Below are 56,445 nucleotides of genomic sequence, written 5' to 3'. Positions count from 1 at the left end.
ACGGCCTGCTGGCGCGCTGTCAGCGCCTCGCCTTGCGTCTCTGCCGGGGCCCGGGTCATGGGTGATCGAAAGTCCGTACCGTACGTTACGGTTCAGGCTCTAGCGCAGGTACCGGCCCCTCGCAAGTCCTATTCGGGGCTGACGGCCGGCTGCTGAGGAATTATCTCCGGGGCACTGTCTCGCCGAACGGAGCCTGCCATGTCCCTGCCCCGCCCCGCCGACATCGTCGCCTTCTGGCGCAAGGCCGGCCCGGAGAAATGGTTCGCCAAGGATAGCGCTTTCGACACCGAGATCAGGCAGCGCTTCCTGCCGGCCTATGAAGCGGCGGCGGCGGGCCAGCTGGACGACTGGCAGGACACTCCCGAAGGCGCCTATGCCCTGCTGATCCTGCTCGACCAGTTCCCCCGCAACCTGTTCCGCGGCAGCCCGCAGGCCTTTGCCACCGACCCCAAGGCGCTCGCCATCGCGCGGCATGCCGTCGCGGAGGGGTTCGACAAAGCGTATCAGCCGCCGGAGCAGCGCTTCCTCTACATGCCATTCATGCACTCGGAAGCGCTGCGCGATCAGGAGCACTGCGTTGCGCTCTGCGCGGCGGCCGACGACGCCGAAGGCGTGAAGTTCGCCGAGATCCATCGCGACATCATCCGCGATTTCGGCCGTTTTCCGCATCGAAACGAGGTTCTCGGCCGCGAGACGACGGCAGAGGAACATGCGTTTCTCAATGAGGGCGGCTTCAGCGGCTGAGACAGCGCCGCCGGAAGGTGCCGCCGCGCTTCCGATTCAGGCCATGGCCTCGCGATGCGCCCGCGCCATGTCGGCCAGGCTCTTGAAGTGGAAATCCACGCTCGGGCGCTGCTCGGGCATCAGCGTGGCGCCGCTTCCCGCCTTGTCGAAGCGCCGGTCGATCCAGGCCCGCGCCAGCCCGGCCTTCTGCGCCGGCACATGGTCGTGGAACAGGCTTTGCGCGGTGTGCAGGACGTCGTGTGCGCCGAGGCCCAAATCGGCCTCGAGGTGTTCCAGCAGGAAGGCGAAGTTGCGCGGATCTGGCTTGTACGAACCGATATCCTCGGCGGTATGGATACCGTCGAAGGTCACGCCGAGCTTCCTGTTGCTGGCGGCGAAGCTCTGGCGGTCGACATTGGACAGGATGACGAGCTTGTAGTGCCGCTTGAGATAGGCGAGCGCCTCGGCTGAATCGGGAAAGGCCGGCCAGTCCGGCACCGAAGCGCCGAAACGCTCATTGAGATCGGCATGGATACGCAGGCCGAGATCCCGGGCGAAGCGCGCATGCACGGCGGCGAGCAGCGTGGGGTAGCGCAGGGACGGCGTCGCCTCCTCCTGCTCGCTTTCGTAGCGACCGAAGCGGGCAAGCGCATCCTCGCGCTCCAGTGCGATTCCACCGGCGCTCAGGAGCGGCTGCAGCGCATTCCAAATGCCGGTCTCCCAGTCGATCAGGGTGCCGTAGCAATCGAATGTCAGGACTTTGAAATCGGTCAGCTTCATCGCCGGGTTCTCCGCGTGCGGTCATTGCCAGTGACGAGGCTAGCAAGCGCCGGGACGGCTGTGATGGGCCGAAACTGCGAACGGCTTGACCGAAACTGCGATGCCGGGGTCAGCCCCTTGCCGGCCCGCGGTTCGCGGCGCGGAATTCGCTCGGCGTCAGGCCGAAGCGGCGCTTGAACTGCCGGTTGAAGGAAGCGGCGTTCTGATAGCCGAGATCATAGGCGATCTCCGAGACCGGTGCGGACGTCGTCGCCAGCCGCTCGGCGGCCCGCTCGAACAGGCGCTGGAGTTGCAACTGCTTCGGTGATCGACCCGTGGTCGCCCGAAACAGGGCATGGAACTGACTCTGCCCGAGCCCGGCCATCCGCGCCATCTGCGCCACGCCGGACGCCTGCCCTCTCTCCACGACGTCCAGCACGCGCCGCTCGGCGCGCGACCAAGGCTGCGGCCGCTGCTCGGGCTCGACCAGATGCAGCGCCGTCATGGCCATGCGCGCGGCAGCCTCCGCCGGGCAGGCTCCAGTCTCGACCTCCGTGCCGAGCTGGCGGAACATGCGCCACAGCCAGGGCGCGATCGGCAGGAGCGAAGGCTCAGGGCTGTCGAGCAGCGTCGGCGGCATCTCGCCGCCCAGCCCCGCCACGTCGACATCGAGGATGAGCATGCTGCAATCGCTGCTCGGCTCGAAGCCGTGCTCGCGATGCCGTGGGATCAGAGCCACGCAACTATGCGAGACGACGCCACGGCGCCCCTCGACGTCCAGCCGCATCGCGCCCTGCATCGGGAGCAGGATCTGGCTGAAATCGTGATGATGCCGATCGCCGCCACGATAGCTGCGGACCTCGAGCTGGATCGACATCGGGCGCCCCTCCTCGCCAAAACATGCGCCAGGTCACGCGCGAAATCATGCGCGCCCGTCTCTCACGAAACAAGTCGGCTTGATCGAGGCGGCTGGTTAGCCGCCTGCGACCTGCTGGCTCGCGATGCGCTGCAGGAAGATCGCGGCGACGGTCAGCAGGAAGCCCGCCCACCACAGCGGCGAGCGCAGGCTCTTGCCGCTGCCGGGCGGCTCCGCCTGCGCACGGCCGGTCAGCCGCAGGATCACCGGCCCGGCAAGGCAGGCGAAGCCCGCAATGCCGAGCCCGAGCGCGATCAGGCCGAGCGTTTCCGGAGTCAGCGCCATGCTCACATCGATTCCGGGCCGCGGCTCATCGCCGCGATGCCGGTGCGCGAGACTTCCGTCAGACCGACCGCGGTCATCGTCTTGATGAAGCGCTCGATCTCCTCCGTCGCACCGGTGAGCTCGAAGACGAACGAGGTCAGCGAGGCGTCGAGGACCCGCGCTCCGAAGGCCGAGGCAAGGCGCATCGCCTCGACGCGCTGCTCGCCCTTTCCGACGACCTTGATCAGTGCGAGCTCCCGCTCGATCGCCTCGCCCTGCTCGGTGAGGTCGACGACGCGGTGCACCGGCACCAGCCGGTCGAGATGAGCCTTGATCTGGTCGATCACATTGGCTGTGCCGGAGGTCACCACCGTGATGCGTGAGAGGTGCTTCTCGTGCTCGGTCTCGGAGACCGTAAGGCTCTCGATATTGTAGCCACGGCCCGAGAACAGCCCCGCGATGCGGGCAAGAACGCCCGGTTCGTTGTCGACGATCACCGCCAGCGTGTGACGCGCAGTCGGCTGCGACTTGGGAGCATTCGGATAGTGGGTGGCGGGCTTCGACATGGGAGACCTGTAGGCGGGTTGGAACGGGGAATGTGCGGTTGGGAGGCTCAGGGCTGGCGAAGGTCGACGAGAGCCGGCTCGTCGACCTCGTCCTGCGCCACGATCCAGCTTTCGGTCAGTGCGGCGGCCAGCCATTCGCGATAGCCGGGCAAATCGAGGACGGCCTGCATATAGGCTTGCGAGACGGGATCGACCGCGATTCCGTAGGTATCGAGGCGGGTAACGACCGGCGCGTACATCGCGTCCGCTGCCGAAAAGGCGCCATAGAGGAAAGGCCCGCCTCCCGCCTGGCCGAAGCGCTCACGCGCCTGTCGCCAGAGAGCGGTGATCCGGACGACGTCGCGGGCGACGCCCTCGCCGCGATCGCGCCTGCCGTAGCGCTTGCCCAGATTCATCGGGCAGGCGCTGCGCAACGCGGTGAAACCCGCATGCATCTCGCTGGAGATCGCACGGGCATGGGCGCGCGCCGTCGCGTCGGCCGGCCAGATGCCGGCATCCGGATGCGTCTCGTGCAGGTATTCCGCGATCGCCAGCGTTTCCCAGACGGCGATCTGGCCGTCGACCAGGGTCGGAACCGTACCGCCGCTGCCGGGCGCAGCAGCGAAGATCGCCTCCTTGAAGCCAGGCTCGTCGAGCGGGACCAGTTCCTCCGTGAAGGCGATTCCCTTGGCGCGCATGAGGAGCCAGGCCCGCAGCGACCAGGATGAATAGCACTTGTTTCCGATCAGGAGCTTCATGCCGCGACGCTCTTCACTTCGGCGACATAGTCCAGGGCCGCCGCGGCATGGAGCGCGGTGGTATCGAAAACCGGCACCGCAAAATCCGCCTGGGAGACCAGCAGCCCGATCTCGGTGCAGCCGAGGATGACGCCGTCTGCACCCTCGTCCCGGATCGCCCGCTCGACGACGGCGAGGTAGCGCTCCTTGGATGCGGCCTCGACGCGGCCGCGGCACAATTCCTCGTAGATGATGCGATGGACCTCATCCCGCTCCTGCGGCTGCGGCACCAAAGCCTCGACGCCGAAGGCCTTCAGCCGGTCCCGGTAGAAGGCCTGCTCCATGGTGAAGCGCGTCGCCAGCAGCAGCGGCCGCCGCGACGGCGTCGCCCTGATGGCCCGCGCCGTCACGTCCGCGAGATGCAGGAAGGGCAGCTTGGTCGCGGCGATGATCTGATCGGCGACCTTGTGCATGGTGTTGGTGCAGAGCAGCAGGCAGGCCGCACCGGCCCGCTCGAGGCGCCGGGCGCTGTCGGCCAGCGCCACGCCTGCCGCAGCCCAGTCGCCCTCCGCCTGCATCTCGGCGATCGGCGCGAAGTCCAGCGAATGCAGCAGGACATCGGCCGAGTGCAGTCCCCCCGCCCGCGCCCGCACGCCCTCGTTGAGCAGCCGGTAATAGACCGCCGTGGATTCCCAGCTCATTCCGCCGATCAGGCCGATGGTCGCCATAGTCGCTTTACTCCCCGGGCAGTCGGCAATCGGCCGTCCGCGGTCGGATACATCCGATTGCCGACGGCCTACTGCCGATTGCCTGCCCTCAAACCAGCTGCTTGCCCTTGGCGTCGATGATCTCGCCGGTATCGCCTTCGAAATCGGGCAGGATCATCTCGTTATGCGCCTTGCCCGACGGGATCATCGGGAAGCAGTTCTCCTCCTTGGCGACATGGCAGTCGAAGATCACCGGGCCGGGCGTCTCGATCATCTCCATGATCGCGGCGTCGAGCTTGGCCGGGTCGTCGCAGCGGATGCCATGGCCGCCATAGGCCTCGGCGAGCTTCACGAAGTCGGGCAGCGACTGCGAATAGCTCTCCGAATAGCGCCCGCCATGCAGCAACTCCTGCCACTGGCGCACCATGCCCATGTACTCGTTGTTGAGGATGAAGATCTTCACCGGCAGCCGGTACTGCACCGCCGTCGACATCTCCTGCATGTTCATCAGGATCGAGGCCTCGCCGGCGACGTCGATGACGAGCGCGTCGGGATGCTTCATCTGCACGCCGATGGCCGCCGGCAGGCCGTAGCCCATGGTGCCGAGCCCGCCCGACGTCATCCAGCGGTTCGGCTCCTGGAAATGCAGGTACTGCGCCGCCCACATCTGGTGCTGGCCGACCTCGGTCGTGATGTAGGTATTGCGGTCCTTGGTCAGCGCGTGCAGCCGCTCGAGCGCATATTGCGGCTTGATGATCGTGTCCGAGTGCTTGTAGGCGAGGCTCCTGCGTCCGCGCCAACCCTCGATCTGCGTCCACCACGCGGCGAGAGCGCTCTTGTCGACCTGCGGCGAGGTTTCGCGCCAGATGCGGACCATGTCCTCCAGCACATGGGCGCAATCGCCGATGATGCCGATGTCGACCTTGACGTTCTTGTTGATCGAGGAGGGATCGATATCGATGTGGATCTTCTTCGAACGCGGCGAGAAGGCGTCGATGCGCCCGGTGATGCGATCGTCGAAGCGCGCGCCGATCGCGATCATCACGTCGCAGTCATGCATGGCCAGGTTGGCCTCGTAGGTGCCGTGCATGCCGAGCATGCCGAGCCACTGCTTGTCGGCCGCCGGGAAGGCGCCGAGCCCCATCAGCGTCGAGGTGACCGGGAAGCCGGTCAGCCGCGCCAACTCGCGCAGCAGCGCCGACGCATGCGGACCGGAATTGATCACGCCGCCGCCGGTATAGAAGACCGGCCGCTTGGCGCCGGCGATCAGCTCGACCGCGGCCTTGATCTTGTTCAGGTCGCCCTTGACCACCGGACGATAGGTCTTGTGCTGGTTGTCGCGCGGGCGGCTATAGGCGCCGGTCGCGAACTGGATGTCCTTGGGGATGTCGATCACGACCGGGCCCGGACGGCCGTTGGCGGCGACATAGAACGCCTCGTGCAGGATGCGCGGCAGGTCGTGGATGCTCTTCACCAGATAGTTGTGCTTGGTGCAGGAGCGGGTGATGCCGACCGTGTCGCATTCCTGGAAGGCGTCGGAGCCGATCAGATGCGTCGGGACCTGGCCGGTGATGACGACGACCGGGATCGAGTCGAGCAGCGCGTCGGTCAGGCCGGTGACGGCATTGGTCGCGCCGGGGCCGGAGGTGACGAGCACGCAGCCGACCTTGCCGGCGCCGGAGCGGGCATAGCCCTCGGCGGCGTGGACGGCGCCCTGCTCGTGGCGGACGAGGACATGCTTGACCTTGTCCTGCTGGAAGATCGCGTCATAGATCGGAAGCACGGCGCCGCCCGGATATCCGAACAGATGCTCGACGCCCTGGTCCTGAAGCGCGCGGACGACCATCTCGGCTCCGGTCATCATCTCGCTCATGAGGCTCTCCTGCGGCTTGTCTTCGGCTTTGCGAAGGATCTGGGTCTGACGGAAAACGGGCAATAAAAAAGGCCCTCGGAGGGGCCTGGGCGTGCGCTGGCGTCGGGGACGCCCGGTCTTGAAACCGGCCCCTACCAGCGCACCTCTACGAGAATAAGCTTGCGCATCGCGCTCATGATCCTTCACGAAAGTTGCCGGACGCTAGCGGAGCGCGCGCAGGCGGTCAAGCACTAACCACATTGGCAAGCGAATGGTTGACGAGATCAACCAAAAACCGCGCCTGCACGGGAACGGATTGTCAATGCGTTTGCCCTAGCGTCCGGCCCGCTCGAACCGGGACGGCTATGTATCAGGAAGTCCACACCGACAACATCGCCGCTCGTGCCCATGCGCCCCGGATCGCGGAACTGCTGAATCGGTTCGAGATTCACAGCCGCGAGGGCCTGCCGGTTTCCTACGAAGCCTTCTGTGCCGAAGTCATGCCTCTCTTCGGCGAGGAGTTGATCGTCCTGGAACCGAGCCAAGACGGCGACTATCGCTGGGTGCATTACGGCCGCGAGATCGTTCGTTATATCGGGGGCACGCGGCTCGGCGAGCGGCTTTCCGCGATGCAGCCGCAACTGGCCGCCTTCACCCGGGCTTGCGCCGAGCGCGCCTTTGCCGAGAACCGGCCGCTCTACACCGTGCACCGCGCAAAGCAGGTGGTCCGCGTGGCTCTCTGGGAGCGCCTCCTGCTCCCGACATTCACGCGCGGAGGCGACAAGATGCTCGTCGCCTTCAGCCGACCGCTGCAGTTCCGCGAGGACCTGCTCAACGCCGTGCTCGAAAACTCGCCGAGCGGCATCGTCGCGTTGCGGGCGCTTCGCGGCTCCGACGGCTGCATCGACCAGACGATCATCGTCACGGCCAATCGGCAAGCCGCGCTGCTGGCGGGGCGGCCCGGCGCCGCCCTGCTGGATCGAGACGCCCTCGAGGCCTTGCCATTCCTGGCCGACGCGGCAGTCTGGGAACGTTGCCGCGCGGCCATGGAGGAGCAACGCCCCGACAGCTTCGAAACGGCCTTCATCCGCGACGGCAAGACGAGTTGGCTGCAGCTTGCGGTCGCCCCCCTCGGCGACGGGCTGCTGCTGACGCTGACCGACATCACCGAGCTCACGGTCGCCAACCAGACGCTGCAATTGCGGGCTGCGACGCTTGCGCTCGAGATCGGGCGCGAGCGCGCGACGCGCCATGCATTGTCCGAAGAAATCAGCCATCGCGAGGAGCGCGAGAAGGAGCTGCGCCGTCTCGCCGAGACGGACCCGCTGACGGCGCTGCTCAACCGCCGTTCCTTCACCGAGCGCGCTCATGCTGCAATGGCCGCAAGCATGCAGGAAGACGTCTCGATCGTGATCGTCGATCTCGACCACTTCAAGCAGGTCAACGACACCTATGGCCATCCGGCCGGCGATGCCATCATCCGTGCCTTCGCCGATCTCCTCCTCGGCTTGCTGCGCAGCGAACCGCATCTCGTCGCCCGCGTCGGCGGCGAGGAATTCGCGATCCTGCTGCGCGGCGTCGATACCGCCGAGGCCATGGCGAGAACCGCCGAGATTCAGGAGGCTCTGGCGAGCCGCGCCCTGCCCGTCTCCGAGACGCTCGAGCTGAGGATCACGGCCAGCTACGGCATTGCGACCCGCCAGGCCGCCGAACCGCTTGCCGCTCTGTTCGCTCGCGCCGACCAGGCGCTCTACCGCGCCAAAAGCGAGGGCCGCAACCGCATCGGCCTCGCCGCGGCCGATGCCGTCGCCGACGCGGCCTGAGTTCCAGGTCGTCGCGCGTTCGACCGGACGCGGTAACGATGATCTATCTGATTACTGGGGCATCGGATTTTCCGAAAAGCGGATTCCACTCTACGGTCCGATGTCCTGGCGTTCCAGCTCGCGCAACGCCGTCTCCAGCGCCGCCTCCGGCGCCACCGCCTGCCAGCCCGCCATCTGATGCCGAAACCACGTTACCTGCCGCTTGGCGTAGGCGCGCGTATCGGCCTGCCCGCGGCGGATCGCATCCTCCAGCGGGATCGCACCGTCGAGATGCGCGATTAGCCCCGGCACGCCATGAGCGCGCATGATCGGCAGCAGCGGATCGAGCCTGCGGTCACGCAGCCGCACGACCTCCTCCAGCGCACCCTGCGCCATCATAGTCTCGAAGCGCCGGTCGATTCGCGCCCGCACCGCTTCCCGCTCCGGGCTGACGAAGAGGCGCAGCAACGGCAGACCATCGAGGGGGCCCGGCTGTCGCTCGCCCTGGAAGCTCGCCAGCGAACGCCCGGTCGCCAGATGGACCTCGATCGCCCGCATGATCCGCATGCGGTCCGACGGCCGCAGCCGTTCCGCCATCACCGGATCGAGGCCGGCAAGCTCGGCGTGCAATGCCTCGGTCGCGGCATGCTCCGCTCGGGCCCGGAAGGCCGAGCGGACCGCCTCCGGCACAGGCGGCATGGCGGAAAATCCCTCGGCGACAGCCTTGAAATAGAGCCCCGTCCCACCGACCAGGACCGGCAGCTTGCCCTGCGCCCAGAGTTCGGGGAGCAGCGCCGCGACATCCGCCGCATAGCGCATCGCCGAATAGTTCACGGCGCCGTCGACATGGCCGTAGAGCCGGTGCGGCACCATCGCCTCCTCGGCCTCGCTCGGCCGGGCGGAAAGGATGCGCAGGTCGCGATAGACCTGCATGGAATCGGCGTTGACCACGACGCCGTCGAAGCGGCGTGCGATCTCGATCGCAAGCGCAGACTTGCCGCTGGCGGTCGGACCTGCGATGAGCACCGCCCTGATCGTCCTTCCAGCCTGCTGCACCGGTCTTCCCATGCTCGTCGCGACTCTCGTTTCCGCCCATGGCCAGGCGCTTGTCGATGAAGCCATGCTGGCTCGGCTCGCCAGCGCGGTGCCGGGCACCCGCCGCACGGCCATGCTCGACGACGCCATTGCCGCCGATCTCTTCGCGGATGGAACCGACGCGCGCAAGCTCGAAGCCGAGCTCCGCATTGCCCTGGACGGCGCGCCTGTCGACGTCATCGTCCAGCCGGAGGCCGGCCGGCGCAAGGCGCTGTTCCTGGCGGACATGGATTCGACCATGATCGGCCAGGAATGCATCGACGAGCTCGCCGCCTATGTCGGCTTGAAGGATCTCGTCTCGGCCATCACCGAGCGCGCGATGCGTGGCGAGATCGCGTTCGAGCCGGCGCTGCGCGAGCGGGTCGCCTTGCTGAAGGGCGTTCCGCTTGCAGTCGTCGACGAGATCATCCGGGAGCGCATCACGCTGACCCCCGGCGGCTACGAACTGGTCCATACGATGCGCGCGAACGGCGCCTATACGGCGCTGGTCTCCGGCGGCTTCACCGTCTTCACCGGGCCGGTCGGCGCAGCCATCGGCTTCGACGAGCACCGTTCCAATCTGCTGTTGGCGCAGGACGGCATCCTGATCGGCGAGGTCGCCGATCCGATCCTCGGCAAGCAGGCCAAGCTCGATTCGCTGATCGAGCTGCGCAGGCGCTTCGGCCTGTCGCCTGCGCAGACGCTCGCCATAGGCGACGGCGCCAACGACCTCGCCATGCTCGGCGAGGCAGGGCTCGGCGTCGCCTTCCGCGCCAAGCCCGCGGTCGCCGCCGCGGCCGATGCCCGGCTGGAGCACGCCGATCTCACCGCCCTGCTCTATGCCCAGGGCTATACCGGCAGCGAGATCGTGCGGCGCTGATCAGTCGACGATGAAGAGCTTCGCGCCTGTCTTGGTCGCGGAGCGATGCGCCTCGGCGCCATCCGCGACCTGATAGCTCATCCCGGCCTTCAGAGGCATCACGCGGCCGTCCTCCAGGGTCGTCTCCATCTCGCCCTCCAGACAGAGGATGATGTGGCCCTTGGAGCACCAGTGGTCGGCGACATAGCCGGGCGAATACTCGACCATCCGAACCCGGATGCGGTTGTCGGCAGGCCCGAAATGCTGCGTGCGCCAGATCGCCTCCCCGGTGTCGCCGGCATGGCGTTCGGCCGGCACGGACGACCAGTCGGTGGTGACGAAGGAAATCTCGCTGAGCTTCATGCTGCATTCCGGACTGAGCCGGTCCTCGGGGGTACGGGGCTTTCATCCTGCCAGTCCGCATCGGCTCCCGCCATGGTCCGGAGCGGATGCGCGCCATGCCCCAATGGATACGAAAAAGGGCGGCCTGGCGGCCGCCCTCGCGAAACGTTCGTACGGGCCGACTGTCAGTTCCGGGCCAGCGCGACGAAACGAACCTCGCCCTGTCCGTTCGAGACCAGAAGCAGGACGGGCTTCTTGCCATCCTCCTTCTTGAGCGCGTCGAGACGCTTGGTCACCTCATCCGGCGTGTTGACCGGCTCCTGGCCGACCTCGACGATCAGTTCCCCGACCAGTACGCGCTTGTCGGCCGCGTTGGAGTTCGGATCGACCTTGGTGACCACGACGCCCTTGAGGCCGTCCTTGATCGAGTAGCGCTTGCGCAAATCGTCGTTCTGGGCCGAGAGCTCGAGGCCGAGCGCGTTGGCGACAGCCGGCTTGGCCGCCTCGCCGGCCGGCTTGTTGGCGGAGGCGGTCTGGACCTTCTCGCCATCTTCCAGCCGGCCGAGCTTGACGATCTTCTGCTCTTCCTTGCCCTTGCGGATGATCGTGACCGGAACATCCTTGCCGACCGGCGTCGCGGCGACGATGCGTGGCAGGTCGCGCGAATCCTTGACGTCCTTGCCATCGAACTTGGTGATCACGTCACCGGTCTCGAGCCCGGCGGGCTTGGCCGGGCCCTTCTCGTCGACGCCGGCGATCAGTGCGCCGCGCGCCGTGCCGAGGCCGAGCGCATCGGCCGTCGCATCGTCGATGCTCTGGATCCGCACGCCGAGCCAGCCGCGCCGGGTCTCGCCGAACTGCTTGAGCTGGTCCACGACATTCGCGGCGAGCGACGAGGGCACGGCGAAGCCGATACCGACCGAGCCGCCCGTCGGCGACAGGATCGCCGTGTTGATGCCGATGACCTCGCCGGCCATGTTGAACAGCGGGCCGCCGGAGTTGCCCTTGTTGATGGCCGCGTCGGTCTGGATGTAGGTGTCGTAGGGCCCTTGGCTGATGTCGCGGTTGCGCGCCGAGACGATGCCCGAGGAGACCGAGCCGCCGAGGCCGAACGGGTTGCCGATCGCCATCACGGGGTCGCCGATCCGCATCTTGTCGGAATCGCCGAACTTGACGAAGGGCAACGGCTTGTCGTGCTTCACGCGCAGCACGGCCAGGTCGACCTTGGTGTCCTTGCCGACGACCTCGGCCTTGAGCCGCGTGCCGTCGCTGAAGATCACCGTGATCTCGTTGGCGTCGCCGATGACGTGGTTGTTGGTGACCACGATGCCCGCCGGGTCGATGACGAAGCCCGAGCCGGCCGATTGCGAGCGGCGCTGCTGCGGCGCCTGGCGCTCGCCCTGCTGGTTACGGCGATTGAAGAATTCCTCGAACAGGTCGCCGAATGGCGTGTCGGGCCCGAGCTGCGGCAATTGCGGCAGGTTGCGCCCCTTGCTGTCGCTGGTGGTGACCGCGGAGATGTTGACGACCGCCGGCATCACCTTCTCGACGAGATCGGCGAGCGAGGTCTGGCCTTGCAACAGCGGGGTGTTCGCCCTGGCCTGCACCGGTGCCAGCACCGGCGTCATCAGCGCCAGACCGGCCACGCCGGCCGCGAGCGCGATGCGGACTGGCCGGGCAGCAACGGAAACGGTTTTCAATGCCATCTGAATCCCCATGACGGAAAAGGCAGGCCGATCGATGCGGCACAAAACGCGCCGCGAATTGAACCCCGAAATGCGGCGGAAGGGCGACGCACGATCGTGTCATCGAACACGATCGCGGCATTGTTTACCAGCTTCCGCGCGCGATCCAGACCAGGGCCACGCCCAGCACCGCGGAGGCGAGCCCGATCAGTCGCATCCGATCGGGCGGCGTTTCCGCGGCGCTGCGCAGGGCATCCTTCGCCAGATGCGGGATGGCGGCGAAGAGAATACCCTCGATGGCGAAGACCAGGCCGAGCGCCGCGATGAAATCGAACATCGGCGTCGCTCGCTCTGATCAGGGCCGTGCCGGCGCGGGCGCCGCGCCCGGCGCCAGCGTCGTCGGAGCCTGCGAGGTCCCGTTGCCGCGCTGCGCGTTGGGGCCGTTGAAGAACTGGAAGAACGGCGAATCCGGCGTCAGCACCATCCGGGTGTCGCCGGGCTTGATGCTGTTCTCATAGGCCTGCATCGAGCGATAGAAGGCGAAGAACTCGGGATCCTTGCCATAGGCCTCGGCGAACACCTTGTTCCGCTCCGCCTCGCCCTCGCCGCGGATCACGTCGGAGCGCTGCTGCGCCTCGGCCACGATCACGGTTGAATCCCTGTCGGCCCGAGCGCGGATCTCCTGCGCCTGCTGGCCGCCGAGGGCCCGGGCTTCCGCCGCCTCGCGCTGGCGCTCCGTCTGCATGCGCTGGAACACCGCCGCCGAGTTCGCCGCCGGCAGGTCGACGCGGCGCAGGCGCACGTCGACGACCGTCATGCCGAACCGTGCCGCCTCGCGATTTACATCGTCGCGGATGCGGCCCATCAACCGCGAGCGCTCGGTACGCACCATGTCAACGAAGGTCGCATCCGCCAGCACCGAGCGGACATTGCCGTTCACGATCGAGGCAAGCTGGGAGTTGGCACGCGGGATGTTGTTGACCGCCTGGTAGAAGCGCAGCGGATCAGAGATCCGATAGCGCGTGAAGGCATCGACCACGAGACGCTTCTGGTCGGAGGCGATGATTTCCTGCGCCGGCAGGTCGAGGTCGAGGATGCGGTTGTCGAGCAGCGTCACCGTCTCGATCGGCGCGAACCATTTGAGGTAGAGGCCCGGCTCCGTCTTGATCGCGCGCACGGCGCCCAGACGCAACACGAGCGCGGACTGGGTCTGCGAGACGATGAAGGTGCAGGCGTAGAAGACGACCGCGACCGCGACGAGGACGACGAGCAGAGCCGCCTTGAGAAAGGAGCCGTTCATCGCGTCGCTCCCTGCTGCTGGCCGCCCCGGGCGGGCAGCCTCTGCAGCTGCTCCAGCGGCAGATAGGGCACCACGCCCTGGCCGTTGCCGGTCGAGTCGAGGATGATCTTGTCCGTTCCGCCCATCACGCGTTCCATCGTCTCCAGGAAGAGACGCTCGCGCGTCACACCCGGAGCATTCTTGTATTGCTCGTAGACCGCGGTGAAGCGGCTGGCCTGGCCGCGCGCTTCGGCGACGGTCTGCTCCTTGTAGGCTTCCGCCGACTGCACGAGTTGGGCGGCGCGGCCGCGCGCCTCCGGCACCACGCGGTTGGCGTAGGTCTGCGCCTCGTTGCGCAGGCGCTCCTGGTCGGCGCGGGCCGCCTGGACGTCGCGGAAGGCATCGATGACCTGCTGCGGCGGGTCGACCTTCTGGAGCTGGACGAGCCGGATCTGCACGCCGGCCTTGTAGCCGTTGAGCGTATCCTGCATGAGCTGGCGCACCTCGGTCTCGATCGCGCCGCGATCGGTGGTCAGCACCGGCTGGATGTTGCGCTTGCCGATGATCTCGCGCATCGCGCTCTCGGCTACGGCCTTCACCGTGCCCGGCGGGTCCTGGATGTTGAAGACGTAGTTCTCCGGAACGGCAGGATCGATCTGCCACTGCACGATGAAGTCGATGTCGACGATGTTCTCGTCGCCGGTCAGCATCAGGCTTTCCTCGGTCACGTCGGTCTGGCGCGACTGGCGCACCGACTCGACGGTCCGGAAGCCGACCTCGGTGGTGCTGACGTTCGTCACCTGCGGCTTGACGACATTGCCGACCGGATAGGGCCAGTTCCAGTTGGCGCCCTCGCCCGTCTTCCCGATGAACTTGCCGAACACCAGGTTGAGACCGACCTCGTTGGGTCGCACGAAGTAGACGCCGGACAGCAGCCAGATCGCCACCAGCGCCAGCGCGCCGAGCACCAGGCCGCGCCCGCCGAGGCCGCCGCCCGGCACGAGATTCTTCAGCCGGTCCTGGCTGCGCCGGAGAATTTCTTCCAGATCGGGAGGATTGCCGTTGCCTCCGCCGGAGCCGCCGCCCCACGGGCCACCGCCGCCACTGCCTCCGCGCTGGCCCCAGGGTCCGCCCCCGCCGCTGCCGCCGCCGCTCTGGTTACTCCAAGGCATACCTGGGCCGTTCCCTTTCGTTCGTTGTGCTGGGGCCGAGCCATAGGTCAATGGCGGCCATTTGTCAGCGTCCCGGGGAGAGACGCTCGCCTCACTTGGTCATGGGCCATGATTTCGTCAACGGCGCAAGCCACTCGTCGCGAATGGAAAAGCGGCGATCAGCCGCGCCCTGCCTCGTTCCGCCGGCGATAGGTGGCGAAGCTGAAGGGGTATTCGTTGTCGGAATCGGCTGGGTGGTCCTCCCGCGCCACCGCGACGAACGTCCCTTCGTCCCAGGCCGGAAAGGTGGCATCGCCCTCCGGCCTCGCATGGACCAGGGTGAGCTCCAACCGGTCGGCGAGCGCGAGCATCTGTGCGTAGATCTCGGTTCCGCCGCCGATGATCACGGCATGCGCGCCCATCGCGCCGCCCAGTTCCTGCGCCCGGGCGAGCGCATCCCGGACGCTGTGTGCGACGTGGATGCCTTCCGCTGAAAACGCAGGATCGCGCGTCAGCACGATCGTCTGGCGGCCGGGCAGAGGCCTGCCGATCGAGTGAAAGGTCTTCCGGCCCATGATGATCGGGCAGCCCATCGTCAATTGCCTGAAGCGCTTGAGATCGGTCTTCAACCGCCAGATCAGCCGGTTGTCGCTGCCAATCACGCCATTGTCGGCAATCGCGGCGACGAGGACGATGGGAAGAGTTGTCATCGTCCCTCAGCCCTCCGCGCCGAGTCGCGCGAGCGCCTCGCCCTCGAGCCGTTTGACGGTCCACTCGTCCTGCGCCTTTGCGCCGATCGAACGGTAGAACACCCGCGAGGGCTCGTTCCAGTTCAGCACCCACCAGGCCATCCGCGGCAGGCCCTCGTCGACGCATCGCTGCGCCAGCCGCGCCATCAGCGCCTTGCCGATCCCGCGCCCGCGCTGTGCCGGACGCACGAACAGATCCTCCAGCCAGATGCCATGCCGCCCCCTGAAGGTCGAATAGGTGTAGAACCACAGCGCGAACCCGACCGGCTCGCCGTCCCATTCGGCGATCTCGCAGAAGACGCGCGGGCTTTCCGCGAACAGGGAGTCGGCAATATCCGCCTCGCTGGCCACGACTTCGTGAAGCAGCTTCTCGTATTCGGCCAGTTCCTTGATGAAGCCCAGCACGAGCCCGGCTTCGCCGGGGCGGACGGGACGGATGCTCAGGGTCATGCGCAGTGAAGCCTCGGCAATCGAAGAATATCGCAACCTCGGACCGGAACATCCCGCCGGAACGTTCGTGGCGAACCGATGCGGGAGCCGCCACAGGGGACGGAATCGGTGGCTGCCGTCACCACGCCTTACACCACGATCGCCGCTTGTGCACGAGCGGCGCGGCCAGCGCCGAAGCGCATTCGCGCGACCGGGGCTCCCTTGCGCTTGATGGGCCGGATTAACCCGATAAGCTGGCCCGCGCATGCATCCGAAATTTCTCAAGACCTTCCTGGCTGCCGCGCGCACCGGAAGCGTCACGCGAGCGGCCGCGGAGGTTCACCTCGCCCAGTCGAGCGCCAGCGATCAGATCCAGGCGCTCGAGGCGGATCTGCGCACTTCGCTTTTCGCGCGGACTCGGGAGAGCCTGCGGCTGACCGAGGCCGGCGAGGCCCTCAAGCCCTATGCCGAGGCGCTCCTCTCGCTTTCGGACGAGGCCCGTGCCGCGGTCGGGGCCGCCAGCGAAAGCAGCGGAGCGACGCTCCAGATCGGCGCGCTGGAGACGATCGGCGCGACGAGGCTGCCGCTCTGGCTCGAGGGTTTCCGGCGCCGCCAGCCGGACATCCGGCTGCACCTGAAGATCGCCGGCACCGGCGACCTGCTCCGGGCTGTGGCAACCGGCGCGATGGATGCAGCCTTCTGCTTCGAGAGGGAGCCGTTCGACGAGCGCCTCGGCCGGCGTGTCATCGCGGCCGAACGGCTCGTGCTCATCGGGCCGCCAGGCGAGGGGGCGGCGGCCGGAGACTTCGGGCTCGGCGAGCTCGGCGCGTCGCGCTTCATCGCGACCGAACCCGGATGCATCTATCGCCACCTGTTCGACAAGGCCCTCGCCGAGGCCGGCCTCGCGAGGGTGGCCATCGCCTCCGAAGTCGGCAGCATCGCCGCCATCGGGCGGCTCGTCGCGGCCGGAGCCGGCAAGGCCGTCGTCCCGCGCATGGCCGCGCAGGACCTGCTTGCGCGAGGCGAGGTCGCCGAGCTTCCCTGGCCGGGCCGCCTCGGCACGGCGCCGCTCGTCCTGGTCTGGCGCCGCCGCCGGGTCCAGCCGCCGGGCTTGCAGCGGTTCCTGGCCGAAGCCGGGGAATGGCGAGGGGACGTCAGATCAGGCGATGCCCGCCCTCGACATGGAGCACCGTCCCCGTCGTGAAGCCGTTGCCGACCAGGAAGGCGATGGCCTGCGCGATATCCTCGGGCCGGCCGACACGGCCGACAGGCAGGCGCTCGGCCATGCCGGCGAGCATCGCATCCTTCCGATCGCCGGCGACGAACTCCCAGATCGGCGTATCGACCCACCCCGGCGAGACCGCGTTGACGCGGATCGGCGCGAGCTCGACCGCCAGAGCCCGCACGAGACCTTCCAATGCGGCATTGATCGCAGCCACGACCGTCCCGCGCGGCATCGGCCGATAGGCCGCAATCCCGGATGTGAGGGTGATGGAGCCTGACGGCCGCAGCCGCGGCGCGCCGTGCTTCGCCAGCAGCATCGGCCCGAAGACCTTGCTCTCCATGGCCTGCCGGGCGGCCTGAAGGTCGAGCGCGGGCAACAGCTCATAGGCGCCCCGGATGTCCGCGGCAGTGCAGACGATGTGATCGAGGTCACCCACCGTCTCGAACAGCTTCGCGACCGCATCCTCGCACGTGATATCGGCGGTGAGGAGTTCCAGTCGGCCGCGGCCGCCGAGCATCGTTCCGGCGCGGGCCAGCTTGGCTTCGTCGCGCCCGACGAGGACCACCTGTGCTCCCAGGTCAAGGCTCAGCCGGGCCAGAGCGAGCCCCATTCCGGAACTGCCGCCCGCGATGAGGAGCTTCGAATCGGTATCGATCATGGTCGCCTTCCTTCCGTATCGGATGAAGGCGCTTTTCCAACGGCAGGACGTCTCCGAAAAACGGAATGAGACGATGCCGCTATCGGATTTTCCGATGGCGCGGGAAGCCGACCCGTCACGTCCGGTCGAATGGCGACGCCGTCAGGCGGCGCTGCGGTTGAGCGAGGCGATCAGGTCGGCGAAACGTTCGCCCTGCACGGCGATATGGGCGTGGAGGCGCTGCGCCGCGAGCTGGCCCTTGCCTTCGAGCAGCGCCGCGACGATGGCCTCATGTTCGGCTTGAGACACCGCGACCCGGTTGCGGACGCGCAGTTGCAGCCTGCGGAACGGCGCAAGCCGGCGATGCAGCGCATGCGCCTGTTCGGCCAGGAACGGATTGCCGCTCGCCGCATAGATGGCACGGTGAAAGCGCTCGTTCTCATAGTAGTAGACATCGGGGTCGGCCTGTTCGGAAGCTATCCGGCAGGCTTCCAGAGCCCGCTTCAGGGCCAGCTCGTCCTCGGGCAGCAGGCGGCGGGCCGCGAGCCGGCCGCAGATCGCCTCGATCTCCGCCATCATCTCGAACATGTCGATCAGGCGCTTCGGATCGGGAGCGCTGACGATGGCGCCACGGTGTCGCCTCACCTCGACCAGCCCAGCCACCGCGAGTTGCTGCAAGGCTTCGCGGATCGGTGTGCGGGAAACCCCGAAGCGGGTCGCCAGGGAGGCCTCGTCGAGCCGGTCGCCGGGCCGATAGGCGCCCGTGACGATCTCGTCTTCGATCCGGTCCCGCAGGAGATTGGACTGTCGCTCGTTCATCAGCGCGCTTCTGGTTGGCCGAAAGGCTGCGGCGGCTGCCGCTACTGTGAGCAATCGTACGCGAGCTCGCAAGACCTGCATTCAAATTCTTCGCGATTGTATGCGATCTATTGACACAGCGAGGAGACGCTGCCTTGATCGACCCAACGACAAGACGGGCCATGACCCGACATTCAGGAGGAACGCCAATGAACCTGACCCGCAGGCAGACTCTCGCCGGCGCGATCGCCGCTCCCACCCTCTTCAGGGCCGCAACGGCGCAAGCCGCAACAACCTTGAAGATCTCGCACCAGTTCCCCGGCGGCACAGTCGACCAGGGCGATTTCCGCGACCGGATGTGCCGCCGCTTCGCCGCCGAGGTCGAGAAGCGCACCAATGGCGCGCTGAAGTTCGATATCTACGCCAACTCGTCGCTGATGAAGACGAATGCGCAGTTCTCGGCGATGCGCCGCGGCGCGCTCGACATGTCGCTGTTCCCCGTGCCTTACGCCGGCGGCGAGGTTCCGGCCTGCAATCTCGGCCTGATGCCGTGCCTGGTCACGAGCTACGAGCAGGGCGCGAAATGGAAGAACGCCGAAGTCGGCAAGGCACTCGCGAAGATCCTGGAGAGCAAGGGCATCGTCTTCGTCTCCTGGGTCTGGCAGGCTGGCGGCGTCGCGTCGCGCAGCGCCCCGATACTGGCGCCCGAGGACGTCAAGGGCGTCAAGATCCGCGGCGGCAGCCGCGAGATGGACCGCATGTTCGCGGCGGCCGGCGGCCAGGTCTCGACGATGCCCTCCAACGAGATCTATATCGGCATGCAGACCAGCGCGCTCGATGCGGCAGTCACCTCCTCGACCAGCCTGATCTCGTTCCGCCTGGAAGAGCTCGCCAAATCGCTGACGGCGGCCCGCAAGGGCTCGTTCTGGTTCATGCTCGAACCGCTCCTGATGTCGAAGGCGATCTTCGACGCCCTGCCCGCCGACCAGCGCAAGACGATCCTCGACGTCGGTGCCGAGATGGAGAGCTGGGCGACGGCCCAGGCCAAGGCCGACGACGAGGAGGTCGCGAAGGTCTATGCGGCAAAGGGCGTTAAGGTTTCCGACATGAGCGAGGCCAACCTCGCAGCCTGGCGCAAGATCGCCGAGAACAGCGCCTGGAAGGACTACGCCGCCGCTTCCACCGAAGCAGCCGAGCTTATGAAGCTCGCGCAGAAGGTTTCCTGAGATGAGCGGAGCGCTGCAGCACGACGCCATTCTGGCCGCCGACGGTCCCCGGAACGTCGCCGACGAGCGTGGCGCTGCGGCGCTGCTCGCGTTCGTCAACCGCTTCGCCTTCCGGCTCTCGGCGGTCGCGCTCGTCGCGGCCGCCTTCGTCCTGACCTTCGGCGTGGTGACGGGGCATCTCACCAAGTCGTCCGTGCTCTGGCAGGACGAGGTGACGATCTTCCTGATCGCCGGTGCGATCTTCCTCTCGGCCGCGACCGTTCAGGCCGGCCGCGGCCATGTCGGCATCGACCTGCTCGATCACTGGTTTCCCGGCTCGACGGCGGGTCGCCGGCTCGTCGTCGACGCGGTGATGCTCTGCTTCTGCCTGATCTTCGCCTGGAAGACGGCGATGCTCCTGCACGAGGCCTATGTCGACGGGCAGACCTCGCAATCGGCCTGGGGTCCGCCTCTCTGGATTCCCTATGCCCTGCTTGCGACAGGCATGCTGCTCCTTGCGCTGCAGGTGGCGGTGCAGGTCGCGACGCGCTCGCCCCTGCTCTGCCTTGCCGTGCTGGCGCTCGCGGCGGCCGTGATCTTCTGGCCGCGCTCCCCCCTGCCGCTGGTCAGCGGTCTCCCACAATGGCTGGTCGGTGTCTCCTACTGCGTCGTCACCCTGCTGGTGATGTTCTCGGGGATGCCGATCGCCTTCGCGCTGGGCGTGGTCGCCGTCGGCTTCATGGTCCTGTTCATGCCGGCGGCCTCGCTCGATACGATCGCGCAGAACTTCTATGAGGAACTCGCCAACGTCATCATCCTCGCCATCCCGCTCTTCATCCTGAAGGGCGCGGCGATCGGCCGCTCCAATGCCGGCCGCGACCTCTACTCGGCGCTGCACGCCTGGCTGCATCGCATTCCGGGTGGACTTGGGGTGGCCAACACCATCGCCTGCGGCCTCTTCGCGGCGATGGCGGGCTCCTCCCCGGCGACCTGCTCGGCGATCGGCTCCGCCGGCATTCCCGAGATGCGGGCCCGCGGTTATTCGCCGGGCTTCGCCGCAGGCATCATCGCCGCCGGCGGCACGCTCGGCATCCTGCTGCCGCCCTCGGTGACGATGTTGCTCTATGCGGTCGCCGCCGAGGTCTCGCTGGGCAAGCTCTTCCTCGCCGGCATCGGGCCGGGCCTGCTCCTGATGCTGCTCTTCGCCGGGTACTCGATGCTGCGCTACAGCAAGGAGAAGCGGCTCGCCCTCGCCGAGGCCACGGCCACCGGCAAGCATTCGGCCCTGCTCGACGAGGAGCACTACACGCTGCGCCAGAAGCTGAAGATGATCGGCTGGGTCGCCCCCTTCGTCACCATCCTCGCCGGCGTCATGATCGTGCTCTATGCCGGCTGGGCGACGCCGTCCGAGACGGCTGGCGTCGGCGCCGTTCTGGCCCTGGTCGTGATCGGCATCATGTACGGCATCTGGCGCCCTTCCAAGGTGATGCCCATCGTCTCCGGCACGCTCAAGGAATCGACCATGCTGCTGATGATCGTGGGCATGTCGCTCCTCTACGCCTATGTGATGAGCTATCTGCACATCAGCCAGTCGGCCGCCGCCTGGATCATCGGCCTGAACCTGTCGAAATGGGTACTGCTCGCCGCCATCCTGGTCTTCGTGGTCGTCCTCGGCTTCTTCCTGCCGCCGGTCTCGATCATCCTGATGACCGCGCCGATCGTGCTGCCGCCCCTGAAGGCTGCGGGCTTCGACCTGATCTGGTTCGGGGTCGTCATGACGATCGTCATGGAGATGGGCCTGATCCATCCCCCGGTCGGGCTCAACATCTTCGTCATCAAGAACATCGCGCCGGACATACCGCTGAGCCAGATCATGTGGGGCACCCTGCCCTTCGTGCTGCTGATCACGCTGGCGGTCGTGCTCGTCTGCCTGTTCCCCGGGCTGGTGACCTGGCTGCCGACCGCGATCATGGGCTGAGCGGCAATGGCGGCCGACAACGGAGGCACGCTCCCATGAACCGGGGCTTCATCCAGGATCTCGTGTCGACGATCACGAGCCGCAGCCGCGGGTTCGCCTTCGATCGCATCGGAAGGCGGGTGGAGGATGCCGACCTGTCCGCCCTGGCTCACGACATCCTCGGCGTCCGTGGCGAAGCCTCGGGCATCGCCCTCGCCGACGCGCTGCTCGGCGGCTATGCGCGGGCTCCGGCCCAACAGCGGCTCGCCTTCCTGAAGACCCTGGCGGCGGATTTCGGTCCTGATCCGATCCGGCTGGAGGAAGCTGTCGCCCGCTACCTCGGAGACCGCAGCGCCGAAGCGGCCGCGGCCCTGAACGAGGCCTCGGAGCCACGCCGACAGGAGCTTCTGCGGCGCCTCAACCGCGCCCCGGGCGGCACCGAGGCGCTGGTGCGGATGCGCGAGGACCTGCTGCTGGCCTTGCGCGAGCACGGCGAGCTCGCGGTCGTCGACCGCGACTTCGTGCATCTCTTCACCTCCTGGTTCAACCGCGGCTTTCTCGTGCTCAAGCGCGTCGACTGGACGACCGCAGCCAATATCCTCGAAAAGATCATCCGCTACGAAGCCGTCCATACGATCCAGAGCTGGGACGATCTTCGCAATCGCCTCGCCCCGGGGGACCGGCGCTGCTTCGCCTTCTTCCACCCACAGATGGGCGACGAGCCGCTGGTCTTCGTCGAGGTCGCGCTGACGCGCGAGATTCCGGAAGCCATCGCACCGTTGCTCGACCTTGAGCGGACGGCGCTGCCCGCGACCCGCGCCACCACCGCCGTCTTCTATTCGATCTCGAACTGCCAGGCGGGCCTCAGAGGCATCAGCTTCGGCAATTTCCTGATCAAGCAGGTGGTGGAGGAACTGAAGCGGGAGCTCCCCAGCCTGACCACCTTCGTCACGCTCTCGCCCGTGCCGGGCTTCATGGGTTGGCTCGGCCGGATGCTGAAGGCGCAGGAGGCCGATCGCCCCGCTCTCGACTGGCGAGAACTCGCGACACTGCAGGACCCCGGCTGGAGCACGCGCCCTGCCGGCACCCACCAGAATCAGCTCCGGGAGGCCGAGCTTGCCGCCGCCGCCTGGTATTTCCTGGAGGCGAAAGCCGGCGACAAGCCGCTCGACCCGGTGGCGCGCTTCCATCTCGGCAACGGCGCGCGGCTGGAGCGGATCAACTGGCGTGGCGACGTCTCGGCCAACGGCCTCAGGCAAGCCGGCGGCCTGATGGTCAACTACCTCTATGAACTCGGTGCGATCGAGGCTAACCACGAGGCCTTCGTGCAGAACGGAACGATCGCAGCCGCCCAGGCCGTCAGAAGGCTCAGCCCTTCGGCATCGGCTATCGGCAGCCGCAAGCGGGCGACCCCGGCCTCTGCCGCCCGCAGGACATGAGTTCGGACATTCAAGGACCCACCGTATGACCAACCATCTGTTCGACCTGATCCGCGCGCGCATGCCCTCGCCGGGCGCACGGTTCGCGCTGCTGGATGACGGGCGGGAATACAGCTACCAGGACGTGCTCGACAGCTCCGCCCGGTTCGCCAGCGCGCTGGCGGCGCTTGGCGTCGAGCCGGGCGATCGTGTCGCCGTGCAGGTCGAGAAGAGCGTCGAGGCGCTGATGCTCTATCTCGGCACCGTCCGGGCCGGCGGCATCTTCCTTCCGCTCAACACCGCCTACACCCCGGCCGAGATCGAGTATTTCCTGGGTGATGCCGAGCCTGCCGTCTTCGTCTGCGACCCGGCCAAGGCCCCGGCCCTCAAGCCCTTCGCGGAAAAGGCCGGCGCCAAGCTGGAGACGCTCGGGGTCGGCACCGGCACACTGCTCGACAAGGCGAACGCCGCCTCGGGCAGCTTCGTCGATGTGGCGCGCGGGCCGGACGACCTCGCCGCCATCCTGTACACCTCGGGCACGACCGGCCGCTCGAAGGGGGCGATGCTCAGCCACGACAATTTGTCGTCGAACGCGCTGACGCTGGTCGACTACTGGCGCTTCGGCAAGGACGACGTGCTGCTGCACGCCCTTCCGATCTTCCATACCCATGGCCTCTTCGTCGCGACGAATACAATTCTGCTCGCCGGCGCCTCGATGATCCTGCTGCCGAAGTTCGATCCCGAGCAGATCTTCAGATACCTGCCGCAGGCGACGAGCATGATGGGCGTCCCGACCTTCTACGTCCGCCTGCTGCAGGATGCGCGGCTGAACCGGGAGACGACGAAGCATATGCGGCTCTTCGTCTCCGGCTCGGCACCGCTTCTCGCCGAGACCCATCGCGAATGGCGCGAGCGCACCGGCCACGCCATTCTCGAGCGCTACGGCATGACCGAGACCAACATGAACACGTCGAACCCCTACGACGGGGATCGCGTCGCCGGCACGGTCGGCTTCCCGCTGCCGGGCGTGAGCGCCCGCGTCGTCGATCCGGAGACCGGCAAGGCGCTGGCCGCCGAGGAGATCGGCATGATCGAGGTAAAGGGCCCGAACGTCTTCAAGGGCTACTGGCGCAATCCCGAGAAGACGGCGGCCGAATTCCGGGCCGACGGCTTCTTCATCACCGGCGACCTCGGCAAGATTGACGAGCGCGGCTATGTCCACATCGTCGGACGCGGCAAGGACCTGATCATCACGGGCGGGTACAACGTCTATCCGAAGGAGGTCGAGACCGAGATCGACGGTATGGATGGTGTCGTCGAAAGCGCGGTCTTCGGCGTGCCGCACGCCGATTTCGGCGAGGGCGTCACGGCCGCCGTCGTGTGCAAGCCGGGCGCCAGCATCACGGCTTCGGCCATAGCCAAGGCGCTGGAGGATCGACTCGCGAAGTTCAAGCTGCCGAAGCAGGTCTTCATCGTGCCCGAGTTGCCGCGCAACACCATGGGCAAGGTCCAGAAGAACCTGCTGCGCGACCAGTACAAGGACATCTACGCCGCGAAATGATCGCGCGTTCCTCGTGGGGCGGAGCGGACAGCCTCTCCGCCCTCCGGCCCGGCGCTAGCGGGTCAATGCCGCGATACCTCTACGCCCCAGCGCGAAGGCGCCGAAGGCGATCAACTGTCCGGCGACGAGAACGAACGGCCAGGTGAAGCCTCCGGTCTTGCCGGCGACGATGGCGAAAGCGAGCGGCCCACAGATCGAGCCGACGAAGCCGAACAGGCTCGCGCCCGACGTTATCTCGCCGATGAGCGCCGCGGGCGCGGCACGGGCGAGCTCGGCCATGTGCACGCCGTTCCAGCCCATCGAGGTCGCTCCGACCAGGATCATGCAGCCATAGACCAGCCAGGGGCTTGTACCGGCGAGCCAGACCAGCAGCAGGATGGCGCCGCCGGCACCCAGCGCGAGAGCGGACAGGAGCACCAGTCCCGTTCCCAGCCGGTCGGCCAGCCAACCGAAGAAGATGCGCGCCACGGTGCTCGCCGCCAGCAGCACGGACATGTAAAGGCCGGCCTCCGCCAGGCTCTTCCCGTGCTGCGTGACCATGTAGGTCGCCGTGAACGCGGTGATGCAGGCCTGGGTGATCGAGAACGACACCCCCATCGCGGTCAGCATCGGCAGGGAAGGATCGGTGCCGAGCACGCGCGCCGAGCGCGTCAGCGATGAGGGCGACAGAAAGAGGCGCGGCCAGGCAGGGTTCTGCGGCCCCTTCTCCTCGTCGAGCCTGTGGCGAAAGCCCTGCACCGACAAGGCGCAGAGCAGAGCAATGGCGATGATCGCCGCAATGGCTCCTGTGAAGCCGAACGCCAGCACCATCGGCGGAACGGTGAGACCCGCCAGCGCGCCTCCGAGCGGCACGCCGGCCTGCTTGATCGAGAAAACCAGCGTACGATGCCCGGGCGGCGCGGCACGCATCAGGATCTGGCTGCCGGCGGGCGTGTTCGGCGCCAGCCCGAGCCCGACCATCAAGGCGCCGACAAGCGCCACCGCGACGCCCGTCTGCGACAGGATCGCCAGACCGGCAGCGACCGAGAGAAGGCCGAACTGCAAGGTGCGGATCGGGCCGTGATGCCCGAGCATTGCACCGCCGCAGGCCAGGAACCAGCAGATGCCGGCGGAAACCACAGCCGAGACGTAGCCGATATCCTGCGGCGCCAGCCCCCACCGCAATGTCAGGACCGGCCCGAGGAGCGGCACGGCGGCTCCGGCGAACGAACTGACGACCTGCAACAACAGGGTCGCGCCCAAGGCGCTCAACCACAACGGCAGCGTCAATCCATCCCTCCCAGTCGCGTCCCGGCGCCGGCCTTGTCTGCTGGCGCTGACCGGGGCTCACGCCCGCAGATTGCTGCCTTGCAGAGGTCTTCCCGTAAGTCGGGAGCGCCGTCGAGCCGCTCGCAAGCTCGACCGCCCTGCAGCGGATGCATGCGGCGCCAGGATCGGAGCGTGGCTGGGTTCAGACCGCGACGTCGGCCTTGATGACGGCGTGAGGCGCGTAGCCCTCCACCTCGAAATCCTCGATCCGGTAGTCGTCGATGCTGGCGGCATGCCGCGTCAGGCGCATCGTCGGGAATGGGCGCGGCTCGCGGCCCAGCTGCTCCCGTGCCTGGTCGAGATGGTTGAGGTAGAGATGCACGTCCCCGCCGAACCAGACGAAGTCGCCGAGCTTCAAGCCCGCCTGTTGCGCAATCATCAGTTGCAGGGCGCAGCAGTTCACCCAGTTGAACCCCACGCCGAGAAGCAGGTCGGCCGAGCGCTGGAAACACAGCGAGTTCAGCCGCCCGTCGGACGTCACATGGTACTGATAGACCATGTGGCAAGGCGGCAGCGCCATTCGGTCGAGCTCGGCCACGTTCCAGCCATGGAACAGCATGCGGCGGCTCGACGGGTTGGTGCGCAGCGTCTCGATCAGGGTCCCGATCTGGTCGTGCTCGCGGCCGTCGGCACCCAGCCAGCGCCGCCATTGCTTCCCGTAGACCGGCCCGAGATCGCCCCAGCGCGCCGCGAAGGCGTCGTCCTCGGCAATACGCGCCTCGAACGCGCTCTGGCTGATGGTCTCGCCGGTCTCGCGGCGATAGGCGGCAAGCGGCCAGTCGGTCCAGATCCGCACGTTCTGGCGCACCAGCGGCTGGATGTTGGTCTGCCCGGTCAGGAACCAGAGCATCTCCTTGACCGCCGTCTTCCAGAAGACGCGCTTCGTGGTCAGGATCGGCACCGTTCCGTCCGACAGATCGAACCGTGCCATGGCGCCGAAGATCGACCGCGTGCCGACGCCGGTCCGGTCGAGCCGCTCGTCGCCTCGCTCCAGCACGTCGGCGAGCAGGTCGAGATACTGGTATTCCGGGTGCCTGCGGCTCATTCCTGTCTCCTGGGATTGCCCGAGCGATTGTCGGCCAACCCTGATCGTCTCGTCCGCCCTGCCTTGCCCGAGCCGGCCCCGTCTCCGCAACCCGCCGGGAGGGTCAAAACCGAACCGACGAGCACTCTGCGATCACCATAGCCGGTCGCCGGGCCGGCGGTCCTGCCTCGCTCCCAGACTTCCCCAGCTTTACGACAGGTGGTGGCTGGAACAATGCCGGGCGGGTACCGTTCCCTCGTGAGCCATACCGAACGAGGAGATGCCATCATGCTCTCGCGCCGATCGATATCGCTCGGCCCGCTCGCCGTCCTCGCGCTGTCGGCGTCGGCCGTGGCCCAGAGTCCTCAAGCGCCAAAGCCGTCGGACGGCGCGATCTCCGCCGAGGATGCTCGCCGTATCGCCACGGACAACGGCATTGCCCGAATCGAGCAGATCGAGTTCGACTCCGGTCATTGGAACGTGGAAGGGCGCGACAGCCTGGGCTCAGGCATCGAGATGAAGCTGAGGGCCAGCGACGGCACCATCCTGAAGCTCAAACGGGAGCGGCCGGCCTCGGCCAGGGCGGGCGACTGACCGCCTCACGTCATTGCGACTGCCCGTGAAGGCTCCTGTCCGAAACCTGCCTCATTCCCCCGCATTCTTCGCGTCCCTGATTCACGAGGCGCGTTATGCGAATGAATGGCTCGGCTCACTTGCTGGCGCTGGCCCTGATCGGTGGTTCCGTGGCCCTTCCGGGCCTGCCCTCGCTGGCGCAGGGTGATTCGCGCAGAGCCGAAGTCGGGCAAACCTTGAATGCGGACCAGGTCATCACGGAAAGCCGCGCACGGGCCATCGCCTGGAGCGCGGGCATGGTCCATGTCGAGGAAATCATGCGAGCCGGCGATCGCTGGGAACTGGCTGGCCGCACCGCCGACGACGAGGAGATCATCCTCGACATCGATGCGCGAGACGGCCGAATTCTCGATTGAGGCATGGAATCCTCACTCCCGGGCGCTCGGCATGAGATGCTGTCGAAATCGAGCCGGCGGTCTTTCCCCGGGCCGCGGCTATGCCTATATTCCGGCTGCCGCTCGCAAGAACGGCTATGGCGATAAACGGATTTCGAAATAAGCCTTTCGGACCCGGGGGCGGTACCTTAGGTTCAGAAATTGTGTAGTCGACACAATCCGTTTGCAATCTTCACTGGGCTTGCTTGGTGCTGCTTTCTGGCGCGACCGTCGAGTGGCCGGCGAAGCTGGTCGGGGTTGCGCAGCCGGCCATAGCGCGACATCGGAGCTGGGAGTTGGTGATCGAGCCCAATCGGCATTGTTATCCAGCCACTGATTGTAGAGCCCTCGAGAAACGTCAGCGAAGTGAAGAGCTCACCGTGCAGCAGTATCCGTACGGTTTCGGCTTGGACCGTTAGGTTCGCCATTTGAGCTCTTGCGCCTTCGATCGGGATGCGCAGGTTGAGTTTGGCGCTGCCTTTTGAGACGCTTGGGCCCATGCACGCCTCCCTCGGTTCAGCCGAGCTTTTGCAAGTTGACCACATTCCGAATTCGACCGGTGACGAGCTTCAAGTCATGTCTGGGCTGGTCGTTTCTCGACCAGGGAAGTCGCTTGCCTCCGTCAGTACTCGCTTCGCCCCCCTAGCTCCTTTGTAAGCGTCGTCGTCAGGCCACGTCCCTGAGGGCGGCCTGAGCCGGATAGGCCCAAGGCAGCAGTTCATCGATGCGGCTGTTGGGATGGCCGCTGACGATCCTGGCGATGACGTCGGCGAGATAGGCGGGCGGCTCGACACCGTTGAGCTTTGCGGTTTCGAGGAGCGAGGCGATGACGGCCCAATGCTCCGCGCCGCCGTCGGAGCCGGCGAAGAGCGCATTCTTCCTGGTCAGGGCGAGCGGCCGGATCGAGCGCTCGACGGTGTTGGAGTCGATTTCGACGCAGCCGTCAGCGAGGAAGAGGCTCAAGCCCTGTCAACGCGAGAGCGCATAGCGGATGGCCTCGGCGAGCTTCGTCTTCTGGCTGATCAGGCTGAGCTTCTCGCGCAGCCATGGCTCCATGGCCTCGAGGATCGGCGTGCTCTTTTCCGGGCGCGCTACCCGACGTGCATCGGCATCATGGCCACGGATCGCGGCTTCGATGCGATAGAACTCGGCGATGCGCTGGAGGGCGACAACGCTCACCCTCGCGCCAGGCTCGAAGCTCTCCGCCACGATCGCGCCTTGTCCTCGGCAGACCAGTCCCGACGGCGCCCCGCACCTCAAACCGCCTAACCGGCTCGTCGATCTCGACGCTCGATTTAAGCGTAAGCTCTGAAATCGTCATATGTCCAAGCCCTCCAGGCTCGGAACATCAACGCTCATGCCCCATCCCGAAAGGTGGGGCCGGGACGCCGCTTACGCTCCTTTCTCCGTTCACGGCGCGAGATTGCCAAGTCAAGATTTCCGGAAGCGTACGCCTGCTGCGGCTTGGGATGGTCGCCGCGGCACTCACCACAAGAGGCACCTGCGTCAAAGACAGGTGCGAGCTAGAGGCGCGCGGACGGCGATCGGGCTCCGCGCGAGATCCATCGAGAAAAGTCTGTAGGAGCGGGTATGGCGCTCACCAGACCGCTATCTCGGCGAGTTGGGATTCAATCCCGCATTCTGGGGATTCGTCCCCGAAAGCTCCTCCCTGAATCCCAACCGGCGCGCCCAGGATTCGCCCATTAGTTGTAGGATTCATTTGCAAAGACCGACTTTTGAATTCAAGGATTCGATTGCAATATCAATTGGTTAGAAATCACAACGCTTGCCTTGTCACTCATTCTCTGCTACCCCTTGCCCAACGTATGTACAATCACAGATTGTTCGACCAGGGGAAAACCAAGTGACGAAGCCGCCAAGACCAACAGACCGCCACTCGCTTGCGGCACACTCCTTAGCGACGAGCCCAGTGCGACCAGTCTCAGTTAGCGTTCCCTCGAACTCGCTCGACCGGTGACAGGGTAGCGAGCCAGGGACCTCAATCGTCCCGGAAGCAAGCTTGCCGATCTGCAAGTATGGAGACTTCACCATGGCCACGGTCCATTGGCCGGGGAACGAGGTCGCTCGCGTACCAAAACGCGCGCACCTCATCGGCGTTCCCTTCATCATGACTGGCGACGAGGAATTTCCCGATGGCATCAACGCCTTCATCTTCGAAAGAGCGCGCGGAAAAGTCTCCGCTCTTCACGGCGCCGCTCCGCGTGTTCGCCTGCGCCCTCTCGACCGGGAGGCACGTCGCAAGATCGCTTATAATCTCGCGGACCTGTTGACCTGGGGTGAAACAGAAAGAGCTCATCCAACGCAGGGCACCATCAGATGGGATCAACTAAAAAGCTGGCACATCCTTGAGATGTACCAGGATGCGCTTATTCGCGGATACTGGTCAGAAAACTTCTTCAGAACGAAGTCGCCGTCGCCCATTGCCCCTGAGACAGTCCGGACAAAAATCAGCCATGCCTTAGGCTGCTTCAAGTGGATGGCGGACAACGGCTTTGTCACGAATTTCGATTACGAGCCCGCTCTTCAAACGATTACTCTTTCGAAGGACGCCTGCCTGCTCTCGTATCGCAGGGAGCTGCAACAGGCGGTTACAAATTCGGTCCCAGTCGCCGCTCGAGCGTTTCGAAAGTCGCCAGGCAATCAGCCTTTACCGACTTTGCCCCATCTCCACGCGTTCTTTTCGGCTTTGGCACCCGGGCCGCACAGGCTGATCGCGCTGCAAATGTTCGAAACCGGCATGCGTGCAACGGAGGTCATCGAGAACACACTGATCCCAGGGCGCGTTCACCAACGCTGTATGGATCGGTCGAAGTGGCACGTACATCCGAGCTGGTCAGATCAACCGCTAACACTCGAATGGTCTTTGGGTGACGATCGAATGATCGGCGTAATACCGCCACTGGAGATGGTGGAATGGAAACTGAAGCCAGGCTCGGGCTGGGATCGCCAATCAACTCCCGGCAGCAGATTGGACTACGGTTACCAGTGCAACTATCGGATTATTGGAAAGGGCCCCAAGGTTCGCCTGGCACATCTTCCGCCCAAGCTCCTCCTAGCCATGTGGGCCTACATCAACGGAGCGCGTCGCAGTAACGAAGATTCCGCGCACGTTTACCTAAATAGATTTCAGCAAAAAATGTCGTACCATGCAATCTGGGAAGCCTTCGACGCGGCCAATCACGCGATCAAGTCACCATTACGTCTTACGCCCCACGTTATGCGGCATGCATATGCCTGCTATTTTTTGGAAGCAGCAATAATTAAAGAAGGTCAAGATCGAGGATACGACAGGAATTCTATTCCACCCGAGCTTATATTGGAGCACGGGAGCACGATTCTTCTTACTATACAATCTGATCTTGGGCATTCGGAAGCCAAATCGACCAAAAAGTACCTCGAACAGGTCGCCAAAGGTTGGATCCGAATGTCAGCCCATCAAACGTGGAACCAATTCCTGGATGAAGTTCAGCTTGATGTCTAGGAGATACAGAAAAGGAGATTTCTCGGAATCTCAATCCAATATCGCGAATATTGCCTCGCCGCCCGACCCAGGACAGGGGAGGCATCCGCTCGTTATTTCTGCCAGCATCGGACATGGGGTGTCAAGAACATCGAGCATTCAACTCGATATTCTTGATCGCGTGCATTTGTTTGGGAATAACTCTCGCGGGATCAGAAATATTTTTATGAATGCATCCCCAGAGACCGTTGATTCATACAAGGCAAAGCTGAGGCATATCGAGCGATATATTCTATGGTACTCCGATACATTTCAGGCCATTCCACCCAAGACGGCAGCAGAAATCGATGATCATTTCTGCAACACTTTCGCCGCATGGTTGGTTCTCCCGGGGCAGCCGCAAAGCTCGCTTGCAACCGCGATGCGATTCTTCATACGAGTTTTGCGCGCTGTAGGCGCCTCCCCTAGCCTGATTCCGAGTAACCCCTTTCACGACAACGATCTCCCCACGCCTGGCGACACCTTGTCAAAGGCGGAGGCGAGAAAGATCGTCAATCAAGCGAAATTCGAGATCGGAATCGTCAAGCGCCGGACCCAAGAGGCACATCGTCTTGCAGGATCTGGCCACGACCCCCACCGCAACGCAGGCGGACGACATGGCGATTGGCAACAAGTGGAAAACCGAGCGTGGGTCATAAAGCGCCTGCTGAAGAGAGAGATCCATTCTTTCGAAGACCTACGCCGCAATCTCGGCCGAAACACATTGCTCCGCGGTCTTGAGGGACGGCCAGCAGCAGAATACGTCGCACCCGACGGGACAATCCAGAGAATGGTGGGTTGGATGGGCCACCTACGGTGGTTCTTCCCGTGGGCGGATGACATGGCTCCGTTCATCGTACTTCTTATGCTTCGTACCGGTTGGAATCTATCCACTGTCGCAGCATTGCGCACCCGCGCCTGGGTCGAGCCGTTTCCATTTCGGTTGAGCGGACGAACCGGGGAGGACCATGTCTACGTTGTCTCATACAAGACGCGTGGCCGCAGCAACCGCCTCCAATCCAGCGCTGTTGTCAAAGTCCCGTCATCAAAACGACCTTGGTCGCATCCATATCGCCTACTCAAATATTTGGACTATTTAACGCTCGCATTACGAAAGGAAATACATAGAAAATTGAACGCCATTCTTCAGAAAGGTAAGCTTGATAAATCCGATGAAGATGAATTGAATAAGCTATCGCAGATCAAGGACGACATTTTTATATATAAAAACGAGAGAGGAATAACTTCCTTATACTGGGAAATTAGAAACGGTCAACACCGAGGAATTCAGGCATTTTTGCAACGATGCGGCTCAGGCGCGGGCGTGAGGGATCTACGCGATGCAACAATACTCTTCAGTTATGAAACATCCGGGCAGAATTTATTTGTTGCACAGATTGTCGCAAATCACACAGATCGAGAAACGACCGCCCTCTATGTTCGTCGAAGACTGACACAAGAGAGGGTTTGGGACGACGCCGTCCGGGTATTCGATGCCTCGCTCAGCTTGATCCAATCAGGCGACTTTAACACCGACAGGGTGCGGGCGATCCTGAAGCAACAGGGCCTCACCTCGCATCAGATTGACAACCTGACAAATCAGGAAAATCGAGCACGATGGGGCAATCGGTGCGCCGACCCAGAGAATCCGCCCCAAAATTTCGCCAGAGATGCTGCGGGAGTTTGCCAATTGCAAGACTGCATTGACGGGTGCCCTCACGCACGTTGGTTCGCAGACAGCGTCGAATACGTCTGTCGCGAATTGATAAATGCAGAACGACTGCATGAAAGATTAAGCCTTCAGTCAACCGAAGGCAGCTCGTTGGAGAGCCGCATAAATCGTTGTCGAGAACTTCTTACTCGATGGCCTACCGCAACCGTTAACAAAGCTCTTGAGGCAGCAAAGTCAGAAATGGAAAGAGAGCCCGATCTTTTTTTTGGATCCATCTGATGAATGAAACGACCCCGTGGTTTACTGAGTTCGAAGATTCTCGAATGTGGGTGGTGCATGCCCGAAATTCTATGCCATCTAAACCACCATACCAAGATGAACTTCATACAACTCCTCTATCTCAATTTAGGGATGACACTTGGGAGTACCCCACGACGTGGGCTTCTGAAAACAACCGCAATTGTCTTTTCTTAGATTTCCTGGGGCATGGCACCTTTCCGGATGGGACTCGACTTTCTTTATCCCCAGTCACCGACGCCATTTTGATTCGGCAGCTCAAGGAGGCGCTCATTGCCCTTACATACCGTCGCGGGATATTGACTTCCGAGCGTACGCGCGTACGCCACCTGCGACCAACAGGCGTCTATAGCCTACTGCAACCGCTGCGCCGTTTATTCGTTGCCTTCAAACGATGCGGATGCCGGTCTTTAAGGGAAGTGAATCCGGCAGTGCTGGCGGAGACGCTGGCAATGATCGAGCCATCTGCAAACGCCTTTGACAACCTCGCGACCACCTTCACAGACCTTCTATGCGCTTGCCGCCATGGTCTTATTAGTGAGGGTCTTCTCGACCTAGATTTTGAGATTTCGCCACCCACCGAGACCTTTCCCGACTTGTCAGGTCCTCGCGGATGGCAACCCATTAGTGACTTGAATGTCTCGGAGATTATCCGAGTATCCGAATTCTACGTGGACCACGTTCACGACATCGCCAAATGGATCGATTACCTCCGGAGAGACCCTGAATCTCGAAGGCATGAGGTACTGATTTGGGCAAGATCTAACTTACCATGCGGCTTAAAGCTTTCAAAAATGCTCGGCGGAAGACAACTTTTGCATAATCTGTGCGGGCTTGTTTACTCCTCGTGCAGCAATTTTATCTCGTTTCACGCAGGATTGAGAGTATCAGAACTACTTTCAATAAAGACCGGATTCATAAGCACAGATCAATCGGAGGCGATATTCGACACGAGGAAATTGCTGCTGAATTTTACAACGTATAAGACGGTGCTCAGTCTACAAGGGCGCCAGAGAGCAGTAAAAGCTCATCCAAAGCTCATTGCTATTTCAGCCGCCTTAGAGGAAGTTCGTCATGCGCTAGGGATTCCGGGAGAGTATTTATTCACGCCACCTGGAGAGTCGAGACCATATATCACGAAGCGCTGGAACAAAACCGTCCTCAGAAGATTCTGCGAGCTTCACAATTTGGACATCGAATTGACAGGGCACAGGTGGCGAAAAACTGTCGCAGCCCTTGCCGTTCGCGTTTTTACTAACGCATCAATTCACCTAAAGGAACTATTCGGTCACGCAAGCCTCTCAATGACCGCCCGATACATTCTGGCGTCCCCATTCATACGAGAAGAAATACGCGACTTAACACTCGATGAAGTAAGAAAAACGGGAAAAACCTTGCTTGAAAGTCTCTCTGTTTTTGGCGGGCCTGGGCTCGGAGGAAGACACGGAAAGGAAATGGAGCGGCGTTTCAGCGAACTCTTTGCCACCGACATTACCGAAATTGACGTAGGCAAAACGATCGATGAGTTCGTTGAAGAGATGCTCCGACAGAACATGTTGCCTATCCCTGTTATGCCAGGCGTCCTCTGCATGAAGCCCGCGAATGCCAGAGGCGCCTGCGCGACAACATCAGGAGATCGCCTGGCAGATCCCGCTCGATGCTCAGCCGCTTGCACCTGGCAAGTGCAGGAAGCTCATCGACGCGAGGTCGTCTTCTTCATGACGCGGAGGATCGCTCAGAAGTGGACGTCTTGGTCGTTGCTTCAGCAAACATATTGGGGAGCGCAGTGCCGTGATCAGATTCGTGCTTGGCCAGAATTGGCCGTCCGACTGGATGATTTTCCTGGGATGCCGACCACGCTGAAGCGGATGATTTTGGGGATTGATGCATGTCCAACAATCGCAAACTGAACGATGGCCTGAGACAATCGGCTCAAGCGCGGACAAACGACAAGCTCAACGCAATCTACGCCGTTCTTGAGGACGTCGAGCGCGACATCCGCCGCCTCGCTGAACCACTCGACCTGAAACATGTTCAAACCCGAGCGGGCGTAGGCGAAAAATTCCTCTATGGCCCCAAACACAAAGACACTACTAAACCTACAATCCAACGCAGGATTGAAAAGATAAATGAAAAATGGGAAAAACTAGAACCAGAACCAGGTGAGAATATCGAGCAATCAGAACTGGATAAAGCCAAACTTGAAGCAAAATACTGGGAGGATAGGTACCGAAAACTTGCGAGGCATTTCAATATCTGGTTTCATCGCATGCGCGACCAATCCAGAGTGATTCGTGCAAAACAAGCTGAATTTGGGAATATCCGCAATTTTAATCATAAGCGGTAGCGCAATGGTGGCTGCCCAAGGTATCAGGGCCGTACTCAACCGGATCAGAAAGTGACCGACTGAGCACGCACCCGTTTAGATCATGCGTTTGATCTAGGCATAGGCGTCGTTGGTTTTCGGTGTGATCGTCACGTCCACGCATATCCTAATTCACGACGCTACCCTCCGCAGCCCATGAAACGTTAACCTTGGAGCTCGCCATCATCGTCAGCATGTATTCAGCGATTTCGCTCGACCTCAGGGTGATGACCGTCCCGCCCTTGCGTCCGTGCCTGGGCAACGACGACGCGCCGCTCGCCCGGGCGGAAGAGACGAACAGAACCGCCAGCGCGCTGCCGAGCGGGCAGAAACGCGGTTGCGCTTTTGAAACGCCCGCCCGCGGCAGTATCGACATCGGCGTTCGCAAGATGGCGGTCAATGATCATTCATTGGCTACAGCCCTTGCTCGAGCCAGGCCGTGGCCATTTCCGGTTCGACTCCCGCCACCTCAATCAGCCTATCGGGATCAAGGATCCGAAGCCGCCGATAGTGGAACTCGACGATGCGTTCCTTCCGCAGCGTGCTGAGGACCCGATTGACGTGGACTGACGTCAACCCCGTCGCGTCACCGATCTGCTCCTGCGTGAGCGGGAGCGGCATTTCCTCGATGCGATTGCCCGGCCATTGAGCACGGTAGCGGGTAAACAGCTCCAATATGAGGTGGGCGACCCGCTCTCGCGCGGACCGGCGCCCGATGCTCGTCAGGTGATCAAACGCCAGGCTGCAATCGCGGGCCAGCGAGCGCGCCAGACGCATGGTCAGCTCCGGCTCATCGCGGGACAGTGTCGCTAGCATTGAGTTAGGGATCACGGACACCACGACGCTGGTTAGCGCTAACGCCCCAAACGTTGCCTGCGACCGATTTGATGGCAGGACCCCCAGTATGGCACCGGGTAGCGCGAACTGGACGATCTGGCGCCTGCCATCCTCAAGCTGGGTATAGAGGGCCACCCAGCCATCGATCAGATTGAAGATGGCGTTGCCCGTCGACCCAACGCTGAAGAGGTCGCGGCCTGCTTCGATCTTTCGATCGCCCGACCGGTGGCGCGGCAACAACCGATACCCCTCTGTTAACGAAGGTGCGGCGGCTGCGGACCACGATGCGCCATCGACGCCCGTCGAGTTATGGCGGGGACATTTGGTCAAGTCGTTAACCGCTGCACCTGCGCTACGATCAAGTTCACGCAACGGCAACTCGCAAAAGGTCGGTCCATTCCGCTCGCGCCCGATATTCTCCCAATCGTGGCGAGGGAACGACCGGGCGATCTCCTCAGGAAAAGACGCTCGATCCAAATTCATATTGCACCTCCCGGGCGCACCTGGCCCGTTGCGGTGGCTGCCTCGGCAGCCCATCAGCACTCCGGATGAAATCCCGAGCTCCTCGGCTCAGCGCGTCGGACACCCTCGGTCGGCACGACAAGGCTCACGATTGTGCGCTGGCCGACCTGTGTCGGCAGGTGGCGCACCGAATGCGAGCGCAGCGGCCTAAAGGAGGCGGCCTTTGGGGACGGGCGGATCGCGACCGACAATAACCGAGTGTACGTGATCTTCGAGAGAAACCACGATTACCGCAGACGTAAGCGACGCTCGAATGATGTCACAGCGATATGGATGCTGAGATACCTGACATTGCGCGCAGACTGTCTGGCAGCAAGCGTGCCGGGGCAGACAACCATCTTCGCCCGCGGACGTCATGATGACGGTCGAATGCATCGCCGGACTGACCTGCTCTCGCGCCGCACGGTTCTCGTGCGCCCACGATGCTTCCCCCAGCCACAGTAGGGAGACCATGCAGACGACAACCAATGCAATGAACCTGAACATCCGCACCACAGCCGTCGAAAGTTCGTTTGCGCCGAACATCAGCCGCGGATCCGGGGGGCGAGTGATCCAGATACGCGATGCGATCCATTCCACTACGGCAGGATGCCGTTTGCTTTGATCGAGGTCAAAAGCGCTGCTTGCACGTGGCCACGTCGAAATCGCTGCCCGGATGCGCGATTGATCGAAATTAAGGTGTCGCGCAGAAGGCTGTGCTGATCTCTTGCGGTGTAGAAGATTTCTCCCGCGGGCCAAGGATGGCACCAATAGCCCTGCCCCGAATTGATCGAAGGCACCGGATAGCAGTGCTCGTCGCGCGGGGGCGACGCAAGGCGATGCTCAGTCCGTTCTTCGCCAAATGCGATGGGGTGCTACTGATCGACCCTGACGAAGCGCAGAAACATGAGTTCCGCGCGAACTGCGAACGAACCGGCGAAGCCACCTGTGACCTCGTGCTCGCAACCGGCATCACCAAGCTCATATGCGGCTTCATCGATGAAGCCGATCGCAACCGCCTTTCAGCGTTCGGGGTGGATATCCGGCTCGGCTCCTGTTCACGGCCTGTGACCCTGCTGGCACGCGAATTTGACGTCCTGCCGAAGGCTTGAGGCTTCGCCGGGCGCAGGATCGACTCGAACATCCCGCCCGAGCACGCCATGTCCGGGCTTCCAGAAAGCTGAGTCACTTCGCCGCATCAGCTTAACCGAGATCAAGGATTTGCGTCCCGGTTCGCCTCATCTGTTGAGCCAGGATCACGCCACCGCACGTCGAAGGCTCCCGTGGCCCGCCAGATCCGGGACCCTACGATGATCCGCAGAGGCAGCTCCTACCCTCGATGGTCTCCAGCGCGGACGCGACCTCATGGAACACAGTGCAGACCACCCCAACGCCCAGGATCAGAAGCGCCGATCCACGTCGTTCAAGATCGCTCTCGTCGGGTTTCTTGCAGTCGCTGCCTTCTATCTGATTGCGGAGCACCGCGCCCATCTCCTCGGCTGGCTCCCGTTGCTAATATTCCTCGCGTGCCCGCTGCTTCATGTGTTCATGCATGGAAGACATGGAGGCCACGGCAACCAATCAATCCAGCCGTCCTCAGGTTGGCGGCAGCCTCCGCACGAACACTGATCAGGCTCCCGGAGCGCTCCCATGCACGACAACGTTCCCGCCTACGGGCTTTGGTCCCTTGTTCTTCTGAACTCCGTAGTCTTCATCTTTTTTGCGTTCAGCTTCTTCAAGCCGAAATCGCCGCGCGACTGGCGCTCATTCGGGGCCTTCAGCGCCTTCATCCTGGCCCTCTTTACGGAAATGTACGGCTTCCCGCTGACGATCTACCTCCTATCCGGTTGGTTGCAGTCCAGATATCCGGACGTCAACTGGCTCTCCCACGACGCAGGACATCTTCTTGAGGAACTCTTCGGCTGGCGAGCGAACCCGCATTTCGGCCCCTTTCACCTGCTGAGCTTCCTGTTCATCGGCGGCGGCTTCATGCTGATCGCGGCCGGTTGGAGGGTGCTCTACGAGGCTCAGCGACGCGGCACGCTCGCCACCACTGGCATCTACGCCCGGATCAGGCATCCGCAATACGTCGGCTTCGTCCTCGTGATGTTCGGCTTCCTGCTGCAATGGCCGACGCTGCTGACGGTCGCGATGTTCCCCGTCCTGGCCTTCATGTACTGGCGGCTCGCGCGGCACGAGGAGCAGGAAGCACTAGCCGAGCACGGCGAGGCCTATGCGCGATACATGCAGGACGTGCCCGGCTACTTTCCGCGACTTTCGTCCCATCCGACCGAAACGACGAGCCGCTAGCCAAATCGAGTTCCCGGCGTGGTTTGATCTGAGGGTCTAACGGCGAGCAATGCTTCGACCTTGATAGCCCGGCACGCCGCCGCACCCGGAGTTGCCCGACGCGGATTTCACGGGATGCAGCCGTTCGTCAGCGCTGGCGGCATCACCGTGCATGCGTTAGCATTCACACTGAATCTGCCTAGGGGGCTGATCGGTTCCAGCACAGGAGAGCTTGTGGGCCAATCCGTTCATCCAGCCGCAGCCTCCACGCACTTGCCGGCATTCATTACGGCCCCCGGCGAGACAGACTGGCTCATGATTGCAATGGGCATGTTTCTGCTTCTTTTCGTCCTCGCGGTTGGCATCCTCTATCTTCGACTGCATGCGCTGCCCGATCGCCTCGCGCACAATAAAGTGCAGTTAGAAGTCACTTGCGTGTTGGGTCTGCTGGCCATGTTCACCCACATGCACATATTCTGGATCGCAGGTTTGCTTCTTGCACTGATCGATATCCCCGATGTGATCACGCCGATTAAGCGGATCGCAGGTGCAACGGAAAAGATCGCTGATCGCGCGGAAGTCGAGCGTGAAGAGCTAGGCGAGCGGCCCTCCGGTCCCGTTATCGAACCTCGGAATTCCGCCGCTGCCTAAGAATTTCGAGCTGTCTGTATCCAAGTCTAAGTGAGCAACGGAACGCCAACCGATACTCGGTCGGCGGACACAACGAACTGCGGACTCCGCTCGAGCGGTAGAGGGACCGCTTTCGAGGAGCGTCTCCGCACAGGACGGGTTCGGAGAGTTGCATTGTGGTCGGTGGCCCCGGATTTGCGGTCCAAGCGCAGGTAGGCGCCCCGCGACCTCCACGTACAAAGGGAGCAAGGTTGCGAGAAAACGATATCGTGCATCCGCAACGCTTCCCATCGCAGCATGACGGAAGGAGGACCACCCGACGCCGGCGGTTGCTCCTCACCAATCCCTGCGGCGGCAGCGACAGTGCGAGAAAGCCCGCCCGGCACTGGACCTTAATCTCGATCAAAGATTCCCGGTCGCGAAATGACGACCCTCGCGGCCACCGAAATGCTCGCCGCCGATGTGCTGTCCCGCGATATCCTCCGCGGCCGTGCCAAGGAACAGACTATGAGTTCGCCCCATTCTGACCATGGCCATCATGGGCATCCCGGCCATGAGGGACACCAGGCGAGCGGGCACTCGGGCCACGACCGTCACGACAACCCGAAGGTCGTCATGGCCGCCGGATCGAGCCATGCCGAGCATGCTGGGCATGGCGGACACGACCATGGCGCCATGGTCGCCGATTTTCGCCGACGCTTCTGGGTAACGCTAATCCTGACACCGCCGGTTCTGCTGCTGTCGCCGATGATCCAGCACTGGCTCGGCATTGCCAGCGCCCTCGCCTTCCCGGGTGACGGCTATGTTCTCTTTGCACTGTCCACGGCCGCCTATCTCTACGGCGGCTGGCCGTTCCTGACGGGCTTCGTATCCGAGCTGCGCAAGGGTCAGCCCGGAATGATGACCCTGATCGCGCTGGCGATCTCGGCGGCCTATTTCTTCTCCGCCGCCGTCACCTTCGGCTTTCCCGGGGAGGCCTTCTACTGGGAGCTCGTGACGCTCATTCTGATCATGCTGCTCGGGCACTGGGTGGAGATGCGCTCCGTCATGGGCGCCTCGCGCGCCCTCGAGGAGCTGGTACGGCTGCTGCCCGACAGCGCAACCAGGATCGAAGCCGACGGCAGCACGCGCGAAGTCCCGATCTCGGCGCTCAAGCCAGGCGACCGTGTGATCGTCCGGCCGGGTGCCAAGGTCCCCGTTGATGGCAAGATCCTGGAAGGTTCGTCGGGCTTCAACGAGGCCATGCTCACGGGCGAATCCAGGCCCGTCACCAAGACGGTCGGCGCGACGGCGATCGGCGGCGCCATCAACGGCGCCAACGCCGTGACGATCGAGGTGACCGCGACGGGCGACTCGACCTACCTCGCCCAGGTCATCGACCTCGTGAAGAAGGCCCAGGCGACGCGCTCGCGTACGCAAGACATCGCCAACCGGGCGGCCGCTTGGCTAACATACATCGCCCTCATTGTCGGCTTTGGAACGCTCTTCGTCTGGTGGCTAGTTCTGTCCGCTCCCCTCGAATTCGCGCTGGAGCGGATGGTCACGGTGATGGTCGTAGCGTGCCCGCATGCGCTCGGCCTAGCGGTCCCGCTCGTCGTTGCGGTCAGCACCTCGCTCAGCGCCAGCAATGGCCTGCTGATCCGGGATCGCGCCGCCTTCGAGCGGGCGCGCAATCTCGATGCCGCCGTCTTCGACAAGACGGGCACGCTGACTGAAGGCCGCTTCGGCGTCAGCGACATCGTGCTGCTCGGAAAAGGCAAGGTCGAGGAGGAGCTGGCCTTCGCGGCCGCGGCCGAAAGCCAGTCCGAGCACCCCATAGCCCATGGCATCGTCGCCGAGGCAAAGGCACGAAACATCGCGCTGCCCAAGGCAACCGAGGTCAGCAACATTACCGGCGAAGGCCTCGTCGCCAAGGTCGCAAATCAGGAAGTGCGCATCGTCAGTCCTGGCAATCTCGCCCGGCAGGGCAAGCCCGTTAGGCATCCGGAGCTTAAGCGGCTCGAGACCGAGGGCAAGACCGTCGTCGTCCTCGTCCGCGGAGGGGAGCCCACGGCCCTGTTCGCGCTCGCTGATATTGTCAGGTCGGAATCGAGGGAGGCGATCGCCGAACTCACTCGCCTCGGCATCAGGTCTGTGATGCTGACGGGCGATGCCAAAGGTGTTGCAGAGACCGTCTCCAAGGAACTCGGCATCGCCGAGTTCTTCGCCGAGGTACTCCCCGACCAGAAGTCCGAGAAGATTAAGGAGCTTCAGGCGCGCGGGCTCTCCGTCGCCATGGTCGGCGACGGCGTCAACGACGCGCCAGCCCTCGTCCAGGCCGATCTGGGAGTCGCTATCGGCGCAGGCACCGACGTCGCCGTGGAATCGGCCGACGTAGTGCTCGTCAGAAGCGACCCGCGTGACGTCGCGGCGATCCTTGGCCTGTCGCGCGCGACCTATCGCAAGATGGTTCAGAACCTGATCTGGGCGACCGGCTACAACACCATCGCTATCCCGATGGCCGCCGGAATCTCCTTCGGCACGGGCTTCCTGATGACCCCGGCCGTGGCCGCCGTATTCATGTCCGCCAGTACTGTGATCGTCGCGATCAACGCACAGTTCCTGCGCTTCTACAGGCGCCAGGCATGACCTCCACGGCCTCACAGGAATCCGCGATGCGGCTGATCCTTCCCCTGCCCGGAAACGAGACCTTCGCGCAACGGCTGGCAAACGCTGGCGGATGGGAGCTCGGCGTGCTCGAAGTACGACGTTTTCCCGATGGCGAGAGCTATGTGCGCCTGTTGTCGGACGTTGTGGGCAAGTCGGTCTATCTCGTCTGCACGCTGGCCAGGCCGGACGAGGGCTTCCTGCGCCTGGTCTTCGCTGCCGATGCGGCCCGCTCGCTCGGAGCACGGACGGTGTCGTTGATCGCGCCTTACCTCTCCTACATGCGGCAGGATCGCCGCTTCCGGGCCGGAGAGGCCGTGACCTCGAGAAGCTTTGCGCGGCTCATCTCGTCGAGCTTCGACAGGCTGGTAACCGTCGACCCGCACCTGCATCGCTATCCGGCGCTTTCCTCCCTCTACGCCATTCCCACGAATACGCTGCACGCGGCCCCGCTTCTCGCCGACTGGATCGCGGAGGAAGTCCGCTCGCCCCTCGTCATCGGCCCGGACGAGGAAAGCGAGCAATGGGTCTCGGCGATTGCCGAGCGAGCACGCGCTCCCTGGACGGTTCTTCGCAAGGTGAGGCATGGGGATCGCAGCGTCGATGTCGATGTGCCCGACCTGTCCGCATGGCAGGGGCGTCAACCCGTCCTCGTCGACGATATCGCCTCGTCCGGCCACACCCTGATCGAGGCGGCGCGCAAGCTCCCGCCGCAAGGATTTCCCAAGCCCGTCATTGCGGTCGTCCATCCCATCTTCGCCGAGAACTCCTACGCCCGCCTGCGTGCTCTATCCGAAAGGATCGTCTCCGCGGACGCAGTCGAGCACGAGAGCAATGCCATCGGTCTTGCCTCGCTGATCGCAGGCGAGTTGTCGGTCGCGGAAAATACAGCGGAACAACTCGTGCGGCGGCGCAGGCCGCCCGAGCCGCGCGACGAGGTTGAGCAAGCCGGATATGACTCCTTTCCGGCCAGTGACCCGCCATCCTGGACGTCCGGCCGATGAAACCTCCCACGCAAATCGAGGTCCCGGGCAGGCCGAATGCGGTGACGAGCGCGAGGCTCAAGCGATCCGAATTGGCCTCTACTTTAGGCGCCGCTCTGTTCGGCGGCGGCCTCGGATTGCTGGTCGCCCGCTACGTTGCCGACCTTACGGGTCCCTTACTGCTGGCGGGAGCGCTCGTCCATGCCTGGGGAATGTACGACAAGCACGCAATCGAGCGGGACCTGGGGCGGCCCGAGGCTCCGTGGATGAGGGCGTTGTACTGGCTGTGCTGGCTGGTTCTGGCGGGCGTGGCTGCCACGATCATTCTGAGAGCGCTCCTCTATGCGGCTTCGGTCCAGGTATCCGCCAGCGCAGCAGCAGGCGCTCTTCTCTCCTGAGAGCAATCCGCGCAGAAAGGTCCAGCGAGTGAACCACGACCCATCTCCCGAATTTCTGCGTTGGGCCAATGGCTACGGCGTCATCGAGCACTCGTCCGAAACCAGGGATCGCGTCCGGGCCCTGGGGGCGCGGCTGATCGCGGCCGGCAGAACGACCGAAGTGGATGCGTATTACCGCTTGCTCGCGGCAGCGGACCGCCTCGCGTCGGCCGCCATGTGGGCCGTCGTCCACATGACCTATGCCCGAAGGATGGACCTCTCCGGCGCGCCTTTGCCGCCGGAGGCCTTCAAGGCCACACCGGAGGGACATACCGGCGGCTCGCTCAACATGGTTCCCGCATTCGTCGGCTATCTCGTCGCCAACGCGATCACCGCGACGACGCGCTCCTGGCTCATGGGACAGGGGCATTGCGTCGCCTCCATCGAGGCGATCAACGCCCTTACCGGAGACGTGTCCGCCGTCCAAAAGGGCCGCTACGATCGTAGCGAAGCCGGGCTTTCGAGGCTTGCCGCCGACTTCTATTCCTATGCGATCGACGCAAGCGGACACGCCTCGGTTCCCCTCGGAAGCCACGCCGGCCCCAACACGGCCGGTGCGATCTCGGAGGGAGGGTACCTCGGCTTTGCCGAGGTCCAATACGTTCACATGCCGCTCCCCGGCGAGCGGCTGGTCGCGTTCCTGAGCGACGGCGCCTTCGAGGAACAACGAGGTTCCGATTGGACGCCGCGCTGGTGGCGCGCCGAGGATTCCGGCATCGCGGTCCCGGTGATGATCCTCAACGGTCGCAGGATCGAGGAGCGAGCCCAAATCGCACAGCAGGGTGGCTCAGACTGGCTCGCCTCCCATCTGCGCCATAATGGGTTCGACCCTTTCTCGATCGACGGGCGGGATCCAGCAGCCTTTGCCTGGGCGATCCTCACGGCGGAGGAGCGGCTCGAACGCTTCGCGGCCCGCCCGGACCGCCGCTATCCCGCGCCGATCCCCTACGTCATCGCCGAGACGGTCAAGGGCTTCGGGTTCCCTGGAGCGGGCACCAACGCCGCGCATAACCTGCCGCTCGGCGGCAACCCGTCGAACGACGAGGTCGCGCGCCAAGCGTTCAACGATGCCGCGCGGTCCCTCTTCGTGCCGTCGGACGAGCTCGATCGTGCCATCGGCGCGCTGGCGGTTCACGGGAAACAGAACCGCCCGCCCGAGAGTCGGCACCCGCTGGCGTTCCGGCACCCGCCCTCCCCTCGACTTCCTGAGCCCGATTGGACGAGGGCCGGCAGCCCGGCAGATTGCGCTATGCATGCGCTCGACCGGTGGTTCGTGCGCCTGGTCGACCACAACCCGGAACTGAGGTCGCGCGTCGGAAACCCCGACGAACTGCGATCCAATCACATGGGCGCTACGCTCGATCGCCTGCGCCATCGCGTGAACGTCTGCGAACCCGGGACCTCGGAGGCCGTGGACGGAGCGGTCATCACCGCCCTAAACGAGGAAGCGGTGGCGGGCGCGGCGCTTGCCAACAAAGGCGGCCTCAACCTGATCGTCAGTTACGAGGCCTTCGCCATGAAGATGCTCGGCGGCCTGCGACAGGAAATCGTCTTCGCCCGGCGACAGCGCGAGATCGGACGGCAGCCAGGCTGGATATCCGTGCCGCTCGTCGTCACCTCCCACACCTGGGAGAATTCCAAGAACGAGCAGTCGCATCAGGATCCCACGATCGGCGAGGCACTACTCGGCGAGATGTCGGACACCGCACGCGTCCTGTTCCCGGTCGACGCCAACACCGCCATGGCCGCCTTGCGCTCGGTCTATGGCGGCCGCGGACAGGTGGCCTGCCTGATCGTCTCCAAGCGCGACATGCCGCATCGGCTCGAAGCCGAGACGGCCACCCGGTTCGTGGAGGACGGCGCGGCCCATTTCGAGGGCGTGCCGGACGCAGCCGACCTACAGATCGTCGCGATCGGCGCCTATCAGTTGGAAGAGGCGCTGAAGGCCGCCAGCCGACTTGGACGGCACGGTCATCGAGTCCTAGTCACAGGAATCTGCGAACCCGGACGCTTTCGTCAACCGCGCGATCCTATCGAGGCGGCCTTTACGGCAGGCGACGATGCAGTCGCGGCGTTGTTCCCGCCGGATCTGCCGCGCGTGATCGTGACCCATACGAGGCCTGAACCCATGCTTGGCCTGTTGCGGCGGCTGGACGGCGGACCACGGCGGACCACGGCGCTCGGCTATATCAGCCGCGGCGGCACGTTCGACGTGCCCGGGATGCTCTTCGCCAATCGTTGTTCGTGGGCGCATCTGGTGGATGCGGCGGCGCCGCTCGCTGGTTGGTCCCGAGACGACTTGCTCACTCCCGACGAGCGCGACGCCATTAATGGACGCGGCGACCCGGCCCACCTCCTAATCTCAACGACCTGAAGGGCCGTCACGCTCATGCTCACGCTCACCTCCCTCGGCGGCGCCGGTACGGTTACCGGCTCCAAGCATCTTCTTGCCCACAACGACACCCGCATCCTGATCGATTGCGGCCTGTTCCAGGGTCTCAAGAACCTGCGCGATCTGAACTGGGAACCGCTGCCCATCGACCCGTCGAGCATCGATGCGGTGGTGCTGACGCACGCCCACCTCGATCATTCCGGCTATCTACCGCGGCTGGTTCGGGAGGGCTTTCGCGGCAAGATTTTCGCAACTGCGGCCACAAGCGACATCGCCCAGTTGATCCTGATGGACGCTGCCCATCTCAACGAGAAGGACGCCGAATACGCCAACAGGAAGGGCTTCTCGAAGCACAAGCCAGCCCTGCCGCTCTACGGAAGTCATGATGCCGAGCGCGCTCTCGAATGCTTCACATCGATTCCGTTCGGCGACGTCGTTCGGCTCCCTGGCGGGGCCACGCTGAGGTTCCGGCACGCCGGGCACATCCTGGGTGCCGCCACCGCCGATATCGAATGGGGCGGACGCCGCATCGCCTTCTCCGGCGACATCGGGCGCTACGACGACCCGGTACTTCCCGATCCAGAGGTCGTGCCCGATGCGGACTATGTTCTCGTGGAATCGACCTACGGTAACCGCCTCCACGACCCGGCTGATCCCACCGAGGCGCTCGGCGCCATCGTCAAGAGAACGGTCGAGCGGGGCGGCACGCTAGTGATCCCGGCCTTCGCGGTCGGGCGCGCGCAATCGCTGCTCTACCATTTGTGGAAGCTCAAGACGAACGGGCAGCTTGCCAACATCCCGGTCTACCTGGACAGTCCCATGGCGATCGATGCAACCAATCTGCTGCACAACCATCGCGCGGACCATCGGCTCCCTGCCGAGATGTGCGCCGCAATCTGTGGGGTCGCGACCTATACACGGGACGTAGAGGGTTCCAAGGCGATCACGGCCAGCCCCTATCCCAAGGTGGTGATCTCGGCGAGTGGAATGGCGACCGGCGGACGCGTCCTCCACCATCTCAAGGCATTTGCCCCCGACTCGAAGAATACGATCCTGTTCTCCGGCTTCCAGTCTGCGGGCACCCGAGGCCGCGCCATGCTGCAAGGCGCACGCGAGACCAAGATCCATGGCGAGTGGATTCCCGTCCAGGCGGAAGTCGCCGAGTTGTCGATGCTTTCGGCCCACGCTGACGCGAACGAACTGATGCGCTGGTTGTCCGGCTTTCGGCGCGCGCCCAGCCGCGCCTTCATCGTTCACGGCGAAGATGACGCCTCGGAGGCCCTGCGCGTACGGATCGACCGCGAGCTCGGCTGGAACGCCACCGTCCCCCGCATGAACCAGTCCTTCGACCTATGACGATGCCCAGCGATCCCCCCATCATCCAGCCGACATTGCGCGTCAAGCGGCTACACCTGCACTCGCAGCACCAGGCGGTTGTCGTCATGCGGACCGACTGCCACGTCTGTCGCTCCGAGGGATTGGCCGCTCGGTCCCAGGTCTTGCTTTCCTATGGTGAGCGGCATGTCCAGGCGACGCTGTTCCAGGTCGAGGGGGATTCGCTCCTCGCGCCAGATGAGGCCGGGCTTTCCGAGACGGCCTGGGACCTCCTCGGCGTCACGGAGGGTGAGGCGATCAGCGTAAGCCATCCGCCCGCCATCTCCTCACTGGCAAGCGTGCGCCGTCGCATCTACGGCAATCGGCTCGACGCGCAGGCGTTCTCCGATATCGTCGGGGACGTTGTGGCCGGACGCTACACCGACGTCCATCTGGCAGCCTTCCTGACGGCCAGTGCCGCCTTGCCACTGAACGAGGACGAGACGGCCGAGCTGACGGATGCGATGGTCAAGGTCGGCGGCCATCTGCGATGGGATGCGCCGATCGTGGTCGACAAGCACTGCGTCGGCGGCCTTCCCGGCAACCGAACGACCCCGATCGTCGTCGCGATCGTTGCCGCGAACGGCCTGGTCATGCCCAAGACCTCCTCCCGCGCCATCACCTCTCCGGCGGGAACGGCCGATACCATGGAGACGCTCGCGCCGGTCGATCTCGACATGGCGACGCTGCGGCGAGTGGTCGAGGCCGAGGGCGGATGCGTGGCATGGGGCGGAGCCGTGCATCTGAGCCCCGCGGACGACATCTTCGTGCGCGTCGAGCGTGAGCTCGACGTGGACACCGAGGGTCAGCTCATCGCATCGGTCCTCTCGAAGAAGATCGCCGCCGGCTCAACCCATGTCGTCATCGACATCCCCGTCGGGCCTACCGCCAAGGTCCGCAGTGGTGAAGCTGCCGATCAGCTCGCAGATCGCATGCGCGCGGTCGCGGCACGTTTTGGTCTCAGCGCGACATGTATCCAGACCGACGGGGCACAGCCCGTGGGGCGCGGCATCGGCCCGGCCCTCGAGGCATTCGATGTCCTCGCCGTGCTTCAGAACGCACCCGCTGCCCCCGACGATCTGCGCCACCGTGCCGCCCTGCTCGCGGGCGCGGCCCTTGAGATCGGTGGCAAGGCCGAACAAGGACGCGGCACCGTGATGGCCCTTGAAACGTTGAGCAGCGGCAAGGCCTGGACGAAGTTCGAGGCAATCTGCCGGGCGCAGGGCGGGTTGCGCGCACCGCCAAAGGCCTCGAGCGTCCACGCGCTCGTCGCCCCAAGCGCTGGTCGCGTGGTTCATATCGACAACCGCAAGGTCGCCAGGCTTGCCAAGCTGGCGGGAGCGCCGGAGGCCAAGGCCGCGGGCGTCCATATGGAGGTCCGGCTGGGCGCGACGATCGACAGGGGTCAGCCCCTCCTGCATGTCCACGCCGAAACGGCTTCGGAATTATCCTACGCGCTCGACTACGCCTCGCGTGCCGGAGACATCGTCAAGGTCGAGCCGTGAGGCTCGAGCTATGGCCTTCCACGCTGGCTTGTCCCGGGACGCAGGCGTTCAACGTCTACCAACGAGCCATGCATTGGATCGTGCCGCTCCTTTGCATCATCCAGGTGCCGACGGCCTGGGCGATCCAGCGCACGCACCTGGCGCACGGCTTCCTCAAGCCTGCTCCCATCGACTTGTTCCTGCATCAGGTTCACGCCTGGAGCGGATGGCTGATCCTGCTGATGGCGCTGCTACAGCTTGCGATACGGCTCGTCCGCGGCAAGCCCCTTCCTACCGATGGCACCTCGCGATTGGAAGCTCGGGTAGCTTCAGTCACACACATAGCGCTGTACGGCCTCTTGATCGCGCTGCCGGTGACCGGAACGATCGCGATGTATCTCACCTTCCGGGTCGCGCCTCTCCATAGATACCTGAGCTGGTTGCTCCTGGCATTGGTCCTCATCCACATCGTCGCTGCGCTCTGGCATCACCTCTATCGCCGGGACGACGTCTTGCGCAGGATGATCAAGGGCTGATGAGGCGTGCCGTCGCCAGGAACCGGGCGTCGGAGATCGGCTCCGGAGCGGACGCACAATGGACTCGTTGATCCCGCAGCTCGGCCTTGCTCTGGCCATCGGCTTGCTCGTCGGACTGGAGCGTGGGTGGCGAGAACGCGACACGCCCGATGGCGGCCGGACGGCGGGTATACGCACCTATGGGATCTCTGGACTGCTGGGCGGCGTCGCCGCGGCCCTCAGCCTCAGCCTGAACACGCCCTCGGTCCTCATCGCCACGTTCCTGGCCTTCACCGCCGTCTTTGCGTGGTACCAGGCGCGCGAATCCATGCACGACGAGAGCTTCAGCGTGACCGGTGTCATCGCCGCTCTCGGCGTGTTCGCGCTCGGCGCCCTCGCGGTCACGGGCGATCAACGCGTCGCGGCGGCGGGCGGAGCCGCGCTCGCGGCCGTTCTTGCCAGTCGCGATCTCCTGCACGGGCTGCTCAGGAGGATTTCCTGGATCGAACTGCGCTCGGCACTCGTGCTCGCCGTGATGACCGCGATCGTCCTGCCCCTCCTGCCTGCGCGTACGATCGATCCATGGGGAGGCTTCAACCCCCGGCAAGTGTGGCTGTTCACGGTGCTGACGGCCGCGATTTCCTATCTCGGCTATATCGCCGTCCGGGCCCTCGGTACCGCTCGCGGCGTCCTGGTAGGCGGCCTGGCAGGCGCGATCGTCTCCTCGACCGCCGTCACCGTCGCGCTGGCGCGAACGGCGGCAGCGGGAGGAAGTCCCTGGCCGCTCGCCGGAGCGGCTGCGCTCGCCGCGGGCGTTTCCGTGCTGCGCGTGGCGGGGATCGTAACCATCGTCGCGCCATCGCTGCTCGGCGTTTCCGGCACCGCGATGCTTGCCGCGATTGTCGGCTTCGGGGCATCCGGCGCCCTCTTTCTGTCGCGGGGACGGGTGGACGGAGACGGTACGGAACCGCCCCGAAATCCCTTCGAGCTCGGACCGCTCCTGGCCTTCGCCGTGCTCTTCGGCGTCGTCTCGACGATCAGCGCCGTGCTGTCGATCGGAAGCAGCCGCGGAATGATCGCGACCTCCGCGATCTCGGGGCTCTTCGACGTGGACGTCGCCGTGCTCAGCGCCTTGCGGCTTCTCGGGCAGTCGGCATCGCCCGAGGCCGTCGGCCACGCTGTCCTGCTAGCGCTAGCGAGCAATGCTGTCGGGCGCATCTCGGTCGCGATCGCAACCGGACCTGTCCGCTTCTGGTTGCCATACATCGGCGCCACGATCGTCGCGGCTGCGTCGGGTTACGCGGCATTCGTCACCTTGCCGCATTTCGAATGGGCGGGCCTCCTGGGCACTCCGAATCCTTGATCGAGGTTAATTCGCGACGTCGGGCATTGCGCTAGCTTTGGGTCCGAGGATCCACCGTTGAGCGGATGCGGACTTTGGCGAAGACCATTGCCGGACAGAGAAGAGCGCTGATCGCGGCGCTCGCGTTCGTGCTGATCGCGGTACCGACGATCAGCGCCCATCCCGTCCGTTGCCTGGAGGAGCCGACGGCTGGGTTCTCCCAGGTCGACGCATCGAAGACCACAGCGAGCCAACACCAACATGGGCACGGCAACCCGGAGGCCGGAACGCCGTCAGGTCCATGCTGCGCGGCGGCGTGCAACGCCTGCGGCATTGCCATTGCAGCAGCCCCGAGATCCTCAAGCACCACCGTCGAGGCGGTCGCGTATCGCCGACAGGAGGAGCAACCCGGTGGCCTCGTGGCCCGTCCACCCCATGGCCCTCCTCGATACCGATCAGAGCGGTCCGTCTGACATCCAGGTCGTCCAGCTCAACGCATGTCTGCCAACACACCTGATCAACGACCCTGCCGTCGCAGGCCGAAACAGGACATTCATCATGAACCGTCGCAGATTCCTCACTGCCGCAATGACCGGGGCCGCGGCGCTCGGCGCGAACGCCTTGATGCGCCCCGCCGCCAGTCTCGCCCAGGGAGCGAGCAGCCCATCACCGATCGACCTCCGGGTCGTCAGCCGGACCATCGAAGTCCACGGGAGGAGCGCCCGCGTGTTCGGCCTTCTGCAACCCGATGGCCGCCATGGGCTCATCCTGGAAGCGGGATCGAACTTCGACGTCCGCCTTGCCAACGAAATCGGCGAGGCCACGATGATCCACTGGCATGGCCTGACCCCTCCTTGGCACCAGGACGGCGTGCCGGACAATCCGAAGCCACTGCTCAAGCCGGGCGATGTCGCCCGCTACACCTTCCCCGTAGGCGCTGGCGGCACACATTGGATGCACGCTCATACGCTTCAGGAACAGAACCTGCTGGCGGCCCCCCTCATCGTCAGGACGGCCGCCGATCTCGCGCGCGACGAGCAGGAGGTGGTCGTCCTGCTGCACGACTTCTCCTTCAAGCCCGCCGAGGAATTGCTCGCGAAGCTGAAGGGCGGCGGAGGTCACGCCGCGCCGATGGACCATTCCGCGATGGGCCACGGGGGCAACACGCACCAGCCTGCGACGACAAGCCAAGCGACGGCCAGCGACCTCAACGACATCGACTACGATGCCTATCTCGCCAATGATCGCACTCTCGATGATCCCGACGTGATCCGGGTGGAGCGTGGCGGCCGCGTCCGCCTACGCATCATCAACGGCGCCACCGCGACGGCCTTCACCATCGAGACTGGATCGGTTCCCGGCACGCTCTTTGCGGTGGATGGCAGGGACGTCGAGCCGATCGTCGGCACGGCCTTCCCGCTCAGCATGGGCCAGCGGCTCGACATCCGGCTGTCCTTGCCCGAAGGTCCGGGCGCCTATCCCGTTCTCGCGCTGCGTGAAGGGGCCAGCGAGCGCACCGGGGTGATCCTCGCCACGCAGGGAGCCTCGGTGCAACGCGTCGCCGGAAGCGCCGAGCACGCCGGTCCGATCGTCGAACTCGGACTCGAGCGGAAGCTGCGGGCCCTACATTCGCTTCCCGTCCGGGCTCCCGATCGCCGCTTCGCGCTGACCCTCACCGGCCGGATGCAGGACTACACGTGGGGGATCGGCGGCGCGGACGATCTCCGGATCCGGAAGGGCGAGAGGATCGAGGTCACGATGCGAAACGCATCGATGATGTCGCATCCGATGCACCTGCACGGTCATCATTTCCAGGTCACCGCCATCGACGGGGTATCGCTCCCGGGAGCCGTGCGCGATACGGTCCTCGTACCGCCGGACGCAGCCGTGACGATCACGTTCGATGCCGACAATCCCGGCCGCTGGCCGTTGCATTGTCACCACCTCTACCACATGGCGACGGGCATGATGGCCCAGCTTGCCTATGAAGGGATCGGCTAGCCTCGGCCGGCGCGTCCCCGCATCTGGACTCAGCTTTCGGCGCCCGGACCCGTGCACATGGCCTGTCCGGGCGCTCGCCTGAACTGAAGCGTCCATTCATGGGGCGTTCTCGTCGATCTCGACTACCCTGGCTCCGGCGTCCGGTGGACGAAAGTTTCCATGCCGCGGTCCCTCAGAAATCCAATCTTGTGGTATAATGTACGAGGCACGGTTCCTTGATCCAAGGAGGCGAGAATGGGTCTCCAGGGTGTCCTTTTCGCAGCGGCGGGACTGCTGCCCTTCCTCGCCGCTTCCACTGAGATCGCTCAAGCTCATCCCTCGGGATTGCGATTGGGCGCCCAAGAGATCACGCAAGCGGTTCACGGCAAGCTATGCACTACGCCGGGAGGCGCGAGGTTCGCGTTCGGAGCCGACGGACACTTCGCGTATGACGGGCTATGGCAGACCACTGGCAGCTATGTGGTCGCCGACAATTCGATCGTAGTCACGTTCGACAGCGGCCTTCGTCGAGCTTTCGCGATCTCCGTCAGGGATGGCGTACTCTACATGGAACAGACACGCGTATCGTGCGCCAACGGTGGATGATAGCCGGTTCTGCGCCCACTGCGGCAAAGGGGCGATGCCGTCGCGGACAACGACTTCAACGGTGCTGCTTCAGATGGTGGCCGCTCGGCGCCGCCGGCGATGGATTGCGGTAGCCACGCAGAACATCATATCGCGCGATCTGATCCGAGGTGAGCAGGCCAGCCGTCTCGATATGGGCCTGCAAATGTACCGCCCGCAATGAGCCCTGCCTGGTGCCGATTTGGACCGTCAGTTCACGCAGGCGCAATGGCTCGATCGTGCGCCGTGCGAAGGCCACGTCGAGCTTGTGCTCCAAGTCCAGGATTTCGGCACCCAACGCCATCGCGCCCGCTCTCATGCGCGCCTCGGATTCCTTCAAGCCGCTGCGCTGTTCGGCCGAAAGCTGGAGTTCGGACGCCAGTTCGAACGCGTGAAGTGGACCGGGATATCGGTTGAGTTCCGCGGGCTTGGCCAAACCCATGCCGCGCCCCAAAGACAGGTCATCGATCTCCTTTCGTGAGAGAGCCTTGATCTCGCGCGCCTCCTGGCCAGCGTAAGGACTCACGGATTGAGCCGAGACGGGAGCGACCCATCCGGAGATCGCCAGGATGAGCAGGCTGAACGTGATTGCTATGATCATGGAACGGTCTCCTCGATCATTCCGATAAGGGTGTCGGAAGCGCCGCAACATGATTGAAATCATGTCAGCTCGATAATGCCGTTTCCTCTCCGTATGATCCGTTCGGATTCCAACTGCGCGAGCGTCCGGTACAGAACCTCAGGCGCCAGACCGATCATCGCCGCGATGTCCTTCAGCGGCCCGCCGATGGCAATGGTGCGGCCGTCGACGCCGGTTCGCGCCACGAGGTAGCCGAGCACCCGCTCTCGCGCCGAGCGAACATCGCGCAGGGTCAAGGCGGACCGGAGTTCCATCACCTGCCGAGCAAGGTCCGCCGTTAGCTCCAACCGTGCGATCGCATCGCCCTCCAACAGGGCGAGCGCCGCTGACTTGGGAAAGCAGGCGACCGAGCTCTCCGCCACGGCCCGCGCATCGCAATGATATGTCTCGACGAACAGCGAGGCCTCGGCGAAACGCTCTCCCGGTCCGGCGACGAAGAGGAGGGTCTCGCGCCCACTGGCGCTGAAGCGCGCAAGGCGAATCTGCCCTCTGCGGACCAGGAAGAAGCCCCGCGTCGCATCCCCGCTCGCGAATAGAGTCTCGCCCGCCGCGAGTTCCCGAATGACCGGCTTCAATCCGGCGAGGATGGACGCCATTGCCATCAGATCTGTTGCAGCCCCCGATAGCGCGCGAAGACATGCTGCCTGCTGGCGGAAAAGATGACGACGTCATAATCCTCGGGCGCCTGCCCGGGCACCTGCATTCCGGGTGAACCGACCGGCATCCCTGCAACCGCGAGGCCCGTCACCTTCGGGCGCTCGATCAGAAGCCGCTTGATCGCCTCGGCCGGAACGTGGCCTTCGACGACATAGCCACCGATTTCGGCGGTGTGGCAGGACATCAGACTATCGGGCACACCCAGCCGGGTCTTAAGCGGCGTGACGTCGGCAACCTCAACCATCTCAACCGGAAAGCCTGCTTTCCGCATATGCGTGACCCAGCCGCGGCAACAGCCGCAATTGGGATCCCGGGTCACGACCATCTTCGGAGGCGTCTCGGCGGCCGAAACAGGGCGCCGCAGCGCGAACGCTGAAACCGCCTGTGCGGCGCCGATCAACAGCGCGCGGCGGGATAGGGAAAGCTCGATCGGCACGATTGTCTCCTTTGCCTTGGTTAGGTCCTTCTCCAGTTGGGCGTCCAGCACCCTCACCGGAAGAAGACGTATTTTACGAGCGCGGCGATCACGAGCAGCAGAACCGCGATTCCGAGCAGGCCCGCGAGACCCATGCCCCAGCCCATTTCACCCATCATGTCGTGCATGCCCGGTCCCTCCATCATTCGACAGCGGCAACAAGGGGCGCTGAGGCGGCTTCCGATGCTGCCTTCTCAGGCGCCACGGTCGACGGCAGCCGCCAGCCCTTGATCAGTCCGTAGATCGCCGGGATCACCAGCAGCGTCAGCACGGTCGAGGAGACCATTCCGCCGATCATCGGCACGGCGATCCGCTGCATCACCTCCGAGCCGGTGCCGGTGTTCCAGAGGATCGGCAGCAGTCCCGCCATGATCGCGACCACGGTCATGATCTTCGGCCGCACGCGTTCGACGGCACCGAGCATGATCGCCTCATGCAGGTCCGCGCGTGTGAACGCTCGCCCCTTCGCTTCGCAGCGTGCCCGCACCTCGCCGAGCGCGTGATCGAGGTAGATCAGCATGATCACCCCAGTCTCGGCGGCGACGCCTGCCAGAGCGATGAAGCCAACCGCCACGGCGACCGACATATTGAAGCCGAGCCACCAGAGCAGCCAGACACCGCCGACCAGCGCGAAGGGCAGCGAGAGCATGACGATGAAGGTCTCGGTCAACCTGCGGAAATTCAGGTAGAGCAGCAGGAAGATGATCGCGAGCGTCACCGGCACGACCAGCTTGAGGCGGGCCTCGGCTCGTTCGAGGTATTCGAACTGACC

General features: G+C 64.4%; 55 protein-coding genes and 2 pseudogenes (1 of these 57 running past the window's edge). 29 read left to right on the top strand and 28 right to left on the bottom strand.

All coding sequences use genetic code 11. The features are described 5' to 3' along the window. On the bottom strand, positions 1-59 hold the 5' end (the start) of the coding sequence (locus BGO20_RS17995) for a TetR/AcrR family transcriptional regulator C-terminal domain-containing protein (RefSeq protein ID WP_291660593.1). The gene continues 604 nt to the left of window position 1, outside the view; 59 of the gene's 663 nt are visible here — the first part of the coding sequence; it begins with the start codon at positions 57-59; the stop codon falls past the left edge of the window. Between the two features lie 139 nt (positions 60-198). Between BGO20_RS17995 and BGO20_RS17990 the strand changes: the two genes are divergently transcribed. Beyond that, positions 199-744 carry a DUF924 family protein gene (locus tag BGO20_RS17990; RefSeq protein ID WP_291660592.1) on the top strand — a complete coding sequence of 182 codons (546 nt, stop codon included), beginning with the start codon at positions 199-201 and terminating at the stop codon, positions 742-744. Positions 745-780: 36 nt separating this feature from the next. Here BGO20_RS17990 and BGO20_RS17985 read toward each other — a convergent pair whose 3' ends face one another. The 7 genes from BGO20_RS17985 to BGO20_RS17955 all read right to left on the bottom strand — a co-directional run bounded on the left by BGO20_RS17985 (position 781) and on the right by BGO20_RS17955 (position 6,524). Continuing rightward, the gene (locus BGO20_RS17985; RefSeq protein ID WP_291660591.1) at positions 781-1,503 is read right to left on the bottom strand and encodes a haloacid dehalogenase type II; all 723 of its coding nucleotides are present in this window, start codon (positions 1,501-1,503) and stop codon (positions 781-783) included. Positions 1,504-1,612: 109 nt separating this feature from the next. After that, a complete protein-coding gene (locus tag BGO20_RS17980; protein WP_291660590.1) occupies positions 1,613-2,359 on the bottom strand; it encodes a helix-turn-helix domain-containing protein in 747 nt (248 codons plus the stop codon). Between the two features lie 96 nt (positions 2,360-2,455). After that, a complete protein-coding gene (locus BGO20_RS17975; RefSeq protein WP_291660589.1) occupies positions 2,456-2,683 on the bottom strand; it encodes a hypothetical protein in 228 nt (75 codons plus the stop codon). 2 nt (positions 2,684-2,685) lie between these two features. Then, complete coding sequence (gene ilvN, locus BGO20_RS17970) at positions 2,686-3,228, bottom strand: acetolactate synthase small subunit (RefSeq protein ID WP_291660588.1); 543 nt, start codon at positions 3,226-3,228, stop codon at positions 2,686-2,688. 47 nt (positions 3,229-3,275) lie between these two features. After that, a complete protein-coding gene (locus BGO20_RS17965; RefSeq protein ID WP_291660586.1) occupies positions 3,276-3,965 on the bottom strand; it encodes a glutathione S-transferase family protein in 690 nt (229 codons plus the stop codon). After that, positions 3,962-4,672, bottom strand: a complete 711-nt coding sequence (locus tag BGO20_RS17960) for an aspartate/glutamate racemase family protein (RefSeq protein ID WP_291660584.1) — start codon at positions 4,670-4,672, stop codon at positions 3,962-3,964. Before BGO20_RS17960 ends, BGO20_RS17965 begins: the two co-directional genes overlap by 4 nt. A gap of 88 nt (positions 4,673-4,760) precedes the next feature. After that, complete coding sequence (locus BGO20_RS17955) at positions 4,761-6,524, bottom strand: acetolactate synthase 3 large subunit (protein WP_291660583.1); 1,764 nt, start codon at positions 6,522-6,524, stop codon at positions 4,761-4,763. A gap of 344 nt (positions 6,525-6,868) precedes the next feature. Between BGO20_RS17955 and BGO20_RS17950 the strand changes: the two genes are divergently transcribed. Next, positions 6,869-8,326: a GGDEF domain-containing protein gene (locus BGO20_RS17950; protein ID WP_291660582.1), complete on the top strand. Its 1,458-nt coding sequence runs from the start codon at positions 6,869-6,871 to the stop codon at positions 8,324-8,326. 90 nt (positions 8,327-8,416) lie between these two features. On the opposite strand, the gene miaA is transcribed toward BGO20_RS17950, so the two are convergent. Beyond that, positions 8,417-9,373: a tRNA (adenosine(37)-N6)-dimethylallyltransferase MiaA gene (gene miaA / locus BGO20_RS17945; protein WP_291660580.1), complete on the bottom strand. Its 957-nt coding sequence runs from the start codon at positions 9,371-9,373 to the stop codon at positions 8,417-8,419. Between miaA and serB the strand changes: the two genes are divergently transcribed. Further along, complete coding sequence (gene serB, locus BGO20_RS17940; protein WP_291660579.1) at positions 9,372-10,259, top strand: phosphoserine phosphatase SerB; 888 nt, start codon at positions 9,372-9,374, stop codon at positions 10,257-10,259. The two genes, miaA and serB, sit on opposite strands and share 2 nt — an antisense overlap. Here serB and BGO20_RS17935 read toward each other — a convergent pair whose 3' ends face one another. The 7 genes from BGO20_RS17935 to BGO20_RS17905 form a co-directional block, all read right to left on the bottom strand. Further along, positions 10,260-10,601, bottom strand: a complete 342-nt coding sequence (locus BGO20_RS17935) for a DHCW motif cupin fold protein (protein WP_291660577.1) — start codon at positions 10,599-10,601, stop codon at positions 10,260-10,262. Between the two features lie 164 nt (positions 10,602-10,765). After that, positions 10,766-12,286 carry a DegQ family serine endoprotease gene (locus BGO20_RS17930; RefSeq protein ID WP_465246052.1) on the bottom strand — a complete coding sequence of 507 codons (1,521 nt, stop codon included), beginning with the start codon at positions 12,284-12,286 and terminating at the stop codon, positions 10,766-10,768. Between the two features lie 124 nt (positions 12,287-12,410). Next, on the bottom strand, positions 12,411-12,602 hold the full coding sequence (locus BGO20_RS17925; protein WP_291660575.1) for a DUF2065 domain-containing protein: 192 nt from the start codon (positions 12,600-12,602) through the stop codon (positions 12,411-12,413). 18 nt (positions 12,603-12,620) lie between these two features. Then, positions 12,621-13,565, bottom strand: coding sequence for a protease modulator HflC (hflC, locus tag BGO20_RS17920; RefSeq protein ID WP_291660573.1), 945 nt, complete (start codon positions 13,563-13,565; stop codon positions 12,621-12,623). Further along, a complete protein-coding gene (gene hflK, locus BGO20_RS17915) occupies positions 13,562-14,716 on the bottom strand; it encodes an FtsH protease activity modulator HflK (RefSeq protein WP_291660572.1) in 1,155 nt (384 codons plus the stop codon). The genes hflC and hflK overlap by 4 nt, the downstream gene beginning before the upstream one ends. Before the next feature lie 158 nt (positions 14,717-14,874). Further along, positions 14,875-15,405, bottom strand: a complete 531-nt coding sequence (locus BGO20_RS17910) for a dihydrofolate reductase (RefSeq protein WP_291660571.1) — start codon at positions 15,403-15,405, stop codon at positions 14,875-14,877. Positions 15,406-15,411: 6 nt separating this feature from the next. Continuing rightward, positions 15,412-15,894: a GNAT family N-acetyltransferase gene (locus tag BGO20_RS17905; RefSeq protein ID WP_291660570.1), complete on the bottom strand. Its 483-nt coding sequence runs from the start codon at positions 15,892-15,894 to the stop codon at positions 15,412-15,414. 244 nt (positions 15,895-16,138) lie between these two features. Between BGO20_RS17905 and BGO20_RS17900 the strand changes: the two genes are divergently transcribed. Next, positions 16,139-17,077, top strand: a complete 939-nt coding sequence (locus tag BGO20_RS17900) for a LysR family transcriptional regulator (RefSeq protein WP_291660568.1) — start codon at positions 16,139-16,141, stop codon at positions 17,075-17,077. On the opposite strand, the gene BGO20_RS17895 is transcribed toward BGO20_RS17900, so the two are convergent. Then, positions 17,028-17,756 (bottom strand): SDR family oxidoreductase, encoded by a 729-nt coding sequence (locus BGO20_RS17895; RefSeq protein ID WP_291660567.1) that lies wholly within the window; start codon positions 17,754-17,756, stop codon positions 17,028-17,030. The two genes, BGO20_RS17900 and BGO20_RS17895, sit on opposite strands and share 50 nt — an antisense overlap. A 141-nt stretch (positions 17,757-17,897) precedes the next feature. After that, on the bottom strand, positions 17,898-18,554 hold the full coding sequence (locus BGO20_RS17890; RefSeq protein ID WP_291660566.1) for a GntR family transcriptional regulator: 657 nt from the start codon (positions 18,552-18,554) through the stop codon (positions 17,898-17,900). A gap of 188 nt (positions 18,555-18,742) precedes the next feature. Between BGO20_RS17890 and dctP the strand changes: the two genes are divergently transcribed. From dctP to BGO20_RS17865, 5 genes and pseudogenes are all read left to right on the top strand, one after another. After that, complete coding sequence (gene dctP / locus BGO20_RS17885; RefSeq protein ID WP_291660565.1) at positions 18,743-19,759, top strand: TRAP transporter substrate-binding protein DctP; 1,017 nt, start codon at positions 18,743-18,745, stop codon at positions 19,757-19,759. Between the two features lies 1 nt (position 19,760). Continuing rightward, positions 19,761-20,273, top strand: a pseudogene (locus BGO20_RS17880) (TRAP transporter small permease); the annotation flags it as partial. A 150-nt stretch (positions 20,274-20,423) separates the two neighbouring features. Next, the gene (locus tag BGO20_RS17875; protein WP_465246054.1) at positions 20,424-21,716 is read left to right on the top strand and encodes a TRAP transporter large permease; all 1,293 of its coding nucleotides are present in this window, start codon (positions 20,424-20,426) and stop codon (positions 21,714-21,716) included. Between the two features lie 35 nt (positions 21,717-21,751). Further along, positions 21,752-23,134, top strand: a complete 1,383-nt coding sequence (locus tag BGO20_RS17870) for a malonyl-CoA decarboxylase (protein WP_291660563.1) — start codon at positions 21,752-21,754, stop codon at positions 23,132-23,134. 25 nt (positions 23,135-23,159) lie between these two features. After that, positions 23,160-24,674, top strand: a complete 1,515-nt coding sequence (locus tag BGO20_RS17865) for a malonate--CoA ligase (RefSeq protein WP_291660562.1) — start codon at positions 23,160-23,162, stop codon at positions 24,672-24,674. Between the two features lie 54 nt (positions 24,675-24,728). On the opposite strand, the gene BGO20_RS17860 is transcribed toward BGO20_RS17865, so the two are convergent. Both BGO20_RS17860 and BGO20_RS17855 read right to left on the bottom strand, forming a co-directional pair. Then, positions 24,729-25,943 (bottom strand): MFS transporter, encoded by a 1,215-nt coding sequence (locus BGO20_RS17860; protein WP_291660559.1) that lies wholly within the window; start codon positions 25,941-25,943, stop codon positions 24,729-24,731. 181 nt (positions 25,944-26,124) lie between these two features. After that, positions 26,125-27,027, bottom strand: a complete 903-nt coding sequence (locus BGO20_RS17855) for a thymidylate synthase (RefSeq protein ID WP_291660558.1) — start codon at positions 27,025-27,027, stop codon at positions 26,125-26,127. 267 nt (positions 27,028-27,294) lie between these two features. Here BGO20_RS17855 and BGO20_RS17850 point away from each other — a divergent pair, with 267 nt between their 5' ends. Further along, positions 27,295-27,600, top strand: coding sequence for a PepSY domain-containing protein (locus BGO20_RS17850; protein WP_291660557.1), 306 nt, complete (start codon positions 27,295-27,297; stop codon positions 27,598-27,600). 119 nt (positions 27,601-27,719) lie between these two features. Beyond that, positions 27,720-27,995 (top strand): hypothetical protein, encoded by a 276-nt coding sequence (locus BGO20_RS17845; protein WP_291660556.1) that lies wholly within the window; start codon positions 27,720-27,722, stop codon positions 27,993-27,995. A gap of 173 nt (positions 27,996-28,168) precedes the next feature. Here BGO20_RS17845 and BGO20_RS17840 read toward each other — a convergent pair whose 3' ends face one another. Both BGO20_RS17840 and BGO20_RS17835 read right to left on the bottom strand, forming a co-directional pair. After that, on the bottom strand, positions 28,169-28,513 hold the full coding sequence (locus tag BGO20_RS17840) for a hypothetical protein (RefSeq protein WP_291660554.1): 345 nt from the start codon (positions 28,511-28,513) through the stop codon (positions 28,169-28,171). Between the two features lie 166 nt (positions 28,514-28,679). Continuing rightward, positions 28,680-29,183 (bottom strand): annotated as a pseudogene (locus tag BGO20_RS17835) (IS66 family transposase); the annotation flags it as partial. 880 nt (positions 29,184-30,063) lie between these two features. Between BGO20_RS17835 and BGO20_RS17830 the strand changes: the two are divergent. From BGO20_RS17830 to BGO20_RS17815, 4 genes are read left to right on the top strand one after another with little or no spacing between them, the layout of a single operon-like run. Continuing rightward, positions 30,064-31,515, top strand: coding sequence for a site-specific integrase (locus BGO20_RS17830; RefSeq protein ID WP_139384209.1), 1,452 nt, complete (start codon positions 30,064-30,066; stop codon positions 31,513-31,515). Further along, positions 31,493-33,484: a hypothetical protein gene (locus BGO20_RS17825; protein WP_139384210.1), complete on the top strand. Its 1,992-nt coding sequence runs from the start codon at positions 31,493-31,495 to the stop codon at positions 33,482-33,484. The genes BGO20_RS17830 and BGO20_RS17825 overlap by 23 nt, the downstream gene beginning before the upstream one ends. Continuing rightward, positions 33,484-35,412, top strand: coding sequence for a site-specific integrase (locus BGO20_RS17820; RefSeq protein ID WP_291660551.1), 1,929 nt, complete (start codon positions 33,484-33,486; stop codon positions 35,410-35,412). Before BGO20_RS17825 ends, BGO20_RS17820 begins: the two co-directional genes overlap by 1 nt. Beyond that, positions 35,391-35,849: a hypothetical protein gene (locus tag BGO20_RS17815; protein WP_139384211.1), complete on the top strand. Its 459-nt coding sequence runs from the start codon at positions 35,391-35,393 to the stop codon at positions 35,847-35,849. Before BGO20_RS17820 ends, BGO20_RS17815 begins: the two co-directional genes overlap by 22 nt. Before the next feature lie 145 nt (positions 35,850-35,994). On the opposite strand, the gene BGO20_RS17810 is transcribed toward BGO20_RS17815, so the two are convergent. Together BGO20_RS17810 and BGO20_RS17805 are read right to left on the bottom strand one after the other, a co-directional pair. Beyond that, complete coding sequence (locus BGO20_RS17810; protein WP_291660548.1) at positions 35,995-36,267, bottom strand: hypothetical protein; 273 nt, start codon at positions 36,265-36,267, stop codon at positions 35,995-35,997. Between the two features lie 14 nt (positions 36,268-36,281). Further along, positions 36,282-37,187 (bottom strand): Crp/Fnr family transcriptional regulator, encoded by a 906-nt coding sequence (locus BGO20_RS17805; RefSeq protein ID WP_244555437.1) that lies wholly within the window; start codon positions 37,185-37,187, stop codon positions 36,282-36,284. A gap of 827 nt (positions 37,188-38,014) precedes the next feature. Between BGO20_RS17805 and BGO20_RS17800 the strand changes: the two genes are divergently transcribed. The 14 genes from BGO20_RS17800 to BGO20_RS17735 all read left to right on the top strand — a co-directional run bounded on the left by BGO20_RS17800 (position 38,015) and on the right by BGO20_RS17735 (position 53,883). Then, entirely contained in the window at positions 38,015-38,317 is a 303-nt protein-coding gene (locus BGO20_RS17800; RefSeq protein WP_079590965.1) for a hypothetical protein, read from the top strand. Positions 38,318-38,570: 253 nt separating this feature from the next. Continuing rightward, complete coding sequence (locus BGO20_RS17795) at positions 38,571-38,834, top strand: DUF2933 domain-containing protein (RefSeq protein ID WP_054211512.1); 264 nt, start codon at positions 38,571-38,573, stop codon at positions 38,832-38,834. 21 nt (positions 38,835-38,855) lie between these two features. Continuing rightward, positions 38,856-39,515: a methyltransferase family protein gene (locus BGO20_RS17790; protein WP_079590966.1), complete on the top strand. Its 660-nt coding sequence runs from the start codon at positions 38,856-38,858 to the stop codon at positions 39,513-39,515. 114 nt (positions 39,516-39,629) lie between these two features. Beyond that, positions 39,630-40,145, top strand: coding sequence for a hypothetical protein (locus BGO20_RS17785; protein WP_079590967.1), 516 nt, complete (start codon positions 39,630-39,632; stop codon positions 40,143-40,145). 402 nt (positions 40,146-40,547) lie between these two features. Next, on the top strand, positions 40,548-42,752 hold the full coding sequence (locus tag BGO20_RS17780; protein WP_244555438.1) for a heavy metal translocating P-type ATPase: 2,205 nt from the start codon (positions 40,548-40,550) through the stop codon (positions 42,750-42,752). A 26-nt stretch (positions 42,753-42,778) separates the two neighbouring features. Beyond that, a complete protein-coding gene (locus BGO20_RS17775) occupies positions 42,779-43,774 on the top strand; it encodes a ribose-phosphate pyrophosphokinase (RefSeq protein ID WP_079590968.1) in 996 nt (331 codons plus the stop codon). Positions 43,775-43,845: 71 nt separating this feature from the next. Continuing rightward, entirely contained in the window at positions 43,846-44,151 is a 306-nt protein-coding gene (locus BGO20_RS17770; protein WP_291660544.1) for a hypothetical protein, read from the top strand. 28 nt (positions 44,152-44,179) lie between these two features. Then, the gene (locus BGO20_RS17765) at positions 44,180-46,564 is read left to right on the top strand and encodes a phosphoketolase family protein (RefSeq protein WP_244555439.1); all 2,385 of its coding nucleotides are present in this window, start codon (positions 44,180-44,182) and stop codon (positions 46,562-46,564) included. A 15-nt stretch (positions 46,565-46,579) separates the two neighbouring features. Beyond that, positions 46,580-47,938: an MBL fold metallo-hydrolase RNA specificity domain-containing protein gene (locus tag BGO20_RS17760; RefSeq protein ID WP_079590971.1), complete on the top strand. Its 1,359-nt coding sequence runs from the start codon at positions 46,580-46,582 to the stop codon at positions 47,936-47,938. Positions 47,939-47,940: 2 nt separating this feature from the next. Further along, positions 47,941-49,461, top strand: a complete 1,521-nt coding sequence (locus tag BGO20_RS17755; protein ID WP_139384213.1) for a thymidine phosphorylase family protein — start codon at positions 47,941-47,943, stop codon at positions 49,459-49,461. After that, positions 49,458-49,976, top strand: a complete 519-nt coding sequence (locus BGO20_RS17750) for a cytochrome b (RefSeq protein WP_280174368.1) — start codon at positions 49,458-49,460, stop codon at positions 49,974-49,976. The genes BGO20_RS17755 and BGO20_RS17750 overlap by 4 nt, the downstream gene beginning before the upstream one ends. 58 nt (positions 49,977-50,034) lie before the next feature. Continuing rightward, on the top strand, positions 50,035-51,318 hold the full coding sequence (locus BGO20_RS17745; protein ID WP_079590974.1) for an MgtC/SapB family protein: 1,284 nt from the start codon (positions 50,035-50,037) through the stop codon (positions 51,316-51,318). A gap of 537 nt (positions 51,319-51,855) precedes the next feature. Beyond that, positions 51,856-53,298 carry a multicopper oxidase family protein gene (locus BGO20_RS17740; RefSeq protein ID WP_079591075.1) on the top strand — a complete coding sequence of 481 codons (1,443 nt, stop codon included), beginning with the start codon at positions 51,856-51,858 and terminating at the stop codon, positions 53,296-53,298. A 234-nt stretch (positions 53,299-53,532) separates the two neighbouring features. Continuing rightward, the gene (locus BGO20_RS17735; RefSeq protein ID WP_079590975.1) at positions 53,533-53,883 is read left to right on the top strand and encodes a hypothetical protein; all 351 of its coding nucleotides are present in this window, start codon (positions 53,533-53,535) and stop codon (positions 53,881-53,883) included. A 55-nt stretch (positions 53,884-53,938) separates the two neighbouring features. Here the strand turns inward: BGO20_RS17735 and BGO20_RS17730 are convergent, their stop codons facing one another. The 4 genes from BGO20_RS17730 to BGO20_RS17715 form a co-directional block, all read right to left on the bottom strand. Beyond that, the gene (locus BGO20_RS17730; RefSeq protein WP_079590976.1) at positions 53,939-54,502 is read right to left on the bottom strand and encodes a hypothetical protein; all 564 of its coding nucleotides are present in this window, start codon (positions 54,500-54,502) and stop codon (positions 53,939-53,941) included. Between the two features lie 59 nt (positions 54,503-54,561). Further along, on the bottom strand, positions 54,562-55,137 hold the full coding sequence (locus BGO20_RS17725; protein WP_176168532.1) for a Crp/Fnr family transcriptional regulator: 576 nt from the start codon (positions 55,135-55,137) through the stop codon (positions 54,562-54,564). A 5-nt stretch (positions 55,138-55,142) separates the two neighbouring features. Beyond that, positions 55,143-55,634 (bottom strand): DUF411 domain-containing protein, encoded by a 492-nt coding sequence (locus tag BGO20_RS17720; RefSeq protein ID WP_100959631.1) that lies wholly within the window; start codon positions 55,632-55,634, stop codon positions 55,143-55,145. 181 nt (positions 55,635-55,815) lie between these two features. Further along, positions 55,816-56,445: efflux RND transporter permease subunit (locus tag BGO20_RS17715; RefSeq protein WP_299858477.1), on the bottom strand; the 630-nt coding region annotated here is incomplete at its 5' end.

The sequence above is a fragment of the Allobosea sp. 67-29 genome (assembly GCF_001898115.1).
In the GTDB taxonomy this organism is placed as follows: domain Bacteria; phylum Pseudomonadota; class Alphaproteobacteria; order Rhizobiales; family Beijerinckiaceae; genus Allobosea.
Note: the sequence above shows the minus strand (reverse complement) of the source record. Positions and strands in the feature narration are given on the sequence as shown.

Coding starts and splice junctions, on each gene's coding strand:
- BGO20_RS17955 (WP_291660583.1), bottom strand. CDS start 6,524: ATGAGCGAGATGATGACCGGAGCCGAGATGGTCGTCCGCGCGCTTCAG.
- BGO20_RS17990 (WP_291660592.1), top strand. CDS start 199: ATGTCCCTGCCCCGCCCCGCCGACATCGTCGCCTTCTGGCGCAAGGCC.
- BGO20_RS17740 (WP_079591075.1), top strand. CDS start 51,856: ATGAACCGTCGCAGATTCCTCACTGCCGCAATGACCGGGGCCGCGGCG.
- BGO20_RS17855 (WP_291660558.1), bottom strand. CDS start 27,027: ATGAGCCGCAGGCACCCGGAATACCAGTATCTCGACCTGCTCGCCGAC.
- BGO20_RS17745 (WP_079590974.1), top strand. CDS start 50,035: ATGGACTCGTTGATCCCGCAGCTCGGCCTTGCTCTGGCCATCGGCTTG.
- BGO20_RS17890 (WP_291660566.1), bottom strand. CDS start 18,554: ATGAACGAGCGACAGTCCAATCTCCTGCGGGACCGGATCGAAGACGAG.
- dctP (WP_291660565.1), top strand. CDS start 18,743: ATGAACCTGACCCGCAGGCAGACTCTCGCCGGCGCGATCGCCGCTCCC.
- BGO20_RS17875 (WP_465246054.1), top strand. CDS start 20,424: ATGTTCTCGGGGATGCCGATCGCCTTCGCGCTGGGCGTGGTCGCCGTC.
- ilvN (WP_291660588.1), bottom strand. CDS start 3,228: ATGTCGAAGCCCGCCACCCACTATCCGAATGCTCCCAAGTCGCAGCCG.
- BGO20_RS17820 (WP_291660551.1), top strand. CDS start 33,484: ATGAATGAAACGACCCCGTGGTTTACTGAGTTCGAAGATTCTCGAATG.
- BGO20_RS17730 (WP_079590976.1), bottom strand. CDS start 54,502: ATGATCATAGCAATCACGTTCAGCCTGCTCATCCTGGCGATCTCCGGA.
- BGO20_RS17755 (WP_139384213.1), top strand. CDS start 47,941: ATGCCCAGCGATCCCCCCATCATCCAGCCGACATTGCGCGTCAAGCGG.
- BGO20_RS17775 (WP_079590968.1), top strand. CDS start 42,779: ATGCGGCTGATCCTTCCCCTGCCCGGAAACGAGACCTTCGCGCAACGG.
- BGO20_RS17965 (WP_291660586.1), bottom strand. CDS start 3,965: ATGAAGCTCCTGATCGGAAACAAGTGCTATTCATCCTGGTCGCTGCGG.
- BGO20_RS17925 (WP_291660575.1), bottom strand. CDS start 12,602: ATGTTCGATTTCATCGCGGCGCTCGGCCTGGTCTTCGCCATCGAGGGT.
- BGO20_RS17960 (WP_291660584.1), bottom strand. CDS start 4,672: ATGGCGACCATCGGCCTGATCGGCGGAATGAGCTGGGAATCCACGGCG.
- BGO20_RS17900 (WP_291660568.1), top strand. CDS start 16,139: ATGCATCCGAAATTTCTCAAGACCTTCCTGGCTGCCGCGCGCACCGGA.
- hflC (WP_291660573.1), bottom strand. CDS start 13,565: ATGAACGGCTCCTTTCTCAAGGCGGCTCTGCTCGTCGTCCTCGTCGCG.
- BGO20_RS17905 (WP_291660570.1), bottom strand. CDS start 15,894: ATGACCCTGAGCATCCGTCCCGTCCGCCCCGGCGAAGCCGGGCTCGTG.
- BGO20_RS17830 (WP_139384209.1), top strand. CDS start 30,064: ATGGCCACGGTCCATTGGCCGGGGAACGAGGTCGCTCGCGTACCAAAA.
- BGO20_RS17840 (WP_291660554.1), bottom strand. CDS start 28,513: ATGGGCCCAAGCGTCTCAAAAGGCAGCGCCAAACTCAACCTGCGCATC.
- BGO20_RS17895 (WP_291660567.1), bottom strand. CDS start 17,756: ATGATCGATACCGATTCGAAGCTCCTCATCGCGGGCGGCAGTTCCGGA.
- BGO20_RS17825 (WP_139384210.1), top strand. CDS start 31,493: ATGAAGTTCAGCTTGATGTCTAGGAGATACAGAAAAGGAGATTTCTCG.
- BGO20_RS17735 (WP_079590975.1), top strand. CDS start 53,533: ATGGGTCTCCAGGGTGTCCTTTTCGCAGCGGCGGGACTGCTGCCCTTC.
- BGO20_RS17790 (WP_079590966.1), top strand. CDS start 38,856: ATGCACGACAACGTTCCCGCCTACGGGCTTTGGTCCCTTGTTCTTCTG.
- BGO20_RS17975 (WP_291660589.1), bottom strand. CDS start 2,683: ATGGCGCTGACTCCGGAAACGCTCGGCCTGATCGCGCTCGGGCTCGGC.
- BGO20_RS17985 (WP_291660591.1), bottom strand. CDS start 1,503: ATGAAGCTGACCGATTTCAAAGTCCTGACATTCGATTGCTACGGCACC.
- BGO20_RS17935 (WP_291660577.1), bottom strand. CDS start 10,601: ATGAAGCTCAGCGAGATTTCCTTCGTCACCACCGACTGGTCGTCCGTG.
- serB (WP_291660579.1), top strand. CDS start 9,372: ATGCTCGTCGCGACTCTCGTTTCCGCCCATGGCCAGGCGCTTGTCGAT.
- BGO20_RS17850 (WP_291660557.1), top strand. CDS start 27,295: ATGCTCTCGCGCCGATCGATATCGCTCGGCCCGCTCGCCGTCCTCGCG.
- BGO20_RS17980 (WP_291660590.1), bottom strand. CDS start 2,359: ATGTCGATCCAGCTCGAGGTCCGCAGCTATCGTGGCGGCGATCGGCAT.
- BGO20_RS17725 (WP_176168532.1), bottom strand. CDS start 55,137: ATGGCGTCCATCCTCGCCGGATTGAAGCCGGTCATTCGGGAACTCGCG.
- BGO20_RS17950 (WP_291660582.1), top strand. CDS start 6,869: ATGTATCAGGAAGTCCACACCGACAACATCGCCGCTCGTGCCCATGCG.
- BGO20_RS17870 (WP_291660563.1), top strand. CDS start 21,752: ATGAACCGGGGCTTCATCCAGGATCTCGTGTCGACGATCACGAGCCGC.
- BGO20_RS17815 (WP_139384211.1), top strand. CDS start 35,391: ATGTCCAACAATCGCAAACTGAACGATGGCCTGAGACAATCGGCTCAA.
- BGO20_RS17930 (WP_465246052.1), bottom strand. CDS start 12,286: ATGGCATTGAAAACCGTTTCCGTTGCTGCCCGGCCAGTCCGCATCGCG.
- BGO20_RS17805 (WP_244555437.1), bottom strand. CDS start 37,187: ATGAATTTGGATCGAGCGTCTTTTCCTGAGGAGATCGCCCGGTCGTTC.
- BGO20_RS17780 (WP_244555438.1), top strand. CDS start 40,548: ATGACGACCCTCGCGGCCACCGAAATGCTCGCCGCCGATGTGCTGTCC.
- BGO20_RS17785 (WP_079590967.1), top strand. CDS start 39,630: ATGCAGCCGTTCGTCAGCGCTGGCGGCATCACCGTGCATGCGTTAGCA.
- BGO20_RS17865 (WP_291660562.1), top strand. CDS start 23,160: ATGACCAACCATCTGTTCGACCTGATCCGCGCGCGCATGCCCTCGCCG.
- hflK (WP_291660572.1), bottom strand. CDS start 14,716: ATGCCTTGGAGTAACCAGAGCGGCGGCGGCAGCGGCGGGGGCGGACCC.
- BGO20_RS17795 (WP_054211512.1), top strand. CDS start 38,571: ATGGAACACAGTGCAGACCACCCCAACGCCCAGGATCAGAAGCGCCGA.
- miaA (WP_291660580.1), bottom strand. CDS start 9,373: ATGGGAAGACCGGTGCAGCAGGCTGGAAGGACGATCAGGGCGGTGCTC.
- BGO20_RS17910 (WP_291660571.1), bottom strand. CDS start 15,405: ATGACAACTCTTCCCATCGTCCTCGTCGCCGCGATTGCCGACAATGGC.
- BGO20_RS17760 (WP_079590971.1), top strand. CDS start 46,580: ATGCTCACGCTCACCTCCCTCGGCGGCGCCGGTACGGTTACCGGCTCC.